The organism is Peribacillus sp. Bi134, from assembly GCF_918698065.1.
Classification (GTDB): Bacteria; Bacillota; Bacilli; order Bacillales; family DSM-1321; genus Peribacillus.
In genome coordinates, this window is sequence record NZ_CAKKLN010000007.1 from 403,701 (window position 1) to 449,148 (window position 45,448).

General features: G+C 40.4%; 40 protein-coding genes and 1 pseudogene (1 of these 41 running past the window's edge). 6 read left to right on the forward strand and 35 right to left on the reverse strand.

Annotation, left to right across the window (positions count from 1 at the left end; all coding sequences use genetic code 11):
* The 18 genes from LQ188_RS18165 to LQ188_RS18250 all read right to left on the reverse strand — a co-directional run.
* Positions 1-48, reverse strand: the beginning of a protein-coding gene (locus LQ188_RS18165; protein WP_076366987.1) for a YxcD family protein. 252 nt of this gene lie to the left of the window's left edge; only the first 48 of its 300 coding nucleotides appear in the window; it begins with the start codon at positions 46-48; its stop codon lies beyond the left edge, outside the window.
* A complete protein-coding gene (locus tag LQ188_RS18170) occupies positions 36-470 on the reverse strand; it encodes a hypothetical protein (protein WP_101224426.1) in 435 nt (144 codons plus the stop codon). The genes LQ188_RS18165 and LQ188_RS18170 overlap by 13 nt, the downstream gene beginning before the upstream one ends.
* Before the next feature lie 197 nt (positions 471-667).
* Positions 668-2,044 carry a C40 family peptidase gene (locus LQ188_RS18175; RefSeq protein WP_311735923.1) on the reverse strand — a complete coding sequence of 459 codons (1,377 nt, stop codon included), beginning with the start codon at positions 2,042-2,044 and terminating at the stop codon, positions 668-670.
* A 513-nt stretch (positions 2,045-2,557) separates the two neighbouring features.
* Positions 2,558-3,622, reverse strand: coding sequence for a sulfate/molybdate ABC transporter ATP-binding protein (locus LQ188_RS18180; protein ID WP_101224053.1), 1,065 nt, complete (start codon positions 3,620-3,622; stop codon positions 2,558-2,560).
* A 10-nt stretch (positions 3,623-3,632) separates the two neighbouring features.
* Positions 3,633-4,517, reverse strand: a complete 885-nt coding sequence (cysW, locus tag LQ188_RS18185; RefSeq protein ID WP_101224054.1) for a sulfate ABC transporter permease subunit CysW — start codon at positions 4,515-4,517, stop codon at positions 3,633-3,635.
* Between the two features lie 10 nt (positions 4,518-4,527).
* Entirely contained in the window at positions 4,528-5,367 is an 840-nt protein-coding gene (gene cysT / locus LQ188_RS18190) for a sulfate ABC transporter permease subunit CysT (protein WP_230177663.1), read from the reverse strand.
* Between the two features lie 67 nt (positions 5,368-5,434).
* The gene (locus LQ188_RS18195) at positions 5,435-6,466 is read right to left on the reverse strand and encodes a sulfate ABC transporter substrate-binding protein (protein ID WP_101224056.1); all 1,032 of its coding nucleotides are present in this window, start codon (positions 6,464-6,466) and stop codon (positions 5,435-5,437) included.
* A gap of 253 nt (positions 6,467-6,719) precedes the next feature.
* Positions 6,720-7,373: a nicotinate (nicotinamide) nucleotide adenylyltransferase gene (gene nadD / locus LQ188_RS18200; protein ID WP_101224057.1), complete on the reverse strand. Its 654-nt coding sequence runs from the start codon at positions 7,371-7,373 to the stop codon at positions 6,720-6,722.
* 23 nt (positions 7,374-7,396) lie between these two features.
* Positions 7,397-8,242 carry a tryptophan 2,3-dioxygenase gene (gene kynA / locus LQ188_RS18205; RefSeq protein ID WP_230177665.1) on the reverse strand — a complete coding sequence of 282 codons (846 nt, stop codon included), beginning with the start codon at positions 8,240-8,242 and terminating at the stop codon, positions 7,397-7,399.
* 17 nt (positions 8,243-8,259) lie between these two features.
* Positions 8,260-9,609, reverse strand: a complete 1,350-nt coding sequence (locus LQ188_RS18210; protein ID WP_101224059.1) for an amino acid permease — start codon at positions 9,607-9,609, stop codon at positions 8,260-8,262.
* Positions 9,610-9,623: 14 nt separating this feature from the next.
* Positions 9,624-10,892: a kynureninase gene (gene kynU, locus LQ188_RS18215; RefSeq protein ID WP_230177705.1), complete on the reverse strand. Its 1,269-nt coding sequence runs from the start codon at positions 10,890-10,892 to the stop codon at positions 9,624-9,626.
* Between the two features lie 50 nt (positions 10,893-10,942).
* Positions 10,943-12,457, reverse strand: coding sequence for a carboxylesterase/lipase family protein (locus tag LQ188_RS18220; protein WP_230177666.1), 1,515 nt, complete (start codon positions 12,455-12,457; stop codon positions 10,943-10,945).
* A gap of 227 nt (positions 12,458-12,684) precedes the next feature.
* Positions 12,685-13,098, reverse strand: a complete 414-nt coding sequence (locus tag LQ188_RS18225; RefSeq protein ID WP_230177667.1) for a MerR family transcriptional regulator — start codon at positions 13,096-13,098, stop codon at positions 12,685-12,687.
* 85 nt (positions 13,099-13,183) lie between these two features.
* The gene (sulP, locus tag LQ188_RS18230) at positions 13,184-14,824 is read right to left on the reverse strand and encodes a sulfate permease (RefSeq protein ID WP_101224062.1); all 1,641 of its coding nucleotides are present in this window, start codon (positions 14,822-14,824) and stop codon (positions 13,184-13,186) included.
* Positions 14,825-15,333: 509 nt separating this feature from the next.
* On the reverse strand, positions 15,334-16,743 hold the full coding sequence (locus tag LQ188_RS18235; RefSeq protein WP_101224063.1) for a glycoside hydrolase family 1 protein: 1,410 nt from the start codon (positions 16,741-16,743) through the stop codon (positions 15,334-15,336).
* Positions 16,744-17,000: 257 nt separating this feature from the next.
* Positions 17,001-18,122, reverse strand: a complete 1,122-nt coding sequence (locus tag LQ188_RS18240) for an NADH-dependent flavin oxidoreductase (RefSeq protein WP_230177668.1) — start codon at positions 18,120-18,122, stop codon at positions 17,001-17,003.
* Between the two features lie 21 nt (positions 18,123-18,143).
* The gene (locus LQ188_RS18245) at positions 18,144-18,452 is read right to left on the reverse strand and encodes a heme biosynthesis protein HemY (RefSeq protein WP_101224065.1); all 309 of its coding nucleotides are present in this window, start codon (positions 18,450-18,452) and stop codon (positions 18,144-18,146) included.
* Between the two features lie 81 nt (positions 18,453-18,533).
* Positions 18,534-19,532: a Gfo/Idh/MocA family oxidoreductase gene (locus LQ188_RS18250; protein WP_230177706.1), complete on the reverse strand. Its 999-nt coding sequence runs from the start codon at positions 19,530-19,532 to the stop codon at positions 18,534-18,536.
* Between the two features lie 207 nt (positions 19,533-19,739).
* Between LQ188_RS18250 and LQ188_RS18255 the strand changes: the two genes are divergently transcribed.
* On the forward strand, positions 19,740-20,525 hold the full coding sequence (locus tag LQ188_RS18255; RefSeq protein ID WP_101224066.1) for an SDR family NAD(P)-dependent oxidoreductase: 786 nt from the start codon (positions 19,740-19,742) through the stop codon (positions 20,523-20,525).
* A gap of 64 nt (positions 20,526-20,589) precedes the next feature.
* Here LQ188_RS18255 and LQ188_RS18260 read toward each other — a convergent pair whose 3' ends face one another.
* Together LQ188_RS18260 and LQ188_RS18265 are read right to left on the reverse strand one after the other, a co-directional pair.
* Complete coding sequence (locus tag LQ188_RS18260; RefSeq protein ID WP_230177707.1) at positions 20,590-21,813, reverse strand: multidrug effflux MFS transporter; 1,224 nt, start codon at positions 21,811-21,813, stop codon at positions 20,590-20,592.
* A gap of 908 nt (positions 21,814-22,721) precedes the next feature.
* On the reverse strand, positions 22,722-23,699 hold the full coding sequence (locus LQ188_RS18265) for a D-glycerate dehydrogenase (protein WP_101224067.1): 978 nt from the start codon (positions 23,697-23,699) through the stop codon (positions 22,722-22,724).
* Between the two features lie 329 nt (positions 23,700-24,028).
* On the opposite strand from LQ188_RS18265, the gene LQ188_RS18270 reads away from it, so the two are divergent.
* Both LQ188_RS18270 and LQ188_RS18275 read left to right on the forward strand, forming a co-directional pair.
* Positions 24,029-24,994, forward strand: a complete 966-nt coding sequence (locus LQ188_RS18270) for an MBL fold metallo-hydrolase (RefSeq protein WP_230177669.1) — start codon at positions 24,029-24,031, stop codon at positions 24,992-24,994.
* A gap of 189 nt (positions 24,995-25,183) precedes the next feature.
* Complete coding sequence (locus LQ188_RS18275; protein ID WP_230177670.1) at positions 25,184-26,380, forward strand: M14 family metallopeptidase; 1,197 nt, start codon at positions 25,184-25,186, stop codon at positions 26,378-26,380.
* A gap of 157 nt (positions 26,381-26,537) precedes the next feature.
* Here LQ188_RS18275 and LQ188_RS18280 read toward each other — a convergent pair whose 3' ends face one another.
* Together LQ188_RS18280 and LQ188_RS18285 are read right to left on the reverse strand one after the other, a co-directional pair.
* Entirely contained in the window at positions 26,538-27,491 is a 954-nt protein-coding gene (locus tag LQ188_RS18280; RefSeq protein WP_157831083.1) for an RNA methyltransferase, read from the reverse strand.
* A 164-nt stretch (positions 27,492-27,655) separates the two neighbouring features.
* Positions 27,656-28,747, reverse strand: a complete 1,092-nt coding sequence (locus LQ188_RS18285) for a CotH kinase family protein (protein WP_101224071.1) — start codon at positions 28,745-28,747, stop codon at positions 27,656-27,658.
* A gap of 228 nt (positions 28,748-28,975) precedes the next feature.
* On the opposite strand from LQ188_RS18285, the gene LQ188_RS18290 reads away from it, so the two are divergent.
* Positions 28,976-29,434 carry a hypothetical protein gene (locus tag LQ188_RS18290; RefSeq protein ID WP_230177671.1) on the forward strand — a complete coding sequence of 153 codons (459 nt, stop codon included), beginning with the start codon at positions 28,976-28,978 and terminating at the stop codon, positions 29,432-29,434.
* 206 nt (positions 29,435-29,640) lie between these two features.
* Here the strand turns inward: LQ188_RS18290 and LQ188_RS18295 are convergent, their stop codons facing one another.
* The 3 genes from LQ188_RS18295 to LQ188_RS18305 are packed head-to-tail and all read right to left on the reverse strand — an operon-like array spanning position 29,641 to position 32,383.
* Positions 29,641-29,952, reverse strand: coding sequence for a DUF3870 domain-containing protein (locus LQ188_RS18295; RefSeq protein WP_048682993.1), 312 nt, complete (start codon positions 29,950-29,952; stop codon positions 29,641-29,643).
* 23 nt (positions 29,953-29,975) lie between these two features.
* Entirely contained in the window at positions 29,976-31,181 is a 1,206-nt protein-coding gene (locus tag LQ188_RS18300) for an acyl-CoA dehydrogenase family protein (protein ID WP_101224431.1), read from the reverse strand.
* Positions 31,182-31,195: 14 nt separating this feature from the next.
* Positions 31,196-32,383 (reverse strand): CoA transferase, encoded by a 1,188-nt coding sequence (locus LQ188_RS18305; protein ID WP_230177673.1) that lies wholly within the window; start codon positions 32,381-32,383, stop codon positions 31,196-31,198.
* A 447-nt stretch (positions 32,384-32,830) separates the two neighbouring features.
* Between LQ188_RS18305 and LQ188_RS18310 the strand changes: the two genes are divergently transcribed.
* On the forward strand, positions 32,831-33,769 hold the full coding sequence (locus LQ188_RS18310; protein WP_230177674.1) for a bifunctional oligoribonuclease/PAP phosphatase NrnA: 939 nt from the start codon (positions 32,831-32,833) through the stop codon (positions 33,767-33,769).
* A gap of 134 nt (positions 33,770-33,903) precedes the next feature.
* Here the strand turns inward: LQ188_RS18310 and LQ188_RS18315 are convergent, their stop codons facing one another.
* The 4 genes from LQ188_RS18315 to LQ188_RS18330 all read right to left on the reverse strand — a co-directional run bounded on the left by LQ188_RS18315 (position 33,904) and on the right by LQ188_RS18330 (position 38,862).
* A complete protein-coding gene (locus LQ188_RS18315; RefSeq protein ID WP_230177675.1) occupies positions 33,904-34,920 on the reverse strand; it encodes an aliphatic sulfonate ABC transporter substrate-binding protein in 1,017 nt (338 codons plus the stop codon).
* Between the two features lie 41 nt (positions 34,921-34,961).
* Entirely contained in the window at positions 34,962-35,714 is a 753-nt protein-coding gene (locus LQ188_RS18320; protein WP_101224076.1) for an ABC transporter permease, read from the reverse strand.
* The gene (locus LQ188_RS18325) at positions 35,647-36,489 is read right to left on the reverse strand and encodes an ABC transporter ATP-binding protein (RefSeq protein ID WP_101224077.1); all 843 of its coding nucleotides are present in this window, start codon (positions 36,487-36,489) and stop codon (positions 35,647-35,649) included. The genes LQ188_RS18320 and LQ188_RS18325 overlap by 68 nt, the downstream gene beginning before the upstream one ends.
* 270 nt (positions 36,490-36,759) lie before the next feature.
* Positions 36,760-38,862 (reverse strand): YhgE/Pip domain-containing protein, encoded by a 2,103-nt coding sequence (locus LQ188_RS18330; RefSeq protein ID WP_230177676.1) that lies wholly within the window; start codon positions 38,860-38,862, stop codon positions 36,760-36,762.
* 310 nt (positions 38,863-39,172) lie between these two features.
* Here LQ188_RS18330 and LQ188_RS18335 point away from each other — a divergent pair, with 310 nt between their 5' ends.
* A complete protein-coding gene (locus LQ188_RS18335; RefSeq protein ID WP_230177677.1) occupies positions 39,173-39,862 on the forward strand; it encodes a DUF421 domain-containing protein in 690 nt (229 codons plus the stop codon).
* A gap of 178 nt (positions 39,863-40,040) precedes the next feature.
* On the opposite strand, the gene LQ188_RS18340 is transcribed toward LQ188_RS18335, so the two are convergent.
* From LQ188_RS18340 to LQ188_RS18365, 6 genes and pseudogenes are all read right to left on the reverse strand, one after another.
* Complete coding sequence (locus LQ188_RS18340; protein WP_230177678.1) at positions 40,041-40,565, reverse strand: type 1 glutamine amidotransferase domain-containing protein; 525 nt, start codon at positions 40,563-40,565, stop codon at positions 40,041-40,043.
* Positions 40,566-40,674: 109 nt separating this feature from the next.
* Complete coding sequence (truA, locus tag LQ188_RS18345; protein ID WP_101224081.1) at positions 40,675-41,412, reverse strand: tRNA pseudouridine(38-40) synthase TruA; 738 nt, start codon at positions 41,410-41,412, stop codon at positions 40,675-40,677.
* A 754-nt stretch (positions 41,413-42,166) separates the two neighbouring features.
* Positions 42,167-42,856, reverse strand: a complete 690-nt coding sequence (locus LQ188_RS18350; protein ID WP_230177679.1) for a 4'-phosphopantetheinyl transferase superfamily protein — start codon at positions 42,854-42,856, stop codon at positions 42,167-42,169.
* 84 nt (positions 42,857-42,940) lie between these two features.
* Positions 42,941-43,678 (reverse strand): alpha/beta fold hydrolase, encoded by a 738-nt coding sequence (locus LQ188_RS18355; RefSeq protein ID WP_230177680.1) that lies wholly within the window; start codon positions 43,676-43,678, stop codon positions 42,941-42,943.
* A gap of 84 nt (positions 43,679-43,762) precedes the next feature.
* Complete coding sequence (locus LQ188_RS18360) at positions 43,763-45,079, reverse strand: MFS transporter (RefSeq protein WP_230177682.1); 1,317 nt, start codon at positions 45,077-45,079, stop codon at positions 43,763-43,765.
* A gap of 109 nt (positions 45,080-45,188) precedes the next feature.
* Positions 45,189-45,448 (reverse strand): annotated as a pseudogene (locus LQ188_RS18365) (ABC transporter ATP-binding protein); the annotation flags it as partial.

Here is a 45,448-nt window from a genome sequence, read left to right on the forward strand (position 1 = left end):
ACAAACCGCATTGATGATATCTTGTTCGGATATCTTTAGCCTCTCCATGGGTTTGTATCCTCTTTCTTCTTCTTATCTTTGAAATACGTGAATATTTTACGGATTACAACGATTAATACCACAACCGCCAACACGTTGATTAATAGACCAAGTATAGAACCAAGCATTCCCATATTGGCGAATAGGCTTCCAAAAAGTAAACCTGCCAATCCACCTAGCATAATTCCTTTCATTAAGCCGCCTTTTGTGAATGTGTTTCCACTCTTAGCTTTATTAGTAGTAGTAGCATCTGACTTCTTCGTTTCTTTATTTTGGAAATTCGAATTATTATTGTTGTTGCTGTTAAAGCTTCTTTTTCCTGACTTGTAACCCCTTGCATCGACTGATTCCGTATGATCCTGGAATACATAAGTGCCGACTGGCGAGAATGCTAGTGTAATTGTAAGTAATGCAGCCATAAATTTTTTCATCATGTTTTTTTGCCTCCGTTTATAGTATGGAATGATGTTTCTTTATATGTTTTCCCAGAGTTACTGAAGTCCACATCACCTATCCTTATTTTATCTTATAGTATTTACGTTGAATTTCAAAATAAGTTTCATTTTTTTTCGATTTTTTTCAAAAAAAATAAGCAGGGGCATTTTCTCCCCTGCTTATTATAGAACTATTAGTTTACACGAACGACACGGCCGTTGAATACACCTGCCCAATATCCGCTTTCCATATTGGCGATTGCAACACCTGTTGAACTTTGGGAACCGATAAATTTGCCGCCGCCGACATAAATACCGACATGTCCATCAGTTTTATAGGTATTGAAGAACACTAAATCTCCAGGTTGTATTTGACTCTTAGATACTTGACGTCCTGCACCTTTCAATGCATCCGTACTTGCTGGAAGGTTCACACCAGCTTGTTTATAAGCCCATGCAACGAATCCTGAACAATCGAAAAGACCGTTAGCAATATCGGATGCCGTTCTTCCGCCACCAAATTTATATGTGGAGTTACCGATATATTTATAACCTGCTGTAATGGCAGAGCCTGTATTTGCACTGCTTGGTTTGCTTGATGTTTCAGTTTTACTGGCTGCAGGTTTTGCAGCAGAACTGTTTTCAGATGAATTTGAAGATGATTCACCTTTAGATGAGCTTTTTGCCGAAACTTCGCCTTTAGAAGAACTTGTTGATTCTTCCCTAGAAGAGCTTGATGATCCTTCACTGGAAGAATTTGAAGAACTCACTTCTTCAGCAGCACGGTCAAGATCTGCTTTCTCTGCTGCTTTACGTTCTTCCTCTTTTTTGATATTTTCACGGATGGATGCTATTTGTGCTTCTAAACCGGCATCTTTATTCTCTAAAGATTGTTTTAGTGCTTCTGTTTCCGATTCCTTCTTTACAATCTTAGCCTTCATGTTGACAGTTTCAGCTTTTTGATCTTTAATTTGGGATTGCATGCCTTTAAGCTCTACTTCCATATCCTTAAGGCTTTGCAATTTTTTCTCAACAGTCGCTTGTTTTTTCTCTAAGTCAGCTTTATCCGCTTCCTGCTCGCTAAGAATCTGTTGGTCAGCTTCCACGATAGTGGCTACCGCTCCAACACGATTAACGAATTCACCAAAGCTTTTAGAGCCTAAAACAACTTCTAGGTACTCAACGTCCCCGCCGCTCTCTTGGAATGAAAGCGCGCGCTCTTTCAAGACTTCCTCGCGTTTTGCGATTCTTTCTTCCAACGCTTTAATTTCTTTCTTTAAAGATTCTATGTCTTTTTCGGTGTCTTTAATTTCTTGTTTAGTATCTTTGATTTTTTGATCATTTTCTTTCATTGCCGATTCGATCTGGGCAATTTGGGCATTCATTTTCGATTGTTCTTTTTTCAATTGCTGAATAACTTGTTCTGCCTCTGAAATATCTGATTGTATTCCTGTGCGTTGCGATTGAATATCCGTGATAGATTCAGCTTTTACAGACGGTATGGCAAAAGCGCTTCCTAATCCAAGCATAATTGTCGTGTTCAATACGATAAGTTTTTTCTTCAAACTCATTTCCCCTGCTTTCCTCCCCTTGCATTTCCATCGACCCATTTCTTTTTCTCTATGAAAAATGATTAGTCAAAATAAATTGCTGGGAACTCTTCTCTATTTTTTTTACTCTTTATGTAATCTTCTAAGGTTGAGATAATATTAAATACATTTCTTAAACTCTACTATGTTTTCATCTAAGTCGTAGTATATCATCAGATTTTGTCAAATACGTAATAACAATATTACAATTATATTTCAATTTTAACATTAAACATAAAAATTCGACTTTTCCACGAGATAAAACATCCAATATCTTACATAATCACCTTCGTATTCTGATGCAAGACTTTCTATCTAGTGTTTAGCACCAAGGGACCATAGACTATTGGCAGGCAAAAACTCACCAACTGTGAATGCACGGTAGCCCTTTTGGAACAGATTGCAGCTCATTTACCCTTCATACGGGAAGGGCTGCTAGCATTCACCAAAAAAAACCGCTCATCAGCGGTTTTTCCGTCAATATTCGACCCATCCTTAAATTCCAGCCATAAAGTCGACAAATACTTTCAATTCTTTCGGTCGGACGAATACCCTTTCTCCTTTGCTTATTTCCAGATTCATATATTGTTCTTTCGTCAGTTCGATTTCCAGCGGTTCGTTTGTATCCTGACGAATGACTTCTATCCGGACGATGGGGCCAATTGTATGAATGTGGTCAATTATGGATGCGATCGAATCCTTTTCCGTTGGTTCTCTTTCCATGATAAAGTTATGCGCCCTTACATAACCAGTTCCCGCTCCATCTTCACTGTCCGGGGCATTCATTTCCACATTCCCAGTTACCAATTTCCCTTGGTGAACGTTGCCCTTGAAAAGATTGACACTGCCAAGAAAATCATAAACGAATGGATTTTCCGGGTGATCATAAACTTCTTCCGGAGTTCCAATCTGTTCAATTTTCCCTTCATTCATGATAACGACCCGATCAGCAACATCCATCGCCTCTTCCTGATCATGCGTCACGAATACACTTGTAACATTGAATTCATCATGAAGTCTTCTTAGCCAACGCCGAAGTTCTTTGCGAACCTTGGCATCCAATGCCCCGAATGGTTCATCAAGCAAGAGGATATTCGGTTCAACGGCAAGTGCCCTTGCCAAAGCGACACGCTGGCGCTGGCCGCCTGATAATTGCGATGGATAACGATCTTTATATCCTTCCAGCTTGACGAGTTGAAGCAATTCGGTAACCTTTTGTGCAATAACTTCTTTACTCGGCCTTATTTTTCTAGGCCGGACCTTTAATCCATAGGCAATATTATCAAAAATGGTCATATTGCGAAAAAGGGCATAATGCTGAAAGACGAAACCCACATTTCGATCTTTTACATGTTTATGCGTGTAATTCTCTTCATTAAAAAGGATCTTTCCGTTCTCAGCCTGTTCAAGACCCGCGATGATACGCAGTAATGACGTTTTTCCCGATCCTGAAGGGCCAAGCAGGGCTACAAGTTCACCGCTCTTTATTTCCAGATCGATGTTCCGGAGTGCTTGATAGGACCCGTAATATTTTGTAACATTTTCAATGATGATACTCATTTCATTCCTCCTATCTCGCTTTGGTTGATTTAAAGTCAGTTTTCCACTCTATGAAGCTCTTAATGATCAAGGTTATGATTGCAAAAATGGACATCAGGGATGCAACGGCAAAAGCGGCCGAAAATTGATATTCATTGTATAAGATTTCAATATGTAGCGGCATCGTATTGGTCATGCCACGTATATGGCCCGATACGACCGATACAGCTCCAAACTCCCCGATTATCCTTGCATTGCAAAGGATGACCCCATATAGAAGTCCCCATTTTATATTGGGAAGCGTCACATACCAAAATGTCTTAAACCCTCCCGCACCCAGCGTGAGTGATGCCTCTTCTTCAGACGTCCCCTGGTTTTGCATGAGCGGGATCAATTCGCGCGCAATGAATGGGAAGGTAATGAAAATGGAGGCAATGACAATCCCTGGTATTGAAAAGATCACTTTAATGTCAAGAGATTGCAGCAGTGGACCAAGTGTTCCATGCAAGCCGAACAGAAGGACAAAAATCAACCCGGCAATGACGGGTGAAACGGAAAAAGGCAAATCTATCAATGTTATTAAGAAGTTTTTTCCCTTGAAATCATATTTTGTTATGGTCCAAGCGGCAACCACTCCAAATATGGCATTGAGTGGCAAGGTGATGAGAACAACGATCAATGTTAACTTAATCGCAGCCACGGCATCAGGGTGGACAATGGCCGCAAAATAAGCTTCGGCACCTTTTTCAAAGGCTTTTACAAAGATCGCGATTAATGGGACGACTAAAAACAAAGTGAGAAATAGCAATACAATGGATATGAGGATCCACTGTATGGATTTAGGCTCTTTAGTTGCGTTTCTCGTAGTAATGACTGGGTGATTCGCTTTTGCAACAACTGAATTATCCTGTTCCATCATATCCCTCCTACTTCCCTGAATATCTTTTGCTGGTCCACCATTGTAAGATATTGATGGTGAATAAGATTATAAATGTAATAATGAGCATGACGGCTGCAACAGCTGTTGCACCTTCATAATCATACTGTTCAAGCTTTGTCATGATGATCAGCGGGGAAATCTCCGTTTTAAACGGCATATTTCCGGCAATGAAGACAACTGACCCATACTCTCCAAGTGCCCTCGCAAAAGAAAGTGCAAAACCCGTCAATATCGCTGGAATCAATTCCGGGAAGATAATTTTAATGAATGTCTGCATTCGATTCGCCCCTAAAGAGGCAGATGCTTCCTCCATCCCTTTTTCGATATTTTCAAGCACCGGTTGAACCATCCGCACCACGAATGGAAGACCGATAAATATTAGGGCGATGATGATCCCTGCGGGAGTGAAAGCGACCTTAAAGCTGAAAAATTGCCCGATCCATCCGTTCGGTGAATATAAGGTGGTCAACGTAATCCCTGCCACGGCAGTCGGGAGGGCAAAAGGCAAATCAACCAGTCCATCGATGATCCGTTTGCCGGGAAACTCATAACGAGTAAGCACCCAGGCAATTAACACACCAAAAACTGCGTTCACAAAGGCCGCAGTTAACGCTGTCATGAAACTCAATTTATAAGAAGCGAGAACCCTTGGTTCAGTTATGGTCGCCCAAAAATCCTGGAACCCCATTGAAAATGTGTTTAGAAAAACCATCGATAACGGGATCAAAACGATGATGGAGAGATATAGCAGCGTAAAACCCATCGTCAATCCAAAACCGGGTATGGTCCTCTTTTTCGTCTGTTTACCTTCAGTCACTATATTCATCGCTTCGCCTCAACCCTTTTTCTGATTTATGAAGGAGAAGATGTTAAAGCCATCTTCTCCTTCATGCTTATTGCTGTTGATAAATCTCGTCAAATGTGCCACCATCATTAAAATGTGTTTCCTGGGCTTTTTTCCAGCCGCCAAATGTATCATCAACAGTCACCATATCGATATTGGCAAATTGATCTTCATATTCGGCAAGAACCTTCTCATCCCTCGGACGATAGAAATTTTTCGCGGCAATTTCCTGACCGGCATCCGTATAGAGGTATTCCAGGTAAGCTTCTGCCACTTCCTTTGTTCCTTTTTTCTCGACCACTTCATCGACAACAGCTACCGGTGGCTCTGCTAATATACTGATTGAAGGATTGACGATTTCATATTTGTCATCACCGAATTCTTCCAGGGTTAAATAGGCTTCATTCTCCCAAGCGATTAATACGTCACCAATTCCCCTTTCCACAAAAGTGGTCGTTGCACCGCGTGCCCCTGAATCCAGGACTTCAACATTCTGATAAAGTTTTTTCATGAAATCCTTCACTTTTGTTTCGTCATTATCGAAATTTTTCTCCGCATAAGCCCAGGCAGCCAGGTAATTCCACCTTGCCCCTCCGCTTGTCTTTGGATTTGGAGTAATGACGGATACATCCTTTTTAATCAGATCATCCCAATCTTTAATGCCTTTAGGATTATCCTTTTTTACCAAAAACACAATGGTTGATGTGTATGGTGTCGAGTTCTCCGGTAAACGTTTTTGCCAGTCCTTCGCTAACAAATTACTAGCTTCATAAATGGCATCAATATCATAAGCCAATGCCAATGTAACGACATCCGCCTCCAATCCATCAATAACTGCCCTGCCCTGTTTACCAGATCCGCCATGTGATTGCTGAATCGTTACATCCTGACCGGATTCTTCTTTCCAATGCTTCACGAACGCTTCATTGAATTCCTGGTACAATTCCCTTGTCGGATCATATGATACATTCAAAAGCTCGACTGACTTTGATGTCCCGCCGCCTTCCGTTTTTTCCGAGTTGCATCCCGCAAGTACACCGAATGCTAAAATCAAACTTATTAATAACATTACCTTTTTCATGAGCTTCCCCCTTTTTTACAACAAAAAAGGCATGCTATTTCCCTTTCAATTATTCAGGAGATAGTATGCCTTCAGTTCTCTGATCAGCAAGTATTTTTTTGTATATCATTACCATAAAGCAAAGTTAACCCAGTTGTCAACTAGGTATTGCGTGTCCTATCATTTAAATTCATTCACATTTTGCAAGTTTAAGAATTCCATCACATGAAAAGGGCTCGATCCAACGGGGAGATCGAGCCCTTTTTAATACTTATTATGAATCTGATGCTTTTTGATACAGCCTATTGTCCAAGATATACTGATAACACTGATCAGGCAGTAAATACCTTGGTTCCCCGCCCATCGCGAATTCATCCCTTATATATGTAGAACTGATTTCCATGGAAAGGCCTTTATCAATAAGGTGAAATGTATTTCCATCATCATAATTCCTTAGCAATGGACTTTTGGATATGATTTTCAGCATATCGATCCCATCCCGTGCCATGACGATGAATTTATGATTTGCAATCAGTTTTTCCCTGAATTTCCATCGTAAGTGTACCGGCAGCTCCTGATTATCAATATCTTCAAGTAAATCTGCACCCATTATGAAGTAAACTTCGTCCTTTGGAAATCGTGATTTAAAATATTCCATCGTATACCAAGTATATTGTTTACTCGTCCCGGCACGTTCATTAATTTCATAATCACTGACTTCGAATAACGGGTTGCCCCCTATTGCCAGCTTGAGCATTTCCCAACGGTGTTCATTGCTCGTTTTCATCTGTTTATCGATACGGCCATTTGAGCAAGGTAAAAAAATCACCTTGTCTAGCTTAGCACGATGCGCAATGGTGGATGCTGTCCATAAATGCACGTTCGTGACCGGATCGAAGGAAGATCCATAAACTCCAATTTTGCCCATCCTGATATCCCCCCAGTCAAAGCTTACAGTTTGGTCCTTAATGTCCAAAGCTCAGGAAAAAATGGCTGTTCGACCACTTTCTTCAGATAACTTACACCTGACGATCCGCCAGTTCCCTTTTTATTACCGATGATCCGTTCTACAGTACTCATATGATTGAATCTCCAGAATTGTTGTTGACTTCCAATATCAACGAGTTTTTCGGCCAGCTCATACAAATCCCAGTAGTTATGCACATCGCGGTAAACGGTCAGCCATGCTTTTTCAACACTTGCATTTTCCTGATAAATTAAAGACCAATCCCTCTTCAGGACCGATTGATCAATAGGAAGCCCCCTTGCAGCCAAAGCACCTAAAGCCGCATCATAAATACTTGGTTTATTCAAGGCTGCCATCATCGACTCATAAAGCTCGGGCTGATGACGGAAAACGGCCAATATTTGCGAATTCTTTTGACCCATCGCAAATTCTATCAACCTGTTCTGAAATGATTGAAACCCTGAAGAGTTTCCTAGTTTCTCCCGGAATTCCATATAATCGGATGGCGTCAAGGTCGAAAGCACATTCCAAGATTGAACTAGTTGCTGTTGGATCCTGGCCACTCTGGATAGCATCTTAAAGGAAGGCTCCAAATGTCCTGCCTCAATATGATCAGTTGCCGCAGTCAATTCATGGATTATCAATTTCATCCACAATTCACTTGTTTGGTGAATGATGATGAACAGCATTTCATCGTGATGGCCGGAAAGTGGATGCTGACTTGATAAAATTTGATTTAAATGCAGATAGTCCCCATAGGACATATCTTTTTCAAAATCAGTTACCATACTTTCTTCCAAACGATGTTCATCTCTTGGACCCTTATCCATACTATCCCTCTTTCCCTTTACTTTCTTTTGAATTTCGACATCAAAAAATAAATGATGCAAAGAAAGATCAGCCAAGGAACCCCGAACTGGAGCACGATTTTAAATGGGCCAGTGAACCAGGTAGATACCGTCAAAGCAAACAAAAGTAATGCACCAAGAATCGTTAGATATGGAAATCCATACATTTTAACCGGTAATTTGCGGCCACCTGATTTCTCCCATCTCTTCCTGAAATATAAATGGGAAATGAACACCATGAACCAGGTTAAAATGGCTCCGAACATTGATATCCCCATCATGAATGCATATGAAGTATCCGGAAGCAGGACCTTTACTCCTGCAGCAAGAAATATTCCTAAAGTGGATATGAGAAGTGCCCTTACCGGGACACCTTTCCTGCTCACTTTTTGAAATAGGGCTGGAGCCTGCTTTTGCTCGGATAACGAAAATATCATTCTGGTGGAGGCATATAATTGACTATTCATAGCGGATAAAGCAGCGGTTAAAATAATGAAATTCATTATTCCCGATGCCCCGGGAACATTCAGGATTTCCATTACCTTAACAAATGGGCTTTTGTCAATACCGGCAGATTGCCAGGGAACAATCATTAACATGATCCCGATAGTCAGTACATAAAAAGTGGCAAGCCTGAAGACAGTAGCCTTCAAAGCTTTAGGGACGGCTATATCCGGATCCTTTGCTTCTCCCGCCGTCACCGCAATCAACTCAGTTCCTAAAAAGCTGAAGAGCGAAATGAATATGGCGACCCAGAGCCCCCAAAAGCCGAAAGGCATAAAACCTCCATCATTGGCATAGTTCTCTACACCGATCCCGCTTGAAGGTCCTGCGCCAATCACCACATAGGCGCCAAGTAGAATGAATATGACAATGGCGCTTATCTTGATCATTGAAAATACATACTCAAAATTCCCGAATGTATTGACACTCGTCGCATTTACATAGATTAGCAGTGCAGCAAAAAGGAAAATCCAAACACTTCCAGGTACAGCCGGGAACCAATATTTCATATAAACAGCGATGGCACTCACTTCGACACCAATGGCAAGAACATTCGCTATCCAATATGAATACCTCACAACAAAACCCGCAAATGGACTTATATATTTTTCAGCAATGGTACCAAAGGATCCCGATGTTGGATAGGCTACAGTCATTTCCGCCAAACAGCCCATCAGCAGAAGGACAATGAATGCACCTATTGCATAGCTGATAAGTACACTTGGACCTGCCGTTGAAATCGCAAGGCCGCTACCCAAGAATAACCCGGTGCCAATTGCACATCCCATGGCTATCATGGTGATTTGATTCGATGATAATTCACGATGCAGTTTATTTTTCTCCATATGTTGCTCCCATTCTAGGCAATGATTCCCCTTTTATTTTCATAGTTTTCATATATTCTGCCGTCCATGATCTTCTTAAGCACCTGTACAGTTTCATAGACTTCCTGAAAAGAGGTATAAAGAGCAACAGGTGCTAAACGAATCATATTCGGTTCACGATAATCGGGAATGATGGCCTCTTGTTTCAATGCTTTACATATTCTTGCAGCTTCTGGATGTTCAAGGATGATATGACCGCCCCTTTTTGCTTCATGCCTTGGGCTCCCAATCTCAAATCCATATCCCGTCAATTCCGAATGTACTAAATCCATAAGATATTGAGTCAGCTTCAAGGATTTCTTCCGGACTTGTTCTATCCCCGCTTCCGCAAACATTTCAAGCGAGCCTAAAAGGGGGGCCATGCTTAATATATGGGGAGTTCCAATTTGAAAGGCACCTGCCGAATTTGCCTGGGTAAAGGTATGTTCCATATCGAACTGCCTATCTTTCCGCGACCCAAACCATCCAGCCAACCCGGGCATCCTTGCAAAATGCTTACGGTTCACATATAACCCCGCTACACATCCTGGTCCGCCATTCAAATGCTTATAATTACACCAAAACGCGAAATCCACTTCCCAGTTGTCAAACAAATGCGGGATGGCTCCCACGGAATGACAGGCATCGAATCCTATCATGATTCCACGCGCATGCGCTTCCTTTGTTAACCTCTCCATATCAAGGATCTGTCCGCTTCGATATAAAACCGTCGGAAGTACAATCAACGCTATTTCCTCGTTCATCTCTTCAATGATGTCTTCTTCTTCAAGGAATTTACCATCTCGACTTTTCACCTGAACCAAGTGTGCCGAAGGATCAAGCCCATGCAATCGGAGCTGGCTTTGAAGTGCATAGATATCACTCGGGAAGGTTATTTCATCCGCCAAAATCTTATTCCTGCCAGCTCTCGGTTCAAAAAAAGTGGCCGCAAGCTGATGCAGATTAGCTGTAGTCGACCCTCCCATTATCACTTCATCCTCTAAAGCTCCTACCAATGGGGCACTCAATTCACCCAATCTCTCAGAAAAGTAAAACCAGGGCTCGGCACCCTCCGTCCAGCCATCGACCCCATACTTTTTCCAATCTTCCAATGACTTCATTAAACTTTTCTCAGCCCGCTTCGATAAAAGTCCCAATGAGTTGCCATCCATATAAATCATCCCGGGGCTCAAGTAGAACTCCTCTCTGTAAGAAACTAATGGATCTTCCTGATCCAACGTTTTCGCATACTCTTTCGTTGACATGAAATTATTGATATCCTTGTTCTCCCCGCTTCCTTCCAAGCCACTTTTTTTCACTTGTAGATCCCTACCCCTTCCCATGCCAACCTTATCATTCTGTCAGGATCTTTTTCAATATAATCCTTTTTATCAAAAATCATTGTGTAGTGATTTCTTTCATCATATTTCGGCCAGATTTCTCCTTCCGGGGGATTGGGGTTTCCATATTTCGCAAAGTTGACCCAATGGCCCTGCATTCTATGGGAAACCTTCAGGGCAGCTGACCTTGAACCATATGAAACAATCCGTTTCCCAAATGCCGAGTCAAAAGTCTGGAAAGCAAAAGGGATTTCCATACCATGCGTCGCCCCTAATTTACTTATGCGCATTGCCGCCGTTTTATAATCAAAACGATACATCCATGTTTTTTCAAAGCGGCTGTATGCCTCCGCATACCAAACCGAGGGAATATGGAAAGTCGCATCACTGCCAATGCCAAGCACAGCTTCCTTTTCTGGGTAGTTTAAATAAGCATTCGTAATTCGCTCTTTCGCCTCTGGATCAGTGTTATCGAACATTTTCTGAATCATCGCCGCATTAGTTGGAATTAATGGGGGATCCATCTGGTCGAATAACGTCGCTTCGTCCCTATTTGTTCCTATAAGCAAGGGTATTCCCTTTGCTTTTCCGGATCGAATCGAATCTAGTGGATAATCGGGCAGGAAGTCACCATCTACGACAGGTCCAAATGATAATGAGCCCGGCATGGCCTGTGAATTTTCCTGCAAGAGTTGGTAGGAAGCCGTGACAATCTCTTGAACTGGAAGCGTCTTTAAGCGGTGGATTTCATCCTTTCCAATGCCCAATATTTCAAGGAACCTTTCACTGAAATGGCGCGCAAATCCTTTTCCGTAAACAGATGTCGGAGCGGGACTTTCCGCAATGGCCTGTTTAAAAAGACCTCTAGCTGAAGGAACAGTAAGTAAAGTCGTCACCGCATTGCCACCAGCTGATTCACCAAATATCGTAACATTATCAGGGTCGCCGCCAAACGCTTCTATATTTTCATTAACCCATTTCAGAGACGCAACTTGATCACGTAAACCTAAATTGGTTTCAAATATTTCCCCATCAACTGCAAACTCGGAAAAATCCAGATATCCCAGTGCCCCCAGCCTATAGTTGATGCTTACTACGACTACATCTCCATTCTTAGCCAGTAAATGTCCATTGTACATATCAAGGGATCCAGCTCCCGTTATGTATGCTCCTCCAGGAATCCACACCATGACCGGGCGTTTTTTATCATCTGCCCTAGGCGACCAAATATTCAGGAACAAGCAATCCTCATCCATTTTTTCATTTCCCGTCATTCCTGTCCTTACCGCCCGATCCATCGGCTGCGGGGGAATCGGACCAAAATCCACTGCATCCAGGACACCGCTCCACTTATCAACTGGCTCCGGCGAGAGGAAACGCAGACCCTCAATCGGCGCTTTCGCATACCTGACTCCACGCCAAACGCATATATCGTTTTCCATAGTACCTTGAAGATGTCCTTTTACCGTCGTAACTATCGATCCAATCATTCCCTTTCACCTCTTCATATAGTAGTAGATACTTAAGTTCTTCTTTTTCCATTCCCTTATATCCTTCATCTTTATTGAAAAAAGATCTATAGACTCCGTTCTTCCAAAATAAAGTACCGCTATCGTATATAAAGTCAGGTTATCCTCATGAGTTTGAAGTTTTCATTAAATGGCCAGTTAACAAAAAAAGACCCAATCAGGTCTTTTTTGTTGAACTTGGCAAAAGCTTAGGCGAGCATGGCAAGGATACTCAATAAAGAGCTGCCCCGAACGGAAAGCTGTTGTGCAGCATATGTTAATTGCTGTTCATCGAGCTGTTCCAATAAAGGCTTTAATTCCAGCAATTCATTCTCCAGTCCTTTAAGGTCTGTAGATAGCTTGTCCACCATCAAGAGCACTTGCTCAGAATCAACAGTGGTTTCAGACCAGACTCGTAACCGTTCCTTGATTTCAGTCAAAGGCATATTCTGTTCTTTATACCGATTAATCATTTGAAGACGATTTAAAGCATCTTCTGTGTAATACCGATATCTTGACCCAGTTTTTTCATAGTTCAGCATTCCTAATTGTGTGTAATAGTCAATGGTTCTTCTCGAAACATTCGCAAGTTCAGCAAGCTGGCCAATCCGATATATATTCACCCAGATAGTCACCTTCTTTTAAAAATCTACTGTTAACGATACTATAACATAACTATCCAAAAAGGTGACTTCGAGGATGAAACTATTAGACTACTTTATCCGAATTGCCCTTCAACTGCTTCTTGGCAAAATACAGGGCATCTTCCTTCGAATTAAAAAAGTGCTGTTTATCTATTTTATGATACAGACCAGTGCTGAGTAACAATTCCTTGGGTTGCTGCTGAATTCCGGAAATGATTAATTTCCCCTTATATTTTCCGATGCGATTAACAATCGCCAATAGTGCAGCCTCTGCTGAAGTGTCCATATATGTTACCCGGCGCATGCTTATTACCAACACTTTCGTCTTATTATCCAAGTTCTCCAATATCGATGACTCCAGGACGTCTATCGAACCAAAGAAGAGGGGACCTTCCAAGTTATACACATTGATCTTTGAATCCGAATTATCAATTGGGACTATCTCGGTAATCTCATGACTTCTTTCCCTGACTTTTAACGTGTGGCTCATTTTTGCAATGAAGGTGATGAAGGCAATCAATAAGCCAATTCCTACCCCCATGATTAAATCAGTGAAGACTGTGACGAGGAAGGTGACTAGCAAAACCGCAGAATCCGCCGTCTTCGTTTTCAATACATGAGCGAATTCCTTTCTTTCACTCATATTCCAGGCAACAAACATCAATATGGGCGCCATGCTAGCCAAAGGTATATGCGCTGCATATGGAGAAAGCACCAGCAAAACCAGTAAAACGACAATTCCGTGAATGACTCCGGACATCGGGGAGGCTGCCCCGCTTTTTATATTGGTAGCTGTCCTGGCAATGGCACCTGTCGCAGGTATCCCCCCGAAGAATGGGGTCGCGATGTTCGCGATTCCTTGCCCAACCAATTCCTTATTACTATCATGCTTGGTCCCCCCCATGTTATCGGCCACGGTAGCGGATAACAATGACTCGACACCGCCTAACAAGGCAATCGTAAAAGCAACGGGAAGGAGTGTGATAATGACTTCCACTGATAGCTCCGGCACTTGGAATTGCGGAAAACCTTTCGGAATCGCTCCATACGTAGAACCAATCGTAGCCACCTTATCGGGAAATAAAAAGTAAGCTGCAATTGTGGAAATCAGCAAACCCAGAAGCGGTCCTGGCACTCGTGGCAAAAGTCTAGGTGCCAGCAGTATGACGACAAAACATATAATCGCAACAATCACACTATATAGATTGATCGTGTCTGCTTTAATCACCAGTTCCTTCATGTTATCCATGAACGCTTCATGTTTTTCCACTTTCATACCAAAGAAGTTGGCAATTTGCCCTGAAAAGATTATTATCGCAATTCCTGTTGTAAATCCAATGATGACGGGACGGGGAATGAACTTCATCAAATTGCCTAACTTAAGCAGACCCATCAGGACTAACATAATCCCCGCTAAAAACCCGGCAATTAGCAGGCTTTCATACCCATATTGCATAACGATCCCAAATAATAAAGGAACGAACGCCCCGGTTGGCCCTCCAATTTGATACTTGGAGCCACCCAAAATCGATATGAGGATTCCTGCGATGATGGTCGTATATAACCCGTATATCGGTTCGACGCCTGAAGCAATTGCAAAAGCCAATCCTAAAGGGATGGCCACAACACCTACGACCAATCCTGCCGTTACGTCCTTTTGAAAACCCTTCATATTATACCCTTGAAATCTAGAATCTTTTATCATCTTTTTAAAACTCACATCCTTAGTCGTTTTTTTAGTTGGGATCTACCATCATCAGGAAAAATGACTTTCTTTCATTTTAGAGGGAGTTGCTTGATCAAAATTAATCTGACTTGTAGGTTTTTTCAACGGGACAAACCATGCGGGGGGACTTTTCAAAGCTAAGAAATAATCGTCATATGTAATCTCCTTATGTTAAGTTATTTGACATGACCTCTACCACGCTTCAACATTATACAGTAAAACGTAAAACTGTACATTGTTAGTAACGTTAACATTTGTTTACAACTTCTTGCATATTTTTACATTTATATTACAATCCGGGACCATGTTTCCAGTCTAGTTAATTTGAAGCCGGAGATTCAGACTACGAATCAGGAGGTTTGAACTTTGGACTAATTCCCCATACCGGAAAACTTGAATAAAGACCAATAGAAAAAGCATGTTTTGAGAAAGATTACTCAAAACACGCTCTATAAAAACTCAAGGCTCTATATAAGTTTTCTTTCAGTTTACAGCTCTTCCCCTCTCGTCTCGATAATATGTTTATACCAATGAAACGACAGCTTCTTTTTCCGGTTTAACTGATCATGATGATCCACATAAATAAATCCGTATTGCTTCTTATACCCGTTTAACCAACTTAATAGATCAATGACAGACCATGCGTAATATCCTTTTAAATGGATGCCTTCGTTGATTGCCCGCTTAATCACTTTTAAGTGCTCCTCAATATATTTAATACGGGGAACATCCACTATTTCACCATCGATAATCGGATCCTCATCACCAAGTCCGTTTTCTGTAACATACATTTTAATATCACCATAACGCTCTTTTAACATATGCAGCCCATCTAAGAATCCTTGAGGTGAGATTTCCCAGCCCCATTTAGTATATGTTTTATCTTCCATTTTTACGGTCCGATAAAAGCCATCAAAAGACGGGTTTCCTGGAGCTAGAGTAGATGTTTCTCTTGAATGCTCCATGTTTGAAATGGCTTCCCGATTTTTTTCCACGCGAATGGGCTGGTAATAATTGAGTCCGATAAAATCATTTTTCCCCGCATTTCTTTTTAGCGTATCCAGTTCTTCTTCGGTCCAACTTGGTGTCCAGCCTTTCTCCTTTAATTGTTCAACCACATAAGCTGGATATTCACCTTTTAAAATTGGGTCATAATACCAAAAAGTTTCATATTCATTGGCATGCCTAGCAGCTAATACATTCTCATGTTTGTCATCAATACTATAAGCTGGCAGGAATACATGGGTAATCCCAATTTCACCGTAATGATTCAGTGCCTTGTATACCTCTACCGCTTTGGCATGTGCATAAAAAACGTAATGTGTCGCTTGAAAGTATTTATTTTCATCGTTTTGGATTCCAGGCGGGTGCGCTCCTTTTAAATACCCTAAACCGCAAAACATAACCGTTTCATTAAACGTGATCCAATGTTTGACGCGGTCTCCGAATGCGCGAAAACAAATCTCCGCATACTTGACGAATGCTTCAGCTGTTCGCTTATTCGTCCATCCCCCATCTTGTTCAAGCGTCAAAGGCAAATCCCAATGATACAGCGTAACAAATGGAACAATCCCATATTTTAAGCATTCATTAATAACATTATTATAAAATTCCAAACCTTTTTCATTGATTTCCCCGTCACCGGTTGGCAAAATACGTGCCCATGAAATGGAAAACCGATATGATTCAAGTCCCATCTCTGCCATTAATTTAATATCTTCTTTGTAACGATGATAATGGTCTATCGCTACATCACCGTTTGTACCTTCATATGTTTTCCCCGGTATCTTCGAGAAGACATCCCAATTCGTTATACCTTTACCATCTTCATCCCATGCTCCTTCTATTTGAAAAGAAGCGGAAGCTGCTCCTAATAAAAAATCGTGTGGAAACTTCAATTATACCCCTCCATTTCATACCCTCTTATTAAATTTATAATAATATATTTTATTCATTGGCACAAATATTAATTTTTAATTCACGCAAAACATAAGCCTTAAAGATAGTATTTACTATCAGGGAATGATTAAATCCAGAATTCTGCTGAATCAACCTCTCTTTTTCTAGCTGAAGATGATTGATTTATAGTTTCATATGAACATATGCAAAAACCCGTCCACCTAAGGAGGACGGGTTACGCATATATTCAAGGCAATCACTCCACAACCGGGAGCCATCCTTTTATCCCAATCAACTTTTCCCAAAGCGGATCTGGAATGACCAGTTCATCCTGATCTTTTTTTGAAAGGGTGGTCCGTATTTCCGCTTCTTTTCCAGACCTGATTTTTTCAATCCAATGCGGTTCCATAAGAAGTTCGCGGCCAAGGGCGATAAAAGGGACACCCGTTTCCATAGCTTCCGCAACTTCATCGGGTGTATGCAGTGAGCCTACACCGACAACAGGGATACGATTACCTACTTTATCGTAAATTTTGACGATGCGCGACTTTGTCCTATCACTCTCGCGGAATGAGCCATTCCAGAAGTGGCCTACCGATATATGTAGATAATCCAGGTTTTGATTCGCTAATCTATCAACGAATTGAACCGTATCATTTAATGTGATTCCAGGATTGCTGCCTTCTTCAGGAGAAAGGCGGTAGCCGATGATAAACGGCTTTTTCGCATGCTCAGCAACCGTTTTCTCGACTTCATTCACAATGGTAAGCGGAAAAATCAATCGTTTTCCCAGTGTTCCACCCCAGTTATCCGTACGACGGTTCGAGTGTGGCGAGAAGAATTGCTGCAGCAAGTACGTATTGGCACCATGGATTTCCACACCATCGAATCCTGCTTCGATTGCCCTTCTTGTTGCTTCTCCAAATGCCTTAATAATGTCTTGTATTTCATCTTCACTCATTTCCCGCGGTACAGGTGCTTCCTCGCTGGAAGCGATGGCACTTGCAGAAACAGGTTGGTTATCAGGCAATAATTCCGGCGGACTTTGCCGGCCTCCATGATATATTTGCAGGATCGCTTTTGAGCCGTTGGACTGAATCGTTTCGGCTAGTTTTCTCAAGGAAGGGATAAAGAAATCGTCATCTGCACTAAGTTGGCCTGGGAATCCCTTACCCCCAGCAGATACATAAGCACATGCCGTGACCACCGCACCTACACCAGCCGAGCGTTCAGCATAATAGGCCAGTTCATCATCGGTTACAACGCCTTGATCATCTGAAGAATAAGTGGTCATAGGAGCCATCATGATACGATTTTTCACTTCTACCCCTGATGGAAATATATATGGTTGAAAAATCTTTTCGTATTTTTGATTCATGCCAATCCTCCCCCTTTACTCTTAGTGGTGATGATGTCCGTGCGGTTCTTTAGAAGGATTCGTGATTTCAAAGCCTTCTTCAGGTACATAAAAATATTTAATCCAGACACCATCCAGAAATTCTTCACGTGAATCAAGCAAAATATCGATTTCTTTATCTGTTTTGACGATTTCATCATGCTCTGCCGGTGTATCCAGCTTCATGTCATAATGGGCATGATCACCATGCATATGGGTGATATATACACGAATCATTTTCCCTTCGGCTTCTTCAGTGCTCAGCATTTTTTGTAAGACCTTTGCTGCATTGCGATTTATTTTGCAATTCATGTCCATTCCTCCAACAATAAAATTATCCCTGTACTGAATTCTACCCAATTAAGGGTTATCAGTAACATCCATTTTTCCCCTTCATGATTGGCCATGTCCTCGGTCTGAAGGAAAGACGATGCCGATTTGCTTTCTTGCTTCATCCATGATTTCCATGGTCAACAATGAATTCGAATATGAATTAATATCGGATTCCATTTTCCCCTGCTGTATCAAATCAACAAATTCTTTCGCTTCATAATACATGGTAGGCATATCCTGTTTAACAGAAATATTTTCAGTGGTTCCATCCCGATACTGAATATCCACCGCTTGCGGTCCTGAAATTTTCTGAATGATGATGCTTCCAAGTTCACCTTGAATTTCCGATGGCAAATTGGATTCAGTAATTTTGGAAAACATGACGACTGCCTCCATTTCATCATAGGAAAGCAGAATCGTTCCTTGCCCATCAACTCCTGATTCAAGCATCGTTCCTGAAGCCTGCACCTTATTGGGTTTACCGAACAGTACAACAAGTGGATAGAGGACGTAAATGCCTAAATCCATTAAAGAGCCACTGGAGAATTCCGGATTGAATGCATTCAGCACAGTTCCTTGTTTATATGAATCGTAGCGTGATGAATATTGGCAAAAGCTTCCCGAGAAACGCCTAATCTTCCCGATTTTATCCAGATTCCCTTTTATACTTTCGAAATTCGGCATGATGGTCGATTTCATCGCTTCCATCAATAGCACATCATTTTGTTTTGCTGCCTCAATCATATCCCTTACTTCTGCCGCATTCGAGGCCATTGGTTTTTCACATAATACATGTTTTTTATTTTGTAAAAACAACACGGCTTGCCGGCAATGATGAGAGTTAGGGCTTGCTATATATACAGCGTCGATTTCATCGCTGGCAGCCATTTCTTCTATATTCGTAAAAGTCGTATGTACTTCGTATTTATTGGCAAATTCCTTGGCTTTCTCTTCTGTACGTGAATACACGGCGGTTAAAGATAAATCCTCTACATGCTTAGCAGCCTCCAAAAATCGTTCCGTGATCCAGTTTGTACCTATTACCCCTAATCTTATCAACATCCTATCCCCTTTCAAGCTAACTTAATTATGTCCTCAATATACAGACATTTCACTGAAAAACAAAGTATAATGAACACCCGCAATTGTTTAAATTGGATTTTTTAGGCAATATTCGTTTATAATTTTTCTATATTACCACTGCCATGATGTTTCTACATACTCCCAAATTGGGAATAGAAGACTTAAAAGGAGCGTGTGAAGTTTATGACAGAATTAATGAAAAACAAAGTTGCCATCATTACCGGTGGAGGATCGGGAATTGGCCGGGGCGCTGCACTGAAACTAGCTGAAAACGGCGCGAACATCATCTTTTTTGATCGTACAGTCGAAAATGCCGAAAAAGTGAAGGAAGAAGTGGAGAACCTTGGCCGAGAGGCTTTAATCATTAAAACGGATGTTTCCAAGGCTGAGCAAGTTGAACATGCCTACAAGACGGCCTATGAACATTTTGGAAAAATTGATTTTGTATTTGCAAACGCAGGCATCAACGGAGTGATTGCCCCTATAGAAGACATAAAGCCAGAAGATTGGGATCAGACACATACCATCAACCTCAAAGGCACCTTTCTCACCATCAAATACGCCATTCCCTACATGAAGGAAACAGGCGGCAGCATCGTAATCAACAGCTCCATCAATGGAAACCGATATTTCAAGAATTTTGGTTTTTCCGCTTATAGTTCATCCAAAGCTGGTCAAGTCGCTTTCGGAAAAATGGCTGCACTCGAATTGGCAAGATATAAAATCAGGGTAAATACCATTTGTCCCGGCTCCATCGATACGAACATTCACGATAACACATTCCCGGAAGATGAAAACTTAAAAAAAATCACGATTCCCATTGAATATCCGCAAGGCTCCCAGCCCCTGGCGAAGAAAGCGGGAACTACCGAACAAGCCGGTGATCTCGTATTGTTTCTAGCATCAGACATGTCCTCACATGTTACGGGTACGGAAGTTTATATCGATGGAGCAGAATCACTTTTATGATTCATACTTACCCCCTTAAAGGAAAAAGCTGAAATCCACATCAGGATTTCAGCTTTTTTCCTTTTTAAGCAACTCGCCTTAATCCGCGACGGGCAAGGAGTAAATAAGCGAACATGGCGATGACATGACAACTTACCATCACAATTCCCATCGGCAAGGGTGACTCACCTGAACCTAATCCCACCAAGGGAGCCATTAGTGATCCCAATATGAAGGGAAGCAGGCCTATTAAAGCCGAAGCACTGCCTGCTGTTTTTTTCTGATTTTGCATCGCTAAAGAAAAACTCGTTGTACCGACAATACCGACGCTGGAGACAGAGAGGAATAAAGCGACCAAGATTCCTGCCAACCCCATTTCAAGAAGAACTGAGGCAAGAAGTAATATCCCCCCAAACAAGGCTAGGCATAATCCCATTTGAAGCAGTTTTTCTTCTTTAATCTTCCCAGCAAGCTTCCCGGCAACTTGTGAAGCGATGATGATCCCAATTCCGTTTATTGCAAAAATCAGGCTGAAGGTCTGTGGGGAAACCCCATAAATGTTCTGGAGAACAAAAGGCGAACCGGAAATATAAGCGAACATTGCGGCACTTATGAATCCTTGTGCAAAAGCATAGCCCATAAACACACGATCCTTCAATAAGTTCCCAAAAGTCCTGATTGTATCGTTTACCCCACCGGCACTCCTGAGATTAGACGATAAAGTTTCCTTTATCCCAAAAAATGCAGCCGCAACCATAATGATACCTAATACTGATATGACAATGAAAACTCCCCGCCAAGAAGTGAACTGCAAAAGTTGACCGCCAAAAACCGGAGCCAATATCGGTGCCGCCCCATTCACAAGCATTAACATGGAGAAGAACTTGGTCAAATCCGTTCCTGAAAAAAGGTCACGAACTATGGCCCTTGAAATGACAATGCCTCCCGCTCCTGCAATACCTTGGATAAAACGTAATAATAAAAGCAATTCAATGGTTGGAGCAAAAGCGCATAACAGAGATGAAATGCAATAAATGGATAAAGATATGACTAACGGTGTCTGCCTTCCTTTTGCATCACTTAGAGGCCCTAAATAAATTTGGCCCAAAGCCAAACCTAACAAGCAGGCAGTCAAGCTCAGCTGCGCTAAAGACGTACTGCTATTCAGATCCTCTGCCAGTGTAGGGAGACCTGGTAAATACATATCAAGTGACAGTGGTCCAATCGCTGCAAAAGACCCCAGCATAAGAGCCATCAACAGCCTTTTGGATTTAGTCATTTCGTTGCCTGATGATATCGTTTCCTTCATTTCAATCATTATTACCCCTATCCCTTTCAACTAATTGTTTTTCCTAAATAAAACTCGACTTTCTTTATTTTACAAAAAATCGGCACAATTTACGATAAGAATGCTTCACTCGAATTCGTTTCTTCCATTCTGCATTCAATTAAGCATTAATGTGAGGATAATGGAAAACTTTTAACGGACAAAACGATTCCCACCTTCGGATGCAACTCCATTTGAGCGTTATTTTCAGCTTCGGTTAAAAGAATCCAATAAAAAATGACCCCATTTTGGAGTCACTTCAGATTGTAGACATACTCGAAATAAAGCGAGTTTGCCTGCCATTTTTTATTAAAAAAACGTTGCAGTTGATTTCAGCCGGAGCACTTTTCACCACCTATACCGGGCGTCTTTTGTTATCAGGAGCTTCTCCTCGGCCGTTCACGTATTTATCCGACCTACACCCCACTTTATTCGGCCGTTCTCATATTTATCCGACCTACACCCCACTTTATTCGACCGTTCTCATATTTATCCGACCTACAACGCTCTTTATTCGGCCATTCACGATTTATCCGACCTACAACGCTCTTTTCGGTCGTTCACGATTTATCCGACCTACAACGCACTTTATTCGGCCGTTCACGATTTATCCGACCTACAACGCACTTTATTCGGCCGTTCACGATTTATCCGACCTACAACGCACTTTTCGGTCGTTCACGATTTTTTCGACCTTTACCTCACTCCGAAGCATTTATTTTAAGATTCACGGATTAAATCCGCTCCCCATTCCGCCGACCGTCTGTCGAGTTCATCAATTTAGTAGGTATTATCCTATAAAACGGTCAAAACTCAAGGTGTCTAATCAAGTCTCGTTTTAAAATCATGAAAGGGATTCGGGATGTGACCATTCCAAATCCCTTTAAGAGTCATTTTGATTTATTCAACACTACTAAATTACGGGGAGTATCACCAGATAACCCCTCCATCAAGTTTTGTACAGCTAGAGCAGCCATTTTCAATCTTGTCGCAATGCTGGCACTGCCGATATGCGGCAATGTAACCACATTGGGCAATGTTAGCAGCGGGTGGTCCACAGGGACGGGCTCTTCTTCGAATACATCCAATCCAGCCGCCCAAATCTCTCGACTCTCCAGCGCCTGGTACAATGCTTTTTCATCGATAATCCCGCCTCTTGCGGTATTTATGAGCACAGCCGTCCCTTTCATTAATTCAAGCTGCTCCTTTCCAATCATGTAAGTGGTTTCCGGTGTGAGCGGCAGCATGACACAAACGAAATCCGAGATTTGGAGCAATTTTTCAAGAGGCTGATATTCGATTCCTAATGTATTTTCCTGTTCATATTTACGGCTTCGATTAAAATAAACTAAGTTCATATCGAACCCTTTAGCTCTTTTGGCAAGGGCTTCCCCAATCCTGCCTAACCCGATGATACCCAGCGTTGCACCGTGTACATCTTGTCCGGTCAACTGCATCGGCGACCAGGTTTCCCACTTTCCGCTCCTTAAATAATCTTCAGCCTCCATCATCCTTCTCGCCGTTGCAAGCAGTAAGCCGAAGGTTAAATCAGCTGTCGTTTCCGTTAAAACCCCCGGTGTGTTCGTTACCATGATGCCCCGTTTTGTTGCACTTTGAACATCAATATTATTATGGCCCACTGCCATATTCGCGATGATTTTCAGATTAGGCGCCTGTTCAATCAGTGACTCATCGATTTGTTCCGTCAATAAGCAAAGCAGTCCCTCTACTTCTTTCATTTCTTCTTCAAGGACTTCTCTAGGGACCGGTATATCCTCTTGATCCCACATCCTGACATCAAAATTTTGACTAAGACCTTCGATGATTTGTCCTGGCAATTTCCTTGTAATATAAACTTTTTGCTTCAAACCCTAAACCTCCCATACCGTTTCGTTCCATGAAACGCATTTTTGCACCTTTTGTCGTCTTCAGTTTTTTTACACAGAAATAATTAAAAGAATATTGGCTAAATTACTGGCTTGTTTATTCAATTTTAAAATAAACTAGATAAATAGACCATTCATTTCCAATCAATCTTACTATTAAATTTCTCGATTGCCTGAAAGCTTCCGCTTGACAGTTTCAGTTCATTCAACTAATCATAGAATAATAACCCTTTAAATCTATTCGGTCATTAGTAATTTTTCGCAATTTTCCAGATGAAGTTTATCTCGATTTAGGAGGATATGGGACGTTCATGAAAACGAATACAACATCTAAAATTTATCCAATTATAGCTCCAAGCGCTTTATCTTTAAAAAGTATAAACTTTTATTTAGTTAAACAGGATGAATCTTTAACATTAGTCGATGCAGGTATGAATGATGACGTCTGCTGGAATGCACTGCAGCAAACATTAAACGAAAATGGATTTACAGTTGGAGATATAACGGAAATTTTATTAACCCATCACCATGGAGACCATGTTGGTTTGGTCAACCGGATTACCGAACTCCATCCGATTCCCGTTTATGCCCATTCTAAATCCATTCCCCGTTTAAAAAGGGACCCTTCCTTCTTAAGTATGAGAATTGAATTTTATCAGCAGCTTTACCATGAGATGGGCTGTGGTGAACTTGGAGATAAACAAGTGGCTTACCTATTCAACGCGGTCGATAATAATAAAGATCAAAAACTGAATGGTGACATCATCGCAATCACGGAAAAACAATTGCTGAATTTTGAAGTGATCGAATTTCCAGGGCATGCCCCGGATCAAATTGCATTCCTTGACAAAGAAGGAAAACGGCTTCTTGCCGGTGATTTATTGATTGAACATATATCAAGCAATGCCTTGATCGAACCTGATGAAAACGGTAATAGAATGCTGACCCTTGTAGATCATATCGATTCATTAAAACGATGTTTAGCATTACAGGTGAACCTCCTCTTTCCTGGTCATGGTAACATCATTGAACAACCTGGTCATACGATTGAAAAAAGACTCAACAGCATAGAAAGAAAATCACAAAAGATCCTGGCCTTGATAGAATCCGGAATTTCTACAGGCAATGAACTGGCAAAGGAGTTTTACAAACAAAAGTATATAACAGAATTCCCGCTCGTCATGTCAGAAATCATCGGCCATTTGGATTATTTAGAATATCAGGGGAAGGTCACGAAACAACTCGTTGAAGATGTAGTTCATTATCAAGCTAAATGACATTAAAAAAGGCTGAAATTGAAATCGTCCCCACTTAGTAGGGACTTTTTTGTGGAAAAATATACAAAATAATTGAATCTGAAATACATAGGCCTTTTTGGGTGTTTTAATTAATCTAACAGGAAATCGATTAGAATGTGAAGAATTTATTATCTGAATATTAAATATTTTCAGAATAGGGGATTTGATGTGAAAAGAAAATTTTTAAAGGTTTTAAGTTCAACAGTAGTAGCCGCAACTTTACTTGGCCCAAATTTCAGCTTAGCTGAAAGAGGACCAAATCCGACAGGTGGAACGAATCTTTCTACCGAAGCATTCCTTAATTATGACGAACTTGTAAAAGAATTAAATCAACTTGAGCAAGCGAGTGCAGGGAAAGTCAATGTCGAAGTGGCCGGAAAAACGAATCAGGGCCGTTCCATTCAAAAAGTGACTGTCGGTCATGGTGACAAAGTCGTTCTTATTCAAAGTGAAATTCATGGAAATGAAAAAACAGGAACTGTCGCGTTATTGAACATTCTTAAAAACCTTGGTCAAAGTAACTCACCTGGGGTAAAGAAAGTACTTGATGAACTAACAATTGTTGCCATTCCAATGATGAACGTAGACGGCTCAGAGCTTGATCGTCGTGGAAATGAGATGAAATGGTCTGAAGTTGTAGGTAAATTCCCCCAACTTTCTAATGCAAAACCTACTTGGAACTATTACACTACTCCCAGATCAGGAGACGACTATGCTAGCAAACCGGGATTTGATGTTAATCGTGACTTCAATCCAGACCTAAATTATGTACCAAAGCCTCAAGACTTCCCGGGGGCATCTGAAAAGCCAGGCTGGTTTATTACCCCCGAAGCGCAAACGCTACGTGACACATATAAAGGGTTAAAATCGAAATTCGGGAAAGTGGATGTTTTTATCGATCTTCATCACCAGGGATTCCCATATATCGAAGGAACTGATGAGCGTGCAACTATGTCAATATCAGGAAAATTCGTTCCTAACCCAAGCACTCCAGAAGGTGCTAAATATGAAGAGTATGCAGATAATTTCAAATATGATTTCTCTCGTCAGTTGACACTTACTGCGTATAATGCACTGCAAGCAAAAGGGAATTCAGTTTTTACAAATATTTCATTATATGATCAATCTATTGACCTGCCAGGAACTGCTTTAGGGACGTTTGCTTTAAACGGAAGTGGGACGGTTCTATTTGAAGTTAGTGGTCAAACACAAAACTTTGGGCAAAAAAAGAATGGCCAGCTCGTAAAAACGGTTGAAACGGGGCTAATGGGTATTATCAATGGTGTAACAGATGGATCGGTTCATAATCTTAATCCATCAGACTATGAAAAAATTCCTGAAAGTTCATCTACACCCGGAATCTAGTCAATTTTGAAACTTAATTGTAAAGGGGGGCTTGTCCGCCATCTGGCACCGGTTGAATATCGAAGCCAGATGGAAGCAAAGCCCTTTTTATTTGTCTAATTGACAGGGGTAAGTCCATATCCAATTAAAGATTTCAGCCTTTTCTTGCTGAAGATACTCACACGCACACGACAATCTCTCTGGAAAAAATGCCTTTCCTGGCAACACAGCGATCGGCGATCTCAAATCCTGCTTCTTCAATCATATGATCCATCGTGTCGATCGTTACGACGACGACCTTGTCAGCAAAGCCCCTGGCATGTTTAAGGATCGATAGCTGATCTTCCGGCGTCGCATGTGTATATAAATTATAGGGCATATCGATAATCGCTACATCATATTTACTTGTGACCTCCGAAATCGGACCTGTAGTTACATCACCTTCGAGTCCGAAATAAGCAATGTTCTCCCTGGAACCGTCGGTAACAAGCGGATTGATATCCCGGCCGACAATATTGATTCCCATCGACAATGCTTCTACCAATACCGTTCCAATTCCGCAACATGGATCAATTGCCTTCACCCCATCCGGATGCGGAACGGCTATGTTGGCAATGGCCCTCGCCACTCTTGTGCTAAGCGCTGTTGAATATTCACGGGGCTTTTTCATATGTTTTAACCAAACCGCTTCAGGTTTGACATACTTCCCGAAATACCAACGTCCGCCAAGGGTCACGATTCCAAAGACCTGATCAGGATTGCGTACATCGGCATTTCCCTGAATGTGCCAGCCAATCTCCCGTTCAATTTCACGCTGTCCATCATAATCTATTTTTGCTTCTTTATTCAAATCGTTAATTTTCACGAATAATACTTTGAACGTCGAATCAGGCAAATGGATATCCTTCACTTGCTCAACGATTTCGGATATGCTCTCCCCTTCAAACATCACTTCGACCCGCCCTTTTATGAAAGGGCTCCTGCTCGGTTCAATTGCTATATCACTTTTCAAAATATCCCCTGAAGTCTCAAAGCCAAAGAACGAGCGCATCTCCATTTTAGATAATGAGCGTTCGTCAGGGGTGCATGTAAACGTATATATATATGCCGGTTTGCGGCTATGATTAGTCAATCCATTCCCATCCTTCATTACTTTAGATTATCTCTTTCTATCAAACATAGCTGTAATAGTATAGAAAAGCAAATGGAATCGTGCAGTAAAAAGCAGGAATGCTTATCATTCAACATTCCTGCTGTTATATTTTTCATTGTTCCATCACTAGCGGATAGGAATTATTAATCCAATTTATACAGCCGGCTATTTATATACTTTGCACGCGCCTCAATGAATTTCAGGATGAATTCGGGCTCATTATCAAATTTCACAATATCCCCCTTGATATATGGATCTTTTGTAATATATGGTCTTATTTGATCATGCATTTCCTGAATGATAGGTTTCATATAGCCCACGTTAAATTGATTGTTCAAAATCTCCTTAAGAAGTTCTTGGTATCGGACACGAAAACCCCTTACATCAAGGATTCTAGCAGTCAATGTATTGAACCCCTCGATTCCCACATAATCCTCTTCCATCACTCTCCCGTTAACATCCCTGCCCCATGTCGCATCATAATCCCATGGAATCATTTCAAAGAGTCCAGTTTCTCCATTTCGATACAAGGCATAGTTATGAACGAACCCATCATAGTTTTGTGTGAATATGACACCGGCCAGCCAGCGCAGGTATTTTTCGACATCGACATATTTTACAATTTCCTTTTCAAATTCCACTCTTGAAATTGTATTGATTTGAAGAATTAGCTCTTGTAAATATAATTCATCTTTTTCTGTTCCGCATTTTTTTTGATAGCCCATCTCCAATGATTTTTTGATTCCTTTATCCAAATCGCTCATCAATGAGAAATTGGCATCACCATCCACTGCATAGAAAATGGACCCCTGTGGCAGACCCCTTTTCTTCAAATAATATTCATCCACCGATTCCAATTCCAGGTATATCCCTTCGTCTTTTCCGTTCAGGTTCAGAAAAACGAACTGGGAGTTCGGTGATAAGGTTCCTATATCCGAAAAAAAGTCTAAAGATAATTTATTTCTTAATAAAGATTTATCTTTATATTCGGCATTTAAATGAACTTCCTTGGCACTCTTAAAAGTATTAGGTTTATAAAAGACTACATTATAGGATTTTTTGCGAAAACCACGGATATGAGAGCCACGGTAAACAATATCAATATCAAGTTTTTTTCTGTTAAGTGTTAACTTTGCCGGTAAAGGATCATTGCACCATATATCTCTGCGAAGTTCCATTAAATTAACTGGTGAAATAAAAAGCTGGTACACAGGCAGCTTCTGGTCAGAATCCATATAACCCTTCCCTTCACTTTCACTTTCATATTAAATTATGAAAAAAAGCGAGGGGTGTCACCAAATACAAATTTTATTAAAAATTGTGCTATTATCTCTGGCATATTACGTACAAACGCATAGTTTACGAATAGAAAGGAGGATATATAAATATGTCTGACATCATTCGAAATATACAAAATGCGGTGGATAGAGCCAATTCCTTCGGGTTAGGCGATTTCATGTATAATGACCCATGTTCAAAAGGCCGTTCTTCACGAAAAAACAACAATAATAGGCAAACTTCCCGTAGAAGCACTAAACGTTACACGAGCAGGAATCGGTCCACTTCCGGCACGCAAAGACGCTCTTGCTGGAAACGGAGATCTACATGCAGCACACAAAGGCGCACTAGCAGGAGGAGGTCCACTTGCAGCACACAAAGGCGCACTAGCAGGAGGAGGTCCACTTGCCGTACGCAAAGGCGCACTAGCAGGAGGAGGTCCACTTGCCGTACGCAAAGGCGCACTAGCAGGAGGAGGTCCACTTGCCGTACGCAAAGGCGTACTAGCAGGAGGAGGTCCACTTGCAGCAGACAACGGCGCTCCAACAGAAACCGGTGTTCGTCCAACCACTGCAGTTGGCTTTGCGGCAATAACTTTCGCAATAAACGGAAAAGGTGCTTCTAGTTTCATGGTACCGTTTTAATGTACAACTAATATTTTTTACTGGATTATTAAGCTTTACTTTAAAGTCCAATTTCTATAAAAAAACACAAACTCGTCCTATAGGTAGGGGCGAGTTTTGTGTTTTTAAAATTATCACGATCGTTAAATCCAGTCAAATGTCCCTTTCCTTAAACAATAAAAAAGGATCCTACCCTTTTACATACGGTAGGATCCTTCAAGTTTCGCTTATTTAACGGAGACCAATTCGAACTGTGCATACACATCCTTCAGCCCTGCTTGAATGGCTTGACCAGCCTTCCCACGATAATGCATTTGCACACGATCAATCAATTCTTCGATACCATCTTTCAGGCAATAACCGCGCAGCAGCTGACGAATGAATTCCCTTCCATGTTCTGTAGCAAGTGTACATGAAGCCTCGACTATTACTCCATATTTAAAGTCAAGCTCTACCGTGATGGTGATGGAATCATATATATTTCTCGCTGCCATCCCTTGTGGAAGCTTTGCATGCCCTGCAATAAAGTATGTGTTCATCATCTGATCTCCTCTATCTATAGTTAATGTACGGAAACCTGCTCGAAGGGCCATGCAGGCAATTGCTTACGAAGCTCTTTATCTTGTCTGTAGCCAAGTGCGTATTCACCCTGCATTACAGTATGAATCTCACGGGTTCCTTCATAAATGACCGGAGCTTTTGAATTCCGCAGAAAACGTTCCACTGGATATTCATCCGAGTAGCCATAGGCACCATGAATTTGAACAGCATCATTGGCAGCTTCGTTTGCAGCATTACATGATATCCACTTGGCAAGCGATGTTTCCTTCGTATTCCTTTTTCCTTGATTTTTTAAGGTACCCGCTTTAAAAACGAGCAATCTGGAAATCTCTAAATTTGCGGTCATCTTGGCAATCATCTGTTGAACGAGCTGATGCTTGCCAATCTCTTTTCCGAATGTGCTTCTTTCATGGCAATACTTCAAGCTTGCTTCAAGGCTTGCTTCTATTAACCCTACAGCACCTGCGGCCACTGTAAACCGGCCGCTGTCCAATGCCGACATGGAAATTTTAAAGCCCTCACCTTCTTCACCAAGCCTATTCTCCACTGGAACTTTTACATCCGTTAAAAAGATTTCGCCTGTATTCCCGGCACGAATTCCCAATTTCCCTTTAATGGCTTTCGACTCCACTCCCTCGAAAGTCCGTTCCACAATAAAAGCAGTGATGCCCCTTGAACCGGCATCATGATCCGTCTTGGCGAAGATAAGGAAATGATCTGCATAATCACAGAGCGAAATCCATGTTTTAGACCCGTTCAAGATATAGTGGTCCCCAACACGTTTTGCCGTTGATTTCATTGCAGCAACATCAGACCCTGCATTCGGTTCAGTCAGACCAAAAGCACCTATCTTGATCCCCTTTGCCTGCGGTACTAAATATTTCTGTTTTTGTTCTTCCGTCCCCCATTGCAGCAGGGTCATGCTATTCAACCCTGTATGTACCGAAACTGCAGTACGGTAAGCCGTATCGCCTCGCTCCAGCTCTTCACAAACGATGGCCAGGGTATTATAATCCATTCCGACCCCGCCATACTCTTCTGGTATACAAACGCCCATCAACTGCAATTCCGCTAATCTTTTTAAAATATGTGGCTGGAATTGACCTTGCCTATCCCACTCTTGAATGTAAGGGATAATTTCCTTATCGACAAATTTCCTTACCACTTTCTTCACGCTTTGCTGCTCTTCTGTTAATTCGAAATTCATCATTAAAATTCCTCCTAAATAATTTTATTTTCTTTGAATTTGCTTATTTGGTCTGGACTATATCCAATATCAGCCAAAATGGAATCGGTGTGCTCACCATAGAGCGGCGGATGCTTTCTCATCGTAACCGGCGTTTTTGAAAGGTTCAGGGGCGATCCCGTCACTCTAAGCTCTTCGATTGTGGGATGCTCCATGCTCACCAACATGCCTCTTGCGATGATTTGCGGATCCTCGAACATCTCTGCTATATCATTGATTGGACCATTGGGTATCCCTGCATCATCAAACAGCCTTTTCCATTCCTTCTTTGTCTTTCCTTTCAACAAATCCTCTATTATCGGTATTAAGACTTCCTTGTTTTGCAAACGTTTTTCATTATGCTTAAACTGTTCCTGCTGGGCTAAATCAGGTCTGCCTATAACGGTTGAAAACCTTCTGAACTGATCATCATTTCCTACTGCAACGACAAGCTCTCCATCGCTTGTCCGGAATGTCTGGTATGGAACGATATTGGGATGCTGGTTACCCATTCTTTCAGGGGTCAAGCCACTGAATAAATAGTTGCTGGCGACATTCACCAATGAAGAAACCTGACAATCCATTAACGAAATATCAATTTCCTGACCTTCCCCCGCTTTATCCCTATGATGTAAAGCGGATAAAATGCCAATGCATGTATACAAGCCCGTCAATATGTCAGCTATGGCCACCCCGACCTTCACGGGACTCCCATCTTTTGCTCCTGTGATGCTCATCAAACCACTCATCGCTTGAATGATATAGTCATAGCCAGGCAAATCCTTATAAGGTCCTGTTAAACCAAATCCCGTAATCGAGGCCAAGATCAGTTTGGGGTTCATTTCCTTTAAATCCTCATAACCTAACCCCATTTTTTCCAATGTGCCCGTCTTGAAATTTTGGATCACTATATCCCCTGAAGCCACTAACTTCCGGAAAATCTCTTTCCCTTGTTCCGACTTTAAATTCAAGGTCATGCTTTGCTTATTTCGATTGGCACATAAATAGTAAGCGCTTTCTCCTTGGGCGAATGGCGGACCCCATCCTCTTGTTTCATCACCTGATTCATGATGCTCGATTTTAACAACATCGGCACCCAAATCACCGAGAATCATTGAACAAAACGGCCCCGCCAAAACACGGGATACATCGATAATCCTGACTCCCTCCAAAGCTCCATTCATATCATCACCCCTTTCAAACTGTCGGGATACACAAAAAAGAGCCAGTAAAACCAACAATGTCATTACATTGAATGTTTCACTGACCCTTATCCACGAACTGTCTTCCTGCAAAGGAAGATCAAGTGAACCAAGTCAATTTTTATAGATTCCAGTTTTATAACAAGCCGGCCATGCAACAAGGTAACTTGTTGTCATCGGTTTGGTAAATTAAGTATAGTTCCATTTTTTGAATTTTGCAATAATTTTTCATCGGTGTTTTTATTACTTCCTCTGAAATACTTTGTAGCATACCTCCCGTTAATATAAAAATACTTCCAGTAGTAATCGGAATTGCCTTTATTCGTGAGGCATGTGATGATTGAATATGCATAGCTGTCAATATTTGAATTATACATAAATATCAATTATCGCTCGCTAGACTAGGAAAAATGAAAGGGAGATGGCGATATGGACAATAAAAAAGCGGAAATAATCGAAGCGATCAAGAAATACCACACAATCATCATTCATCGCCATGTTAATCCGGATCCGGATGCATTGGGATCACAAATCGGTTTAAAGAGGCTATTGAAGCATTCCTACCCTTCTAAAGAAGTCTTTGCGGTAGGCGAAGAAGTGGATAAGCTTCTATTCATTGGTGATATGGATGTCATTTCCGATAACAAATACAAAGGTGCCTTAGTGATTGTTTGTGATACGGCCAACATTTCACGGATCAGTGATTCCCGCTACTATCAAGGGGACATGCTGATCAAAATTGACCACCACCCTGAATATGAACAATTCGGTGATCTTTCTTGGGTTGACCCTTCCTATAGCTCCGCAAGTGAAATGCTTGTTGATTTATTCTTGGAATTTCCAGTGGGCTTTGTCATGAATAAAGAAGCGGCTAAATCATTTTATGCAGGAATACTTAGTGATACAGGGAATTTCATGAATGGGAATACCACTCCGCGGACATTAAAGATGGTTTCACATTTAAGAACTTATAATATTCAGCCAGAAAGAATTCATAACAGTCTTAATGTAAAGGAAAAAAGCGCTTCAAGACTTCAAAAAGACATCCTCATGAGCTTCAAGGTAACCGATAAAGGAGTAGCTTACTTCATTATTACGGAGGAACTTTTAAATATGTATGACGTGGATCGACTCGAAGCTTCGAATTTAGTCAATACACTATCAAGTGTCAGGGGCAATAAAATCTGGGCTTTCTTCATCGAATATCCTTCTGAAATCCGTGTCAGGATACGTTCACGGAATATTCCCATCGCTTCAGTCGCACGTCAATTCAATGGAGGAGGACATTCACTGGCTTCAGGAGCTACCATCCATTCCTGGGAAGAGGTTGATCATGTTATCCAAGCATTGGATCAAGTCTGTCCATAACAGGGAGTTCATGACCTGCGATGTTTATATTCAGGAATATTTACCCAGTTCAATTAAAAAGGATTAATTGGCCTATGCCGGATTACAAAAAAAGCGCCAAAGCCAGGATGACTGAGGCGCTTGCTTGTTTCAATTTATTTGGACACTTCTTGAAGAATTGATAAATCGATCATGCCTTTTATATCATTGCTAGGGATATAACCAGCTTCTTTGCTTATGTCGGCCATTTCCTGAATGACTTGCTCATTAACTTCGGTTGTCACTTCAAGGCGTGAAAATGCTGAAGCGACTTCTTCTTTACTTAATTCTTTTCCAGTCAGTTCCTTCAAATGCTTAATAACCAGTTCTTGGCTTTCTTCAGGGTTGTCTTGTATAAACTTCACCGCTTTTTCATGCGCTTTCAAATAGGAAGCAGCGAGCCCCTTTCTATCCAAGAACTTCTGGCTTGCAGCCACTACCGTGTTAGGTGAATCTTTCCCCCATGCAAATTGATCCCAGTCAAGCAGTAACTTTCCTTTTGCCTGGTTTTCCAATACATAACCCCAAGGTTCCTGGGTTGCTGCTGCATCGACTGATTTTTGGACAAAAAGGGCGGTTGTGTCTGCAGGTGCTGCCGCATACAGCTCAACTGTGCCCCCATTTGTAGTCGGTTTTAAGTCAACATCTTGAAGGGCCTTCCTAAGCATGACATCCTGTGTGCTTCCAATGACGGGAATCGCTACCTTTTTACCGCCCAAATCTTTTAAATCCGTAACCTTGCTGCCCTCGCTAGCAACAAGTACGGCACCTCCATTAACAGCCCCGGAGATCAAGTGGTATTCAGGGTTTTTTACGTAAAAGTTAAGCAATGGACCAGGACCGACCGTTCCGACATCAATGGCGTTTGTAGCCATTGCTTCCATGAATAATCCGCCATTGGCTACTGTTTTGGTTTCAATCTTAACATCTTTACCAAACTCTTCTTCGAAAAAGCCTTTTTCAAGTGCAATGATCGTTGCACTGTGGGTTAAGTTAGGAAAATACCCAATTTTCACGGGTTTCCCCCCGGAGCCTTCTCCTTCTTCATCATTACTGCTGGATTGAGTGCATCCGCTTACTATTCCGATTAACAATACAGACAGTACAAAGGCAAAAAATGATTTTTTCAGCATATCTTTCTCTCCTTTTTAACTATTATTTTATTAAACTACCGTTACTTCACTCCCCATTTCAGTTGAACATTACGTTCAAGACGGGAGAAGACGACATTATCCACGATTGTTCCGATGATAGCGATGATGATCATAACGGAGATGACCAAATCCATTTGTCCCAGTGATCTGCCCATTTCCAGCAATTGTCCAAGACCGCCTCCCCCGCCAAGTAATTCACCGGCCATCAATGCACGCCAGGAAAAGGCCCATGCGATTCGGAGACCGGATATTATTTGCGGAACGGATGCTGGTAAAATCACGGTGCGAAGAAAATGAAACCCAGTCGATCCATATGTTTTTGCAACCCGCTGATACAACTGTGGTACATTCCGGAAGCCACTCGTTGCATTAACCGTCATCGTCCAAGTTGCGCCGATGGTGACGATGAAGAGGATCGAAAAATCATTCAATCCAAACCAAATGATCGCTAAAGGGAACCACACGATACTCGGGATGGACTGTAAAGCCGTCACGACGAATCCTAAAGTGTCTTCGACCAATTTAAAGCGCCAAATGAAATATCCTAATATCAGACCTACTATAATGGCAATCATAAAGCCGATCAGGATACGGCCAAGGCTTTTTCCGATGGCTTCGGTTATTTGTCCGCTCATCAGTCCATTAAACAGAGTTTCCAAAACCTGAGTCAGGCTTGGGAACATGAAATCCGGAAGACTGGAAAGTCTAGATGTGACTTCCCATATCCCCGCTATCATCGCGATGAATATGATTCGTCTTAAAGCTGTAATCATTCCCCATTTCCTCCTTCAGCACTTTTTCAATTTCCTCCTGCAAAATCGATAGAACCCTTTGTTCTGTATGCAAAGTTACACTATCCGGCATAACTCCATCTTTCATGGAAGGGACGGAAATCGTCTCTTTGATTTTCCCTGGACGGGTTGCAAAGACGATGATTTTTTCGGAAAGCTGAACAGCCTCACGAATATTATGGGTAACGAAAAAGATCGTCACTTTAGTTTTTCTCCAGATTTCGAGCAGCTCTTTATGCAAGACCATCCTCGTTTGCTCATCAAGCGCGGAGAATGGCTCATCCATCAACAGGATATCCGGTTCCATCACCAATGCTCTTGCGATGGCTACCCTCTGTTTCATGCCCCCTGAGAGTTGATGTGGATAGGAGTCAACATATCGGCTGAGGTGAACCATCTTTAAAATGTCCAATGCCTTGGCCTTAGCTTCTTCATTTGGAATTTTCTTTAACTTCAATCCGTATGTAACATTTTCAAGTACCGTCAACCAAGGAAATAATCCCGCCTCTTGAAACACTACAACCCGTTCCGGACCTGGCTTCACCACTTTTTTCCCAGCTACACGTATTTCACCTGTATCTGCCTTATCAAGTCCGGCAATCAGATAAAGGAGCGTGGATTTCCCACATCCTGAAGGGCCGACGATCGAAACGAAGCTTCCTTTCTCGACTTCTATGTTTATCTTATCGAGCACCTTTATGCTTTCTTTCTTTTCATTCTTAAAACTTTTTTCAATGCCATCTATTGTTAAATACATAAAGTCACCCCACTTTTATATCGCATCGATTTACTAAACATTATTTCTTAATAATGATTAATCCAATGGTTTTTGTCAACTATAAAAATGCAAAAATTCTAATTTATCGGTATCTTTTTATTCAATTGTCGATGTATTGATAAATATTCCAGACTTACACAAAAATACAAATGAATAAATCCCAATCAGCAAATATAAAAACCTGAGCCCTTTGTAAGGGTTCAGGCTAATTTTAATATCCATTTTTTCACCTACACTCTTTCGATGACCTTAAAAAATCCTGCTTCCATACAATTTATCCTTCATCTTTTGTGTCCTTGCATGCAGAGGCTTTTTCAAAATGACACCTAAGATGAGTGTGAATATTAAAAAGAGAATCAGGATAAAAATGTCCTTGCCAGCTACGCTCCAAGTTATTCCCCCAACAGATTCACGAAGTAAACCCACAGCATAGGTGAACGGCAAGTACGGGTTAATATGCTGAAAAAAGGGCGGTGTGACCTGAATCGGGAAAGTGCCTCCTGAACTTGATATTTGAAGGACCATCAATACGACGCTTATCCCTTTTCCAACATTTCCAAGAACGGAAACGAAGGTGTAGACAATGAGTGTAAATACTGTACTTATCAGAACAGAAAACAGGATGTACTCAAATTTATCCGCTACATATACATCGATCAGGATGATATTCCCAATGGAAACACTAAGAGCCTGCATTACCCCAATGATGAAAAATATAAGATACCGCCCGATATAAATTTGATACGGGCTGTAGACCTTTTGAGAAACACCCACGCTAAGCATGGAAATCAATATTGTACCACCGACCCAAAGGGAAAGTGCCGTAAAGAAAGGAGACATGGCGGATCCATAGTTCGGAATCGGAAAGAGACTGTGTTTATTGAGCAGCACTGGTTCTGAAAAAAATTCACTTTCTTGTTCAATATCATTCCTTAGGAAATCGATCACTTCTTCCATATTATAAGACTTATCGAATTCCCTCATTTTAGAAGCTAGAGCCTTTATTTTCGTTTCGATTTCCGGAAACTTATTCTGTAACTTATCGATATCCCCTGTACGTGTTTCCAATGTTCGATTGGTCTCATTCAATAGCGTCCTAACCTCAGGAAGAACCTTCGCTCCCTCCTCCATCGTAATCTGGACACTATTCAATATTGCTTCTGTTTCAGTCCAGATTTCAGTGAATTTTGGCCCTGTTTCCTTTGAATAGCTCTCCTGGAATCTTGCCAAGACTTGATCATTGTTCCCGCCAAGTTCTATAAGTTTGCCGAAGGATCGGTTATTCAGCGCTTGAAGTTGGTTCGAAGCATTATCCCTTAGTTCATCAACCAGCTGTATTTCTGGCTGAAGCAAGTTTTGCTCATTAAATTGATTGACCCTCACCAATAAATTATACATACTGTCCAAAAGGTACAACTCTTTATTTATCCTCGTTACCCCTTGTTCCACTAGCTGATCATACTCATTGCCAGGCAAATCCTGACCCGTTAACCGGTTCGCCAGCACTATAACGGAATCATTATCGCTCCTGATGTTCGCAATATCATTTTTCAAAAGGGGACTGATTCCTTCGAATGCCTGCCTTGTTGAATCTACATAACTAGAAACGTCCGATACCAATTTGTCCTTCTGCGATGTTATTCCTTCTATCGAATCCAGGCCATCATTAACCTTCTTAATAATATCTTCAGCCTTTTTGACATGTGTTTGAACGGTTTTGATATTTTGCTCGAGCTCAGGCAGTTCACCCTCTAATAAATACACCATATTCTTCATTTTTTGAATCGTCGGCAACTCGTTTTGCAAGGTGATTCCGAGTTCATTAAAGATTGCAAGGATACTCCCACTGGCTGATTTGATAAAGGTTTTGCTCACATTGTCCACAATGCTGTTGGCACCCGCTGCCGTTATTTTAGGAGCAATGGAATTGATCTTTTCATTAACATAGTAATCAATTTCCGCCTTCTTAGGGTCATCGGTCATGATCGTCGCAATATGTTCGGAAAAGTTCTCCGGTATGATGATGGAAGCATAGTAATCCCCCTTTTCCACCTTTTCTATCGCTTCTTTTTCCGATGTGAATCTCCAGCCTAGATCCTTATTTTCCTTTAACCCTTCCATTACTTCCTTGCCTATGTTCACGGCTTCGCCATTTAAATCCGCACCTTTATCATTATTGGCAACACCGACAAGGATTCCTTCCGTATTTGCATACGGGTCCCAAGATGCGACAATATTGAACCACGCATAAATGGAAGGGATGAACATGAGAAAAACAACTACGATACATACAAAGAAATTTTTATAAATGCTTTTTAAATCGTCTTTGAAAATTTCCTGAATATTTCTCAAAACATACCCCCGTGCAAAAGTATTTTGATACTATTATTCGAAGAAATTTCTTTAACGATACAAGTAAACATATCCATCGATTTTTTCAGACCAAATAAAAAGAAGCAAGTAACGAACTGCTTGCTTCCTGAGATTTCACGAATCTTGAATACCTGGTTTAAAAATAAAGCTATCAATTTATGTAAGATGGGCTCCCAATTCAAGGACGGTTTCTTGTCTTTTTCCTTTTTGAGTTACAGAATAAACGGCAAGATGTAAGAACATACTACCACAAACGAATTGTCGGGAGTTTTGCAAGGGAGAAATTGTCATGTCAGAATCTGTTGAAATCATCTTTCGAACCTTGACGTCTTTTATTTTATTATGGGTATTTGTCCATCTCCTTGGTAAACAGACGATTGCCCAGAGGACCTATCACCTTTATATCGCTTCAATTACGATGGGGACAATTGCAGGGAATCTAGCATTCAATATAAAAATCAAATTCCTGTATTTTATCATTGCAATTATTGTTATGGGTACCATCGTATATATGCTGAATCTTCTATCGATTCGAAATCCACGCTTCGGGAAATGGATCGCTGGAGAACCTGCTACCTTAATTCAAAAAGGACAAATTCTCGAAGAGTCAATGGAACGAATGGGATATTCACTGGATTCTCTTAAACAGGGTTTGCGAGGAAAAGATATCTTCAACATTGAAGAAGTGGAATGTGCCATTTTAGAAACAAATGGCTCCCTCTCAGTATTAAAGAAAGAACAATACCAAAATGCCGCCAAGCAGGATTTACCTTTACTGCCCTCAGCAACAGTACCGATAGAACTGGTCCATGATGGAAAGATTCTTTATGAAAACTTATCAAAACACCCCTACGATTACGAATCGTTAATGGCAGAACTCAAAAAAAGAAACCTTGCTGTTTTTGATATCTCGTATGCTGTCGTAGGAACAAAAGGAAATTTGTATATTGACTTGATTAAGGATCAATCAACGGAATAATCTTTTGGTTTTCAGTAAGCATCAAATATCTTAACAATATCGACCCATATCATGATTGACCGTGTTTCATAAAATTAAACTGGATTAAATAAGTGAAGATACTCCTTTTCATTTTAATATTTCATAAATAAAAAGTGGTTTTTCCAAAAGGAAAAACCACTTTTTCAGCCTATTATATTTAACTCTTTTCGATCACGTTTATCAATTCCCTTAAATAATCCGGTAGATCAGGCGGACGCCTGCTTGATACAAGGTTTCCATCTACTACGACGGGCTTATCTATCCAAGTTGCCCCGGCATTTTCCATATCATCTTTAATGCCCGGTGTACTCGTTACATTCTTCCCCTGTAAAATTTTAGCGGAGATCAATACCCAACCAGCATGACAAATTTGGCCAATTGGTTTTTTACTTTCTTCCATGCTTTGGATAAGTGATATCACTTCAGGAAAACGGCGAATTTTGTCAGGTGCCCAACCGCCCGGTACAAGAATGGCATCATATTCTTCAGCTTTAATACTGCCATACCCATAATCGGATATGGCTGGTACACCATATTTTCCAATGTATGTTTCATTCGCATTTTCTCCGGCGAGGTGAACAATCGCTCCTTCTTCTTTTAATCGTAAAATCGGATACCAGAGCTCTAAATCCTCAAAATCATGGTGCACAAGACTGATTATTTTCTTTCCTGCTAATCTCATGAAACCCTCTCCTTCTTTCGTTCTATTGCTTTACCATTCTTCCCTATTACTTCCCTTTTTCTACTGCCTGTACACTTTACATGCAATAACCGATGCATCAATATTTGACCTAAAAATCAACCTTGACCAAGTACAACCCAGCTGCCTCCGCCATACGGCCCGTTTGGATTCTTTCTTTTGACTCTAAAATACTCGGTATATTTTCAGCATCTATTTCATTTAACCCTACTTCTATCAACGTCCCGACAATCTTCCTAACCATATTATAAAGAAATCCATCGCCTCGCACAGTAATTTGGATGAAGCCGGCATTTTCTTCTATATCAATGGAATATATCTCACGCACCATGGATTTTTTCTTGGACTTTGCATTTGAAAAAGCAGTGAAATCATGTTCACCTATAAAAAATTGACATGCTTTTTTCATTCTAGTGATATCCAGCTTTTCCTCTACATGCATACTGTACTTTCTCATGAAAGGATTTGTGTATGGCTCGTTCCAGATCTTATACAAATAGGTTTTATCCTTAGCATTATAACGGGCATGAAAACGATCAGGAACTAGCGTAACATCGACAATGCTGATATCTCGGGGTAAATATCTATTTAAATAATTCATGATTTCTGCTTCAGTCAGATTTTCACCGAGCTTAAAATTGGCGATTTGAGCAAGGGCATGTACACCTGCATCCGTTCTGCTGCATCCGATGATTTCAATTTTTTCCCCTGCCATTTCCGTTAATACATTTTCTATTTTCCCTTGAATCGTATCATCACTATTACCTAGTCGTTGCCAGCCCTTATAGCGCCCGCCATCATATTGAATGGTCAATTTATAATTGTTCATTGCGTCCTCCTTATTTTATTCCTGTAAAGTCATCTAAACAGAAAATTCTCGATAAAATACAAGCCCCCATACAACTCCTGCTGTATGAGGGAACAGATGGTCCTTTCTTAGAAACATTTAAATTGTTAAGTTGTTAATGGTTTTGTAACTGCTCCACTAGTCTACAGAGTAAAAGGAGTTCCATTTTAAGGGTTCGTTTAAGATACACCCCCACAGCCTCATGGACCATGATTTATGTAAAGATCCTGCAGCTCATCCATGCGATTCCATAGTAAATCCTAGCAATCAAACTAAAAAAGCACTTCTGCATAGTGTACCAAAGTGGCTAACGTCATGCAACGAACGAGCCGGCGTCACAAATCCAGTTTCCGTGCAATGCAGAATCACACAGGAATAATAAATGGAAATCAAAAAAATAAAAAGGCCCAAACCCTTGTTATATCAAGGATTTGAGCCTTTGGCAGTTGATGATCTGTGTGGGATTCGACCCACGACCCCTTCCCTGTCAATCTTGTTGAGCAAAATCAAACTAGTTTAACTGAGTTAAATAAGTCTAGAAAATGTTGATATATCATGGTTTGTTTTAGGGTCAACATTAGATTAGTTAAATAAGTTTAACTCAAAAAAATAAGTATGTTAGCAAATAGTGAGAAGGTGTTCTGCTTTACTCTATTTAGCTTATGCTGAATGGTACATTAATATGGACCTTTTCAAGGTATTCATTCTATTTGTTAAAAGATGTTTCTGTTACATACTATCCTATAATTTCAGACACCAAGTCCTCTAAATTCATTTGCTTTATTTCGGAAGGGAAATGATCATGGCGTGCGCAAACAGCTAACTTATAAAAGGAATCGATCGAATACTGTTTAAAATAAAAGGAGGTATCATTACATTCTGATTTAATACCAATAGTACTATTATTAGAATCCATAATTATTGAAAATGAATTTAGAGGAATCGATAAACCTAGTCCTACAGCCTTGATATAGCTCTCCTTTAAAGTCCATATATCAAAAAATCTTGACCGTTGCTGATCTTTTAATGAGAAAATATAATCACATTCCCTTTTCGTGAAAAATTGGCAGGCAATTTGTATATCGATTAATTTTTCTTTTTCTATATCAATACCAATTTGATTTCCATCAACTGCACAAACAACCCAATCTTCAGAATGGCTTAAATTAAATTTAAAATTCTCTACATCAGATAAGTAGGGTTTGCCATAAGTATTTGTAGCAAAATTATATTTGTAGTCATTTCGAACATTCTTTTTTTTAATAATACTGCGAATTAACATCTCCGCAACAATACCTCTCATAGAATCTTCAAATCTCTTAAATTGTCTAAGCTTACTTTGCTTTTCTAATGGCAAGAGCCGCAATAATTGCTCGTACGTTGAAAAACATAATGGATTTAAGAGATTAACAGCAAAAATTTCCATTATCAAACACCAACATCTTAGTTAATATATTATATTTCAAGAAGCAATATATATCCTATAACCATTCCGCTTTTATCCATTTTTTTATTTATTTATACTGAGCTGTTCTATATTTATTGAAATACTAGTAAGTACATTATTAATTTGATCAACAACTTCTTCTGTATGTTCATTAATAAAAAAATGCCCGCCTTTAAATGGATAGAAACGACAATTACTTTTTGTGACCTCTTGCCATCCTGATAAGTCCTCCCATGAAACTGCTCTATCATCAGTTCCGCTAAATACGGACACATCACATTCTAGGTAATCATCCGTACGATCAAATTTATATGTTTCAACCATTTTAAAATCTGCCCTTAGAATAGGGATAAATAAGGAAGCTAATTCTTTATTTTTGAATACAGCTTCATTTGTCCCATTATAGTTTAAAATATGCTTTATAAATTCACCTTCAGGTAAATTATAACAATTCAACCCTTTTAATTTGACTTGTGGGCCCTGTTTACCCGAAAAAAATATATGAACAGGTGACGGATATCCTTCCTGCTTTATTTTTTTACAAAGTTCATAAGTAATAAGGGCACCCATACTATGACCAAATAAAGCATAAGGGGGTTTAATTTGATCCTTTATTTCTTTAAAAATATTTCTGACAATATCAGGAATATTATCGATAAGGGATTCATTCATTCTAGATCCTCTTCCGGGTAATTCCACTTGTTTAAGCTCAATTAAGGGATTGACTAGTTTTTTCCACCTTGAATAAACTGCTGCTGACCCCCCTGCATAAGGAATACAAAAAAGCTTTACCTTATTCAATTTCCTCTCCCCTTTCTGTTTTTTTTGATTGACACATTCATAAGATTTATCTACATAAATCTTATGAATGTATAGGAATGCTACTTAAATGGCCTTTAATGCTTTCATTCTACTCATCATAATGGTAAGTACCACCATAATAACTCCGCATACCATTGGTAATAACCATGGAGATACTATATCTACTAAAGCTCCTCCAATAACTGCACCTACTGGAGTTAACCCTGTAACAAAGGTTAAGATGACACTTCTTACTCTGCCTAACATTTCATTTGGCACCTTTTTTTGTAGTGTTACAAAAAAAGGTATGTTATATGAAACTGAACATATAGCAAGAATAATAAATAATATGATCGAAATGATAAAATAAGAAATGGTATCAAGAGTAATGATTAAATCACATGTCAAAATTCCAGTAAAAAGCATTCCAACGGAAGAGACTGCTATACAGCTCATGATCCTTTTATAATTACTGTTATTCTCAGGTAATAAAAGCGTTATAACTGTACCAACAAGCATACCTAAAGGAAAAACCGACTCTAATACACCTAGTTGACTAGATGATAATTCCCAGACATTCACAGCTATATAAGGCACCGTTACTGTAATTCCAATTATAAAAAACATATTAAAAAACACTGTAAAACTTCCCAATACGACTAACCATGTCTGTGATCTGATATAGGATATTCCTTCTTTTAAATCTTCAAAAAAGGTGTTTTTTACACCATCATCATTGTCTTTATTCCCTTTTTTATCAATACCATATATTTTATCCTTAACCTTAAAATCTAGTAAATGATCCATTAAACCTGCAAAAATAAAAGATAGTCCATTGAATAATAAAAACAGTCTAATATCAATTAAAGCAAAAGCGACTCCACCAATACTAGGTCCTGCAATGTTTGCAATGGATAATACAGCTTGATTGAGAGAAGTAACTTTCGTTAATCTTTTTTCATCTACCAAATTTGGAATCGAAGCTTCCATTGGTGTTTCAGAAAAAATAGTACATGTTGCTATTAAAAAAGTTGATAGATATATATATATTAATCTCAAGCTATCGAAACTGCTTAATACAAATAAAGCAATAACAACAATTCCGCATAATAGATCCATTATTACAATCATCTTTTTCCTATCAACTCTATCCGCAACAACACCTGAGATCGGCCCAAATATAATTTTTGGTATCGTTCCTAATGCTATCGTTATGGAAAAATACAATCCTGAGCCTGTCGTACTTAAAATATACAGCCCCATTGCAAAACTATAAATGCTGCTTCCGAATATTGAAACTACCTGGCCCAGAATAAGCATAAATATATTCTTTTTAACCATTCGATTGATACTTTTTTCATCTGTAATTGCAATGATTTCATTTTGGAATGCCTTTTCCATATATTACTCATCGTCCTTATAACAAAAGTATCAAGTATGACACTCCGTTTTTATTTTTATACCTATTATCTCCATATTCTCTGTTCGAATTATTTAGTTTTACTACTAACTACCAATTTTTATCATTTAAAAACTTGTACACATCTTCCTCCCTTTCTTTCAAATTGTCTTCTCCAAATGGATCTAAATTCAATTCTCCATCGATTCTTCCATCTTTTAAATATATGATCCTATTTCCTCTCGTTGCTGCTTTGAGGTCATGCGTTACCATGACAATACTTTGTCCTTCGTTATTCAGTTGTGTTAGGATATCTAAAACAACCGTTCCCACGGATGAATTCAAAGCTCCTGTCGGCTCATCCGCAAAAA

Bases quoted from the DNA above. Each gene is read 5' to 3' on its own strand.
- LQ188_RS18175 (WP_311735923.1), bottom strand. From the start codon at position 2,044: ATGAGTTTGAAGAAAAAACTTATCGTATTGAACACGACAATTATGCTT.
- kynA (WP_230177665.1), bottom strand. From the start codon at position 8,242: ATGGATAAGGGTCCAAGAGATGAACATCGTTTGGAAGAAAGTATGGTA.
- LQ188_RS18350 (WP_230177679.1), bottom strand. From the start codon at position 42,856: ATGGAAATTTTTGCTGTTAATCTCTTAAATCCATTATGTTTTTCAACG.
- LQ188_RS18240 (WP_230177668.1), bottom strand. From the start codon at position 18,122: ATGAATCAAAAATACGAAAAGATTTTTCAACCATATATATTTCCATCA.
- LQ188_RS18245 (WP_101224065.1), bottom strand. From the start codon at position 18,452: ATGAATTGCAAAATAAATCGCAATGCAGCAAAGGTCTTACAAAAAATG.
- cysT (WP_230177663.1), bottom strand. From the start codon at position 5,367: ATGAATATAGTGACTGAAGGTAAACAGACGAAAAAGAGGACCATACCC.
- LQ188_RS18195 (WP_101224056.1), bottom strand. From the start codon at position 6,466: ATGAAAAAGGTAATGTTATTAATAAGTTTGATTTTAGCATTCGGTGTA.
- truA (WP_101224081.1), bottom strand. From the start codon at position 41,412: ATGAACAATTATAAATTGACCATTCAATATGATGGCGGGCGCTATAAG.
- LQ188_RS18255 (WP_101224066.1), top strand. From the start codon at position 19,740: ATGACAGAATTAATGAAAAACAAAGTTGCCATCATTACCGGTGGAGGA.
- LQ188_RS18270 (WP_230177669.1), top strand. From the start codon at position 24,029: ATGAAAACGAATACAACATCTAAAATTTATCCAATTATAGCTCCAAGC.
- nadD (WP_101224057.1), bottom strand. From the start codon at position 7,373: ATGGGCAAAATTGGAGTTTATGGATCTTCCTTCGATCCGGTCACGAAC.
- LQ188_RS18220 (WP_230177666.1), bottom strand. From the start codon at position 12,457: ATGATTGGATCGATAGTTACGACGGTAAAAGGACATCTTCAAGGTACT.
- cysW (WP_101224054.1), bottom strand. From the start codon at position 4,517: ATGGAACAGGATAATTCAGTTGTTGCAAAAGCGAATCACCCAGTCATT.
- LQ188_RS18285 (WP_101224071.1), bottom strand. From the start codon at position 28,747: ATGGATTCTGACCAGAAGCTGCCTGTGTACCAGCTTTTTATTTCACCA.
- LQ188_RS18300 (WP_101224431.1), bottom strand. From the start codon at position 31,181: ATGAATTTCGAATTAACAGAAGAGCAGCAAAGCGTGAAGAAAGTGGTA.
- LQ188_RS18315 (WP_230177675.1), bottom strand. From the start codon at position 34,920: ATGCTGAAAAAATCATTTTTTGCCTTTGTACTGTCTGTATTGTTAATC.
- LQ188_RS18320 (WP_101224076.1), bottom strand. From the start codon at position 35,714: ATGATTACAGCTTTAAGACGAATCATATTCATCGCGATGATAGCGGGG.
- LQ188_RS18340 (WP_230177678.1), bottom strand. From the start codon at position 40,565: ATGAGATTAGCAGGAAAGAAAATAATCAGTCTTGTGCACCATGATTTT.
- LQ188_RS18290 (WP_230177671.1), top strand. From the start codon at position 28,976: ATGACCCATGTTCAAAAGGCCGTTCTTCACGAAAAAACAACAATAATA.
- LQ188_RS18210 (WP_101224059.1), bottom strand. From the start codon at position 9,609: ATGGAGAAAAATAAACTGCATCGTGAATTATCATCGAATCAAATCACC.
- sulP (WP_101224062.1), bottom strand. From the start codon at position 14,824: ATGATAAAAGATTCTAGATTTCAAGGGTATAATATGAAGGGTTTTCAA.
- kynU (WP_230177705.1), bottom strand. From the start codon at position 10,892: ATGTCAACGAAAGAGTATGCGAAAACGTTGGATCAGGAAGATCCATTA.
- LQ188_RS18305 (WP_230177673.1), bottom strand. From the start codon at position 32,383: ATGAATGGAGCTTTGGAGGGAGTCAGGATTATCGATGTATCCCGTGTT.
- LQ188_RS18180 (WP_101224053.1), bottom strand. From the start codon at position 3,622: ATGAGTATCATCATTGAAAATGTTACAAAATATTACGGGTCCTATCAA.
- LQ188_RS18260 (WP_230177707.1), bottom strand. From the start codon at position 21,813: ATGAAGGAAACGATATCATCAGGCAACGAAATGACTAAATCCAAAAGG.
- LQ188_RS18170 (WP_101224426.1), bottom strand. From the start codon at position 470: ATGAAAAAATTTATGGCTGCATTACTTACAATTACACTAGCATTCTCG.
- LQ188_RS18295 (WP_048682993.1), bottom strand. From the start codon at position 29,952: ATGAACACATACTTTATTGCAGGGCATGCAAAGCTTCCACAAGGGATG.
- LQ188_RS18360 (WP_230177682.1), bottom strand. From the start codon at position 45,079: ATGGAAAAGGCATTCCAAAATGAAATCATTGCAATTACAGATGAAAAA.
- LQ188_RS18310 (WP_230177674.1), top strand. From the start codon at position 32,831: ATGGACAATAAAAAAGCGGAAATAATCGAAGCGATCAAGAAATACCAC.
- LQ188_RS18325 (WP_101224077.1), bottom strand. From the start codon at position 36,489: ATGTATTTAACAATAGATGGCATTGAAAAAAGTTTTAAGAATGAAAAG.
- LQ188_RS18335 (WP_230177677.1), top strand. From the start codon at position 39,173: ATGTCAGAATCTGTTGAAATCATCTTTCGAACCTTGACGTCTTTTATT.